Raw genomic sequence first — 56,783 nt, forward strand, 5'->3', positions numbered from 1 at the left:
TGATGATGATAGTTTTAGCATGAATCCACTGCCGATTACCTGTCAGGTGAATGATGAACCGAGTATGGCGGCCCTGGAGCAATGTGCTCATAGCCCGCAGGTGATTGCGCTATTAAACGAGTTACAACATCAACTAAGCGAACGCCAGCCGCCGCTGGGTGAGGTGCTGGCAGTCGATCTGTTCAATCTCAACGCCGACGATCGTCACTTTATCAATACGCTTCTCGGGGAAGGGGAAGTGTCAGTGCTCATTCAGCAGGCTGATGGTAGTGAAAGTGAAATTCAGGAGGCGATCTTCTGCGGATTATGGCGGGTTCGCAGACGTCGCGGTGAACAGTTGCTGGAGGACAAACTGGAGGCTGGCTGCGCGCCGCTGGCATTGTGGCAGGCGGCAACGCAAAACGTCTTGCCGACAGATTCGCTGTTACCGCCGCCCATTGATGGCCTGATGAATGGCCTACCGTTGGCGCATGAATTACTGGCACATGTACGTAATCCTGACGCGCAGCCGCACAGCATTAATCTGACGCAATTACCTATCAGCGAGGCTGATCGGCTTTTTCTCTCACGTCTCTGTGGGCCGGGAAATATTCAGATTCGCACCATTGGCTACGGCGAGAGCTATATCAACGCGACCGGCCTGCGGCATGTCTGGCATTTACGCTGTACGGACACCTTAAAAGGCCCGTTACTTGAGAGTTATGAAATCTGCCCAATACCGGAAGTGGTGCTGGCAGCGCCAGAAGATTTGGTCGACTCTGCGCAGCGGCTTAGTGAGGTATGTCAGTGGCTGGCGGAAGGTGCATCGACGTAAAAAGACGGTAAGTATCGCTTTCAGGCTTATGAATATCGCAATCGGCGAATACCTCTGGTCGTAGAGTTTCAGGATAAAGAGGGAGATCTACCATTAACGGATTATTTTTCTCTCTTCGCCTACAGGAGTGCGCATGTGGGATGTCATTGATTTATCGCGCTGGCAGTTTGCTCTGACCGCGCTGTATCACTTTTTATTTGTACCCCTTACCCTGGGGCTGATTTTTTTGCTGGCTATCATGGAAACCATTTACGTGGTCACCGGCAAAACAATCTACCGCGATATGACGCGCTTCTGGGGTAAGCTCTTCGGTATCAACTTTGCTCTTGGCGTGGCTACCGGCCTGACCATGGAGTTTCAGTTTGGTACTAACTGGTCATTCTATTCCAACTATGTGGGCGATATTTTTGGCGCACCGCTGGCGATGGAAGCATTAATGGCCTTCTTCCTCGAATCCACCTTTGTCGGGCTGTTCTTCTTCGGCTGGCAACGGCTGAATAAATACCAGCACCTGCTGGTGACGTGGCTGGTGGCGTTCGGTTCAAATCTCTCTGCGTTGTGGATATTGAATGCCAACGGTTGGATGCAATACCCGACCGGTGCGCATTTTGATATCGACACCCTTCGTATGGAAATGACCAGCTTCAGCGAGCTGGTCTTTAACCCGGTCAGCCAGGTGAAATTTGTGCACACCGTAATGGCGGGCTACGTGACCGGGGCCATGTTTATTATGGCGATCAGCGCCTGGTATTTACTGCGCGGACGGGAGCGCGATGTTGCATTACGCTCGTTTGCCATCGGTTCCGTCTTCGGTACTCTGGCGATTATCGGTACGCTGCAACTCGGAGACAGTTCTGCGTATGAAGTCGCGCAAGTACAACCGGTAAAACTGGCGGCAATGGAAGGGGAGTGGCAAACGGAACCTGCACCTGCACCGTTCCATGTAGTTGCCTGGCCGGAACAGGATCAAGAGCGTAACGCCTTTGCCATCAAAATTCCTGCGCTGCTAGGGATCCTCGCCACTCACTCATTAGATAAACCCGTGCCGGGTCTGAAAAATTTGATGGCTGAAACCTACCCACGCTTGCAACGCGGACGTATGGCCTGGCTGTTAATGCAGGAAATATCGCAAGGCAATCGTGAGCAGCATGTGTTGCGGGCATTCCGGGAGCTGGAAGGCGACCTTGGTTACGGCATGTTGCTCTCCCGCTATGCGCCGGATATGAACCATGTCACAGCTGCACAGTACCAGGCGGCGATGCGTGGCGCGATACCTCAGGTTGCGCCGGTATTCTGGAGTTTCCGCATCATGGTGGGCTGTGGTTCTCTGCTGCTACTGGTGATGCTGATTGCGCTTGTCCAGACGCTGCGTGGCAAAATCGACCAGCATCGCTGGGTACTGAAAATGGCGCTCTGGAGTTTGCCGCTGCCGTGGATTGCGATTGAAGCCGGGTGGTTTATGACCGAGTTTGGTCGTCAGCCGTGGGCGATACAGGACATCTTACCGACATACTCCGCGCACTCCGCTTTAACCACAGGACAACTGGCTTTCTCACTGATCATGATCGTAGGGCTTTACACCCTGTTCTTAATCGCCGAAGTCTACCTGATGCAGAAATATGCCCGTCTGGGGCCGAGCGCGATGCAGAGTGAACAACCGACGCAGCAACAGGGGTAAAGGAGAAAATCATGTTTGATTATGAAACATTGCGCTTCATCTGGTGGCTGCTGATTGGCGTGATCCTGGTGGTCTTTATGATCTCCGATGGATTTGACATGGGGATCGGCTGTCTGCTGCCGCTGGTGGCGCGTAATGATGATGAACGCCGGATAGTGATAAACAGCGTTGGCGCGCACTGGGAAGGCAATCAGGTCTGGTTAATCCTCGCAGGTGGGGCATTATTTGCCGCCTGGCCCAGAGTGTATGCAGCGGCGTTTTCCGGCTTTTATGTGGCGATGATTCTGGTGCTGTGCTCGCTGTTCTTCCGCCCGCTAGCCTTTGATTATCGCGGAAAAATCGCCGATGCACGTTGGCGTAAAATGTGGGATGCCGGACTGGTCATCGGCAGTCTGGTGCCGCCGGTAGTCTTCGGTATTGCCTTCGGCAACTTGCTGCTCGGCGTGCCGTTTGCCTTCACACCGCAATTACGCGTGGAATATCTCGGCAGTTTTTGGCAACTGCTGACGCCATTCCCTTTATTGTGCGGATTGCTCAGCCTTGGGATGGTGATTTTGCAAGGTGGCGTCTGGTTACAACTAAAAACTGTTGGTGTGATTCATCTGCGTTCACAGCTGGCGACCAAACGCGCCGCACTGCTGGTGATGCTGTGCTTTTTGCTGGCGGGTTACTGGCTGTGGGTCGGTATTGATGGCTTTGTACTGCTCGCCCAGGATGCTAACGGTCCTTCCAATCCGTTAATGAAACTGGTGGCAGTGCTACCTGGTGCCTGGATGAATAATTTCGTCGAATCGCCCGTTCTGTGGATCTTCCCGCTGCTGGGGTTCTTCTGCCCATTGCTGACGGTGATGGCGATTTATCGTGGTCGCCCGGGGTGGGGATTTTTGATGGTGTCATTGATGCAATTTGGCGTGATTTTCACGGCAGGCATCACGCTGTTCCCCTTCGTCATGCCGTCAAGCGTGAGTCCGATCTCCAGCCTGACGTTGTGGGACAGCACTTCCAGCCAGTTGACGCTGAGCATTATGTTGGTAATCGTGCTGATATTTTTGCCCATTGTGTTGCTCTACACTCTCTGGAGCTACTACAAAATGTGGGGGCGCATGACAACAGAAACTCTCCGCCGTAACGAAAACGAGTTGTACTAAGGAGCAGGAACAATGTGGTATTTACTTTGGTTCGTCGGCATTTTGTTGATGTGTTCGCTCTCCACCCTTGTGTTGGTATGGCTGGACCCGCGTCTGAAAAGTTAACGAACGTAAGCCTGATGAGGCGCATTAGCGTCGCATCAGGCAATCAATAATGTCGGATATGAAAAGCGGAAACATATCGATGAAAGCGATCTTGATCCCATTCTTATCTCTTCTGATTCCGTTCACCCCGCAATCTGCATTCGCTCAGAGTGAGCCGGAGCTGAAGCTGGAAAGTGTGGTGATTGTCAGTCGTCATGGTGTGCGTGCCCCAACCAAGGCCACGCAACTGATGCAGGATGTCACCCCAGACGCATGGCCAACATGGCCGGTAAAACTGGGGTGGCTGACACCGCGCGGTGGTGAGCTAATCGCTTATCTCGGACATTACCAACGCCAGCGTCTGGTGGCTGACGGATTGCTGGCGAAAAAGGGGTGCCCGCAGCCTGGTCAGGTCGCGATTATTGCTGATGTCGACGAGCGTACCCGTAAAACAGGCGAAGCCTTCGCCGCCGGGCTGGCACCTGACTGTGCAATAACCGTACATACCCAGGCAGATACGTCCAGTCCCGATCCGTTATTTAATCCTCTAAAAACTGGCATTTGCCAACTGGATAACGCGAACGTGACTGACGCGATCCTCAGCAGGGCAGGAGGGTCAATTGCTGACTTTACCGGGCATCGGCAAACGGCGTTTCGCGAACTGGAACAGGTGCTTAATTTCCCACAATCAAACTTGTGCCTTAACCGTGAGAAACAGGACGAAAGCTGTTCATTAACGCAGGTATTGCCATCGGAACTCAAGGTGAGCGCCGACAATGTCTCATTAACCGGTGCGGTAAGCCTGGCGTCAATGCTGACGGAGATATTTCTCCTGCAACAAGCACAGGGAATGCCGGAGCCGGGGTGGGGAAGGATCACCGATTCACACCAGTGGAACACCTTGCTAAGCCTGCATAACGCGCAGTTTTATTTGCTACAACGCACGCCAGAGGTTGCCCGCAGTCGTGCCACCCCGTTGTTGGATTTGATCATGACAGCGTTGATGCCCCATCCACCGCAAAAACAGGTGTATGGTGTGACATTACCCACTTCAGTGCTGTTTATCGCCGGACACGATACTAATCTGGCAAATCTCGGCGGCGCACTGGAGCTCAACTGGACGCTTCCAGGTCAGCCGGATAACACACCGCCAGGTGGTGAACTGGTGTTTGAACGCTGGCGTAGGCTAAGTGATAACAGCCATTGGATTCAGGTTTCGATGGTCTTCCAGACTTTACAGCAGATGCGTGATAAAACGCCGCTATCATTAAATACGCCGCCCGGAGAGGTGAAACTGACCCTGGCAGGATGTGAAGAGCGAAATGCGCAGGGCATGTGTTCGTTGGCCGGTTTTACGCAAATCGTGAATGAAGCACGCATACCGGCGTGCAGTTTGTAATGCATAAAAAAAGAGCATTCAGTTACCTGAATGCTCTGAAGCTGATGACAAACGAAGAACTGTCTGATGCGTAGGCCGGAAAAGGCGTTCACGCCGCATCCGGCCACCTTACCTTCAGTTTTACTCTTTCTCGGAGTAACTATAACCGTAATAGTTATAGCCATAACTGTAAGCGGTGCTGGCGCGTTTAATCACACCATTGAGGATTGCGCCTTTAATATTAACGCCAGCCTGTTCCAGACGCTGCATTGACAAGCTCACCTCTTTGGCGGTGTTCAAGCCAAAACGCGCAACCAGCAGGCTGGTGCCGACAGAGCGCCCCACGACCGCAGCATCGCTCACCGCCAGCATCGGCGGCGTATCGACAATCACCAGATCGTAATGGTCGTTCGCCCATTCCAGTAATTGACGCATCCGATCGCGCATCAGCAGTTCAGACGGGTTAGGTGGCACCTGACCGCGAGTAATCACATCAAAGCCTCCTTTGCCAAAATGCTGGATCACTTTGTTGAGCTCATCTTTCCCTGCCAGATATTCCGACAAGCCATGTTCATTACTCACGGTAAACAGGTTATGCGAATAACCACGACGTAAGTCGGCATCAATAAATAACACTTTTTGATCGGACTGGGCGATCACCGCCGCCAGAGTTGAACTGACGAACGTTTTACCACTGTCTGGCGTCGCACCGGTGATCATCAGAATGTTATTCTCTGTCTCCATCATAGCGAAGTGCAGACTGGTTCGTAGCGCACGTACGGCTTCCACAGCAGAATCCGCCGGGTTATCCACCGCCAGGAAGGGGATATTTTTAGTACGATGGCGCTGCTGATTAGAAAATAAATTTTTCTTACGCAGACGGGTACGCTTATCCAGCCACTCGGACATCGGGATAGTGGCATAAACGCTGATGCCGTGCTCTTCCAGTTGTTCCGGTGCTTCTACACCACGACGCAACATCGCACGCGCCAGCACGGCACCCACCGAAATAAACAGGCCAAGAATAAAACCAAGCACCACATTCAACGCTTTTTTGGGTTTCACTGGCTGTGGCTGAGTGACTGCCGGGTCGATAATCCGCACGTTACCAATCGCACTGGATTTCGAAATACTCAGCTCCTGCTGGCGGTTAAGTAATTGCAGATATACCGCACGACCCGCTTCTACGTCACGGCTTAAACGTAGCACTTCCTGTTGAGTGGAAGGCATTGCCGATACCCGCTTATTCAGGCGTTTGCGTTCTTGCTCCAGCGTCTGGCGTTTTTCCAGCAGCGCACGATAAGTTGGGTGATCTTTCTTATACAGCTGGGAGATCTCTGCCTCGCGGAAGGTCAGCTCATTGAGTTGATTATCAACGTTAACAATCTGCTCAAGAACGGCTTTGGCTTCCAGGTTAAGGTCAACCGAATCGCGCTGCTGGCGATAAACGTTGAGTTTTTCTTCCGCCTGGTCCAGCTCGCTGCGCACTTCTGGCAACTGGCGCTGTAAGAATTCAAGGCTTTGTGAATCCTGCGCCGCCTGGCGAGCGATATTCTGTTGCAAATAGTTGTTAGCGATGCTGTTCAGAATACGAGTAATCAACTGGGGATCATCACCGGTCATGGTAAGTTCCAGCATCCCGCTTTCTTTACTGCGTTCGCTAACGGTAAAGGTTTCCTGCAACGCGTTAATCGCTTCCAGTTCGGTACGCTGGCTCAGGACAAACTGCGTTCCTGGTTTGGCCTTAATGTCCGCGATAGTCAGCGCAACGCCGTCTTTTTCCAGACGCTGGCCGACCATACCATTGACGGTGAACCCTTCACCTTCCAGCGTATAGTGGCCGTTTTCCCCAACTGTGAGTGTCAGTTGCTGATCCTGACCATTCAGTTGTGGGATGTGCATCCAGCTGATCGCCAGCTCACCTGGTTTCTCTTTGGTTAATCTCGCCCAGCCGCGACCCACAATCGGAAAATACTTCTGCTCAACCATGTCGCGCAGATTCAGTTCAGCAATGGTTTTACCGAGAATCATGCGCGATTGCAGCAGTTGGATCTCCGGTGCTGACTCGGGCGATGAGTTAGGGATCATATCGCTCAGGCCGCTGAGAATGGCGTTGCCCTGTTTCTGCTCAACCTGGACCAGAGTATCTGCCTGATAAATTGGCGTGCTTAACAGCGAGTAAGCGACAGCGATCAGCGTGAACAACGCTGTCACGCTGATAATAAACTTACGGTGATCCCATAACTCGCCGACCAGACGAAGCAGATCGATCTCATTCTCCTGAGTGCTGCCTGGTGGCGTATTCATATTTTTAGTTGTCATCGTATTTTATAAACTCAAATTACCGGCTAAGGCGCTTCGCCCATTCCTGACTGGCGCGCTCCAACATGCCGTAAACATGTTCAAATGCGTCCTGGCTTTTACGATAGGGATCCGGGATCTCTTTCTGTTCCAGCCATTGCCCAAACAGCATTGTCTTCCCGCGGACCTCGGGAGCGATTGCCGTAACCTGAGCAATATGTTCCGACTCCATTGCCAGAATCAGATCGTAATTTCGTGCCATCTCAGCAGTAAGCTTACGTCCGGCATGTCCTTCAAGAGATACGCCATGATTAGCGGCAACATCTGCCGCTGTTGCATCTGCAGGGTGCTTTACCAGACCATGAACACCTGCCGATTTGACTTTTACGCCTGGCAGACGTTTACGCAGCAAGCGCTCGCCAATGGGCGAACGGCAAATGTTGCCGGTACAAACCACCAGGATTGAGTTAAATTTTAGTTGGGCCATGTTTGAATCCACCGTGAAGTCTCTGTCAGGTCATGCACCCCGGAAATCGTCGGTACCAGCAGAGAAATCACACGGTTCCAACGAGCCAGCGGCGCGGTAGTGACATAAACAATGTCGTAAGGTTCAAGCTGGAATTCCGTTCCGAGTATCATTGCCGATGCGTCCTTCGCATTCAGCTGATAAATATTGGCGATTTTGCCATTCTGCTTGTTTTGCGTTGCACGAATAACAAAAATCCCCGTCGCATCAGCGACATCCTGATTCATACCCTCAGCGTTACCCAGTGCTTCCGCCAGGGTCATACCGCTGCGGTCCATTTTCAACGTGCTCTGTTTACCCACTTCACCCATCACGAAGACTTTCAGATCATCGTTGCGCGGAATAAATAAAATATCGCCCGGGTGCAGCAGTTTGTTCTGGCGCAAGTCGCCACGCTGCATCAGCGCATAGAGGTTCACTTTGGTCTTTACGCCATTCTGGGTGAGCACCACGTTGCGCCAGTCTGCATCTGCGGTCAGACCGCCCGCGGCGTTAATCGCATCCATGATGGTCAGAGGAATATTGGTAATCGGCTGCTGACCCGATTTGCTGACTTCGCCGGTGACGTACGCTTTTTGCGATCGGAACGCCGCGACGCTGACATCGACTTGCGGGCTTTCAATGACTGAGTCCAGACGCGCTGTAATCTCGTTGCGTACTTGGGTAAGCGTTTTCCCGGCCACTTTCAGGCGACCAATATAAGGGTAGAAAATTGCACCATCAGCGTTAACCCAGTTGCCAGTATCACTGGCGCTACGGTATTGCCCTGCGGGTGTGGTTAGTTCCGGGTGATCCCAGACCGTCACCATCAACACATCACCAATGCCGATACGATATTCATAGTTCGCGATTTGCTGCTCCAGCTCCGGGTTAGCCTGCGACATAATCGGTTTGGCGCGCAGCTGATCAATCAATCCTGGCGTGACGGGATAGATATTGACCATTTTGTCCAGGTCATACTGATTGTCAGGTAGCTCAATGACATCCTTATTACTGGTCGATAAATTCTGACCAGGAACAAGGGTACATGCTGTCAAAGACAGAACAGCCAATGTCAGTACCGAAAACTTAAAAATGTTCTTTTTCATTGGTTTATATTTATCAGTCATTGTAATGTTATGAATTACGTCAGGTTATTGTCCAACCGGTACTTCTCGCTCTGCCGTCATTGGATAGAGCTGGTATTTGCGTGACAGCATTTGTCCACCGTCACGCGTCAATGGTGTCCACGAAACCACCGCGCGGTTGCGGTTAGGTCCAATGGTCATCAAGTCGAACGGAATCGAGATATAAAACCCTTTACTAAAGCCGCCTTCGCCGTAGTCATCTTTAGATACGTTACTGATTGCCGCCCATACCCCTACCGCCACGCCGCTGTCAAAGCGTTTGGCGACGTCGATCGTTGCGCCTTTATCTTTTGCCAGATATTGCCCAACGCTAAGTTTCATCAGTACGCCATTGAGCGTCGGCGGGTTCCAGTAAGCCGTCACGAAACCTGTTGGCGTGGAATAATCGGTGAAGCGCATCATGTTGTCCCAGTCACGCTGTTTCACGTAGTTAACGTCCACCCCCAGCGCCCAGCTGGCATCGAGCGGGCGATAAAGCAGCTCGGAACCAACACCGGCATACATCGTTTCCAGATAACCGCCGTACACCTGGCCATAGAAACCGTTGCCTAAGTCGGCAAAATAGTTCGCCTGCAAGTTGTTGAGATAAACGTCATTGCGAACGTAGTCACGGATATGCGTGCGCACGCGGGGGAGGGTAGAGTCCGCGGGTAACAGCGAAGACTTAAACTTGTCGTAGTTGTTGTAAATATTGGTGAAAATACCGCCATCAAGCAGCAGGTGATCGGTAAACCAGTAGCGGGCGCTGGACATCAGCCCCAACTGGAACATATAGAAATCTTCCGGGCCGCCCAGCGACTGTGAAAGTGTTGGGTTGAAAGAGTAGCTAAAGCGATCTTCACGAATACGGTAGCCCCGACCAAAGGCAGAAAGATCTTCAGCTTCAACACGTTGTTGTTGCAGTGGCTCTGCTTTACCAGGCGCGGTACCGGCGAGCTGTTTGCGCAGGCTGGCTACGTCGGTTTCGGTAGTCACCATCGCCATATGCTCGCGCTTTTGCGTCACGCTAATCTTCTCAACGCCTTGCGGCAGGTTATTCACCAGAATCCGGTTGGCACGATCGACCGCTTCACGAGAGTCACGGTATTTGTATTGCTGACCAGACATATACAGCGTCTTATCGCGCAGCTGAATTTCTGGCGCGTCAAAGCCCGCGTTATACTTCAACGCGGTAAGTTGGTTCGCTACTGTGGTGTACTGCAATCCTTCAGATTCCGGCGCAGGTTGATACGCCGGTTTTGGCGTATCGCGCAGGGCAGGGCGCAGATCGTTGAAATTGGTCCGTAACGTGAAGCCAAACATCAACGTGTTACCGCGTTCATAACTCAGGTTGAGATCTGCCCAGCTGGCAGCGCGATAAACTGCGCCGACGTTGAAATGGCTTGCCTGAGGCAGTTTGCCAGCGAAATCATTCTGGTAATTGTTGCCGTCGTATTCGAGTTTCAGACGCAGGGGATTCCACGGCGTTTGATACTCAATACCGCCAAAAATAGAGGCTGGACCACGAAAGATATCGCTAAAGCTGATATCTCCCGCATCGTGAGACTCTGCGCGATGGCAATATTTATCGCTTACCCGACAAAACGGGTTGGTAATATTGCCCGCATTACCGGCGTAGCCCCAGGCCATCCCGAGGGTGAAATCGAACGGGCCGGCTTGTTTGCTGGCGACCAGATATTCACCGTCAAACAGACCTGTACCAGCAATATCGCGTTTACCAAACGCCACTTGCGGTAGCCAGTAACCTTCTTCCCACAGGCGAAGTTTAAAATCGAAAGATTTGTCTTTGTATGACTGATCGCCGCTGAAATCTTCCCACTGGCTATATTTGCGTGTGCGCACATCCGTATAACGAATGGTGCCTTCCAGCCATGGGAACAGCGCCACGGACGTGGAGTAGAAACGGTATTGATCGTTATCCCGGTAGTTGACGCTGAATTCACCTTCCGGTGCGATGCGCGCATTTGGCATCTGCAACAATCCTGTGCCGCCAAAGTCTGATTGCGACGACCCCAGCGGATCCGGGTAGGTTAATACTTCAGCATGACAGGCACTGGAGACGGCAATGGCCAGGCAGCTTAAAAGATAAGAGTTCTTCTTCATCAGTCAGGAACACGTTGCGTTAAAACAGACACAATCTGGTCATTTAAATCAGCATATTTTTCGGGCAGTACATGCGCAGAAAAGCCCAACCAAAGCTGGCTGCCAGGCGGTGGTTCCACATGTCTTTTATTCCACAGGGCAACAGGGGCGACGACAGTCTCACCCTCAGGCGTAATCACCATAACGTTATTCTTGTCCGCGCCTGCAAGGCGGGGGTGATCTTGCAGATAATCGGTAACGCTACGGCCTGCCTGCCAGGGCAATTGCCCAGCCCCAGAAACCGCACCCAGCAGAGTAATAGTCACCGGACGCTGTACGGTATAGAGCGTATAGTCCCCGACCAGCGGGGGATTGCTGTTCTCATCCACTCGTACAAAATCAGGGTCCAGTTTGACCGGTAAGCGACCAGTGATATTGAGATTGAGTAACTGCTGGCGCACGGATTTAATCGTTGCCGCCACATCGTCGTCAGCTTCTGCTTCCCAGGAAGCAAGCTGTGCCATGACATGTTGGTAGTCTTTAAGCGCTTTAGCTTTCGCCGCGGAGTCGGTCAGCAAGACTCCAGGCCACCAGAGGCGATCGCGCAGTTGCGGTTGTGTCACCAACTGGACAACATTCTCCACGGGGCCAACGGAAAGGGGCTGTTGTTCGCCAGGCAGATAAATAGTCACCGTTCCTTGCGCAAAGGCATGGGGTGTCATTACGTAAAGTACGCTGGCAATGAAATACGACTGTAATTTATTCATGGTGCGGGTTTAAGAAACGTCATTTCTACGGGAATAACCCCTGCGCCTAACATTTGCCGACTTTGACGAACCTGGCCAGTAGCCGAATCGACCCAGAATGTGTTTTGCCACTGTTTTTCTGGCAGCGTGGAAGTCACCTCTTCCTGCCAGACATTACACAGCACATCGCGACCCGCAATATTCAGCGTCTCTAATCCAGCAAAGGAAAAAGTGGAACTCAGGGTCGCAGAGCGAAAATGATTGTCTTCACTCCAGAGAATATCACGCGTCCAGCGGCTGCCGTCTTTTATTGCCAGCGCGTTACGCAGAGGGTCCTGCCCGGAATTTGTCACTTCCAGCAGATTATTATTAAGTTTGACGGTTTTTAAAAGACGTCCATTGTGGGTAACCAGCATGGCGTTATCCTGGGATAACCATTTGCTTTGTTCTTGTTCTATATATCCCAGTACCACAAAGATTCGTTGCCCTTCATTAAGGCGTAAATACATCGTGGAATAAGGCAACGCCTGGATCTGCTGATCCGCTACGGTGATATCCTGATTATCGAAAAGGCTGGCGCGAAATGTATCGACCATACTTTGCTGGCTGTGTGTACATCCCGCAAGAAATAGTGCGAAAATCGATAAAATAAGAGGGCGCACCTTTAATCCTTGAAAGGTTAATTAAAAAAATGCAAATCTCTAAAGCCCGGTACGAATATCGCAACCGGGTATCATTTAACTTTAATTTTGACGCGTTAAAGCAGTATTAGCGCGTAGTGGACGTGGTGGTTGAGGTGTTATGAGAACCGCCATCGCCACTGTCATTTGCTGCAACTACTGCCAAAGTCGCCACACCAACAGCTGTTGCCACACCGACAACCGTCGCCGTGCCGACAGCGCCAGCAGCTACGCCACCGGTGGTAGCAGCAGTCGTAGTGGCACCAGTAGTGGTCGTTGTGGTGCCAGTAGTACCCGTCGTTGCCTCGGTCCCGTTTGCTGCTTCTGGTGCAGCAAACGCAGCTGGCGTCGTCAACATGAAGGCCATAAGGATTGCAGAAAGCTTGTGTTTCATAACTTTTCCTTTATTCATCGCATGGACAATACGTACGCTTGAGATCAGGATTGTCTACTTTGAGTATAACATCCTTGTGAAATCTCCCTTTCCGCATACCGTCGGTACTATATACCGCGAGTGGGAAAGGCGCGCAGAGAGAAATATAAGAATGTTAACGATTTCCCTCTGGAAATACGACTTGTGAGCATAAGATAAATCTTAGAAAAATACAAATTAAAGATAAGAAAATTGTTAAGAAAGCTATTAACTATTGTTGGTGATATAGTTTCAAACGGTACTATGATTGACTGTTAAGTAGCATTTATAACTATTAGGTGCAGAGATATTCGGCCAAATGGATTTGTTTTCTGGGGTGAAAGTAACTTTTGTTATAATGTGCGATGTTGACTATTGAGCTTTTTTAATAAAAACAGCCAGCTTTAAACAAGCTGCGTCATCTTAAGAGAGATAAACATTTGCCGCTGTTGGTCCTCGCAGGCCATTTACGCGGCAAAATTCCACGCGTAATCCTGGTATAAGCACTTCTGCGTCGCGGGGAGTGAATGCGGAAATATGGACCTGGACTTCTTTACGACCGTCGGAGGGGATAATGAATCCTTTGCCGCTTTTGCGATCAAAGGTTTTGACAATTCCTGTCATTTTACGGGACAAACAAATTCCTTACTGAAAATACTGCGCTGCACTATACGGGGTTAATAAAATAAAGCCAGCGATATTTAAGACCGCCGGACGGCTAAAATAAAAATTGCTTAATCTCAATTATCATGCGTTAATAGCTGCGTCGGTTTGAAAGACAGACAGCATACAAAGTAGTTTACTAAAGCAGTTCTCATTATCAGGCATTATCCCCTTCTTTTGAGTCTCTCTCCTGAACACTAAGTAGTTTCTGTATTAAAGCCCTGTTTGCCGAAAGGCCCAAAATGAAGGAAGTAAAATATGTCTAATAAAATGACTGGTTTAGTAAAATGGTTTAACGCAGATAAAGGTTTTGGCTTTATCACTCCTGATGATGGCAGCAAAGACGTTTTCGTCCATTTCACCGCCATCCAGAGCAATGAATTCCGCACGCTGAACGAAAATCAGAAAGTTGAATTTTCTATTGAGCAGGGGCAACGTGGTCCCGCGGCAGCGAACGTTGTTACGCTCTAAGGTTGCCGTTATTACTCAACATCTCCATTTCCGCTGTCCATGTTGTCATGGTTCACAGTACCGCACATCGGCATTCGATGTGACGGAGCGAAATCCTTTAGGGGCAAAGTGTATTTTTTGTAAATCGACGATGATCACCTTTGATAACGTCGCGCTGCAAATACGCACTGACCATGCGCCGCTGGATTTCACAAAATAAGATCAGGCTCCCTCGTGGAGCCTTTTTTATATCTGCCTTATTTTTCTTCAACGCTGTATGTATAGTAAGCGATAACCTGTTGATTATTGAATCTTTAGGGGAGATGGCTTATAACATTTCTTACCTGACCAGGGTACCGGGAACCAACACCTTACTGGCGTGTTGCTGTCTTTTAAGACCAGAAGAGGTTAACAGTGAATATTGAAGAGTTAAAAAAACAAGCCGAAACGGAAATCGCTGACTTTATCGCGCAAAAAATCGCCGAGCTGAACAAGAATACAGGGAAAGAAGTCTCTGAAATTCGCTTCACCGCACGAGAAAAAATGACCGGGCTTGAAAGCTATGATGTCAAAATCAAAATAATGTGATTTTGTGAACATCACCCCGTGCGAGGTGATGTTCCGCTTGTTGCTAATTTAGTGACCAATCATTGGCGCTTGCGGAATTAAGCGTCGGTACAATTCCTCCGGCACCGGGCTTTGCCATACTCCCGCATACATTGCGTAACCAATCACCGCAAACATAATCCCCAGAACCAGTAGCGTCATTAACCAGCCAGACAACGCAAAGGCTTTTTTATTTGCCGCAGGTTTTTGCAGTGAAAAGGTCAATGTTGAGGCTACCGGACATGACTCTACGCAAGTCATACAACCGGTACATTCCACGGTTCGTACCTGAATTAATTTATCGACCGGGATCCGCGATGGGCAATTTTTTGCGCATTTGCCACAGTCGATACAACTTTCGGCATTGCGACGAATCTTAAACGGCGACAATAGCGAAACCACGCCCATCAGCGCGCCATATGGGCAAAGATAACGACACCAGGCATGGCGAATAAACAGACTGACAATCAGCAAAACGGTCACGCTGATTAATGTCGCGCTCCCCATATGACGAAAGAAATCGAGCATTTTAACGTCCATCACCACGCTGTAGGGCGACAACATAAAATAGTGAATAGCCTGAGCGGGCATCAATAACGCGATATAGAGAAAAAAACTCAACAGCAAATACTTCACGCCGCGCAGAGGAATATCCAGACAGCGGGGAAGGACAAATTGCCGACCAAACAGTTTGTTACCGAGATCGCCGATTAATTCAGAAAGCGTACCAACCGGGCATAACCATGAACAAAAGGCCTTTTTTAGTAATAGACTGATGACGATAAAAGCGACCAATAACAGCATCGCGGCGGCGTGGACGGACGGTAACTGGCCTGTTGCAAGGCTATATTTCAGATTCATCAGACCGGCAATCGGTAGCCAGCCTTCGATGCCTCCTGGCCTGGCGACAAATGTCGTACTACCTGCCGTTTCGTAATAGCGCACCCAATACCAGAACGTGATGGCAATATAAATATTAATTGCCAACAGTAATAATTGCGTCGCTTTACGCCAGGTCGTGGCATTGCGCCAGTCATTCCACGGTAATTTGCCGCCCGTCGTGCCTGGCCGCCGCTGCCAGCGGGTTCTTCTTTTCTCTGCCATGATTTTGCCAGTCCGTTAAGTTGCATACCAAATGCCACTATTCTAGTTGTTCTTAACTGGCTGATATTGATTCAAATCGCGTTCAGGTCTTTCTTATTCAACCATGCTTCCAGAGCGGCAACACTGCGTGTAATTTCTTCGTGTGGAAGGGGGGCAGATAATGGCTGCTGCTCCAGTTGTGCGCATAGCTGGCTGGCGCTACGCATTCCCAGACTCGAGCAACTGCTTTTTAGCTGATGTGCGGCACGCTTTATTTTCTCGCTTTCCTGACTGGCGCGGGCAATGTCGATGTCATCGAGAAGCGGCAGGGCATGTTGTTTAAATAATGTCAGCCATTCGTGGATCTTCTCCGTCCCCATCAACTGCGCATCTTCATTGAGTTGCGATACATCCAGCGGTTGATCGTTATTGACTTGCAGTTGAAGATAGTGCGCCAGTAACTGACCGAGCACTTCACGCGGCACCGGTTTAGGGATAATCCCGCGAAATAATGAACTGGTACGCTGGCGCAACGTTTCGTCGATGACATGGGCGCTAAAGCCAATCAAAACCAGCGACGGATATTGCTGTACCAGTTGTCGGGCAAGGGTAATACCGTCGATATCCGGCAGATCAAAATCCACCAGTGCGGCAGCAAACGGTTCGCTATTTTGCAACGTCTCTATCGCGTGCGCGGCATTGCCAACAGCAACGACCTGCGCACCACTGTTGTTCAGCATCTCAATGGTAATTCGCTGGGTTAGCGGGTTATCTTCAATTAACAGCAAACGTAAACCGTCCAGATGCACCGCCTGATTTACTGTTTTTGGCACGGGTGCCGTGGCAATACGTAACGGCAAGCGTAAACAAAAACAGCTTCCAACCTCCGGCGTGCTGGTGGCGCTGAGTTCGCCGCCCATCGCCTGGGCCAGACGGCTACTGATAGTCAGCCCCAGCCCGGTGCCGCCGCGTTTGCCGCTAACCTGAACAAATGGCTGGAAGATTTCAGCCAGTTTCGAGGGATCAATACCGCAGCCGCTGTCTTCCACTTCGACCAGCCATTGTTCGCCATCAGTGCGACTACGCAGGATAATGTGCCCTTCGTCGGTGAAACGCAGGGCGTTGCTCAACAGGTTGGTTATAACCTGACGAATACGCCGCGGATCGCCCATTAACGCAGTCGGTACATCGTCGGCAATTGCCGTTGTCAGGCGAATTGGGCGACCTTTCACCCGTCCGCTCATTAATTGCAGGGTACTTTCCAGCAGCGGGCGCGGTTCAAAGGGCTCATCGCTGACCGAAACATTCTTGCCGCCTGCTTCGATAGCCGAATAATCGAGAATATCGTTGAGGATGGTCAGCAACGATTCACCAGAGTCAGTAATTGCCCGCAAATCATCACGCTGGGCGTTAAGTGCGGGGTTATCTGCCAGCAGTTGCGCGGTGCCGAGAATACCGTACAGCGGTGTGCGGATCTCATGGCTCATTGCCGCCAGAAACGCCGATTTTGCCTGGCTGGCTTTTTCTGCTTCCGCCCGTGCCTGTCGGTGTTCTATCACCAGTTCCTGCAATTCAGCTGTACGCGCTTTGACCTGCGCCGCCAGCTGTTCGCGGTGGCGATTAAGCGCATGAACACTGCTGCGAAACGCATCCATCAGCCGCCCGATGGTGTCCAGCTCCCGCACGCCAGCGGTTTCCGGGAAAGGGGAGTTGATATCACCGTCCAGCAGTCGTTGCAGCGCCTGCGTTTGTTCGGCAAGGGGACGCGTGACTGAGCGATAAACCACGCGCCAGAGGATCAGAATCAGTGCGCAAAGAGAAACTATCCCCAGCAATAACAGGCTGTATTGCCCGCGTGCACTGGCTTTTTCCAGATGCGCCAGGCCATGCTGATTACGCAGCTCAATGGTGTCGACCAGTTGACTGACTTCGCTACTAAACTGCGCGAACTGGGCGATGTTATTTTGGGCGAGAGTTTGCAGGTGATTGCTGATTTCACTGTCCTGCTGATACAGCGCCAGCAAATCGCTATATTGGCTAACGGTAGTTAACGTTGTCGCGACCTGTGCACGAACACCGGGATCTTCAATGCGTATTTGCCGACGTTGCAGAATTTTAACCGCATTATTGAGTTGCTTTTCCAGCGTTGGCGCATTTTTCTGGATCTGTTCCAGCCCCAGATTCATCACCATTTGCTGCACCCGCAGGGCGCTAAGGCGCAGTTCATTCATCTGGTTAACGTACTCAAGATCGATATCAATCAGCCGATCAAGTGCGTTTTCTGCGGCCTGACGCTGATGTTGTTCGATCAAATCGTAAATCCCGGCCTGGGTCGCTCCGGCAGAGGTCGCCGCATTATTCGCCTGACCTTGCGCCAGGCGTGCGATCTCATCGGCAGCAGCGACTATCTGCTGGCTGAGTTGCTGTTGTTGCTGGCGCAGTTGCAAACGCTGCCCCACCAGTTCCCCTTGTTGACGTAACGAACGGGAGATCTCCTGCTCCTGTTGTTCAATAGCGGTGGTATCAAAACTTTGTTCCCGTAACGCTTGCAGCAACGCGTTAATCTTCAGGCTTTGTGCGGTGAGCATTCGCCCCTGCGCCTGCCACATCTTTTCGTTATCGGCACTGGTCAGGTTCTGGGCGGCGAAAAGTTCCCAGGCGCTGGCTTCGCTCAACTGGCGCGCCATATTCATGGTAGGAATCAATGCCTGAGTATTGTCTTTTTCCACCTGGCTGATAAAGCGCAGGTTGTACCATCCCACCAGGGTACTGGTCAGGGTTAACAGCGCCATCAGGGCAAAGCCCATCCAGAGTCTTCGGGTCAGGGTTAAATTCACGGTCAGTGTACTTAAGGTGAAAAAGGTTGAGTCGCAAAGCGGAATGCATCTAGCATAAAGCCTTATTATTGATGAGGCTATCATGCGCGTACTGCTATTGTTACTTCTTTCCCTTTTCATGTTGCCTGGTTTTTCGGCTGATAACTTGTTGCGCTGGCATGATGCGCAGCATTTCTCGGTACAACCCTCTACGCCGCTTAAAGCCAAACGTTCATGGAAACTGTGCGCGCTTTATCCCAGCCTGAAAGATTCATACTGGTTATCGTTGAACTATGGTATGCAGGAGGCTGCTCGCCGCTACGGTGTGGATTTAAAAGTGCTGGAGGCAGGCGGCTACAGCCAGTTGGCTACCCAGCAAGCACAAATCGACCAGTGCAAACAGTGGGGTGCAGAGGCCATTTTGCTCGGTAGTAGCACGACGTCATTTCCCGACCTGCAAAAGCAGGTAGCAAGTCTGCCGGTGATCGAACTGGTAAATGCTATTGATGCTCCCCAGGTTAAAAGCCGCGTTGGTGTGCCGTGGTTTCAGATGGGCTATCAACCAGGGCGATATCTGGTGCAATGGAGCCACGGAAAACCACTTAACGTGCTGTTGATGCCCGGCCCCGATAACGCCGGGGGCAGTAAGGAGATGGTAGAGGGTTTCCGCGCCGCCATTGCCGGAAGCCCGGTGCGTATTGTCGATATTGCGCTCGGCGACAACGATATTGAAATCCAGCGTAACCTGTTGCAGGAGATGTTGGAGCGCCATCCAGAAATCGACGTTGTGGCCGGAACGGCGATTGCGGCAGAGGCGGCAATGGGTGAAGGGCGCAACCTGAAAACGCCGCTGACCGTGGTGTCATTTTATCTTTCACATCAGGTGTATCGCGGACTAAAGCGGGGAAGAGTGATCATGGCTGCCAGCGATCAAATGGTCTGGCAGGGGGAACTGGCGGTTGAGCAAGCGATCAGGCAATTACAGGGACAATCGGTGTCTGATAATGTCAGCCCACCGATTTTAGTCCTGACGCCGAAAAATGCCGATCGCGAACATATCCGCCGCTCGCTGTCACCAGGGGGATTTCGTCCGGTCTATTTTTATCAGCACACATCAGCGGCTAAGAAATAACCTTCGCCATGTTGTGTCACCAGTAAATCCGCGCTGAGTTTATGACGTAAACGACGAATTAACACATCGACGGTGCGCAGGTCGGGGTTTTCCACCCGGCGCGCAGAAAGCATACGCAGCAGACGTTCACGGCTGAGAATTTCGCCCGGATTGGTCACAAATGCCACCAACATTTCATACTCTGCGCGGGTTAGTTTAATCGGTTCGCCATCAAGCTCCAGCGTATGGCGCGACACATTCAGGCAATAACCGGCAAAGCGATAGCAGTTGTCCTGAGTGAGCGGTTGAGCTTGTCGCGCGAGGTCGATTCGCCAGAGCAGATTTTTCACCCGTACCACCAGTTCGCGCAGTTCCAGCGGTTTGGTGACGTAATCGTCTGCGCCCATTTCCAGCCCAACAATACGGTCAATCCGATCGCTGCGTCCGGTAACCAGAATAATACCCACCGTCGAACGTTCCCGCAGGGCGCGGGTTAACATCAGGCCATTTTCATCGGGCAAATTGATATCCAGCAGAATTAAATCCACTGGCTGGTTTTGCATAATTTCACGCAGCCCGGCACCGCTCGCCGTAACGGAAACCGTATACCCCTCCTGAGTGAAGTAGGTTTGTAATCGCGCCTGGGTAACCGGCTCATCTTCAACAATAACAATGTGATGTGGCATCAGAGAGTTTTACTCATTCTGTTCATATCTGTTCATATTCTGCCGTAAGCCGTTCATCCTGACCAGTGCCGCTGTTCATATTTGCTCATTAAGATCGCTTCACTAAACCATAATTTTACAGGGGCTATTATGCGGAAACTCTGGAACGCGTTACGCCGACCCAGTGCTCGTTGGTCGGTACTGGCGCTGGTCGCTATTGGGATTGTGATTGGCATTGCGCTGATTGTGTTACCTCACGTGGGGATCAAAGTCACCAGCACAACCGAATTTTGTGTCAGTTGCCACAGTATGCAACCGGTGTATGAAGAATATAAACAGTCGGTGCATTTCCAGAACGCCTCCGGCGTGCGAGCTGAATGCCATGACTGCCATATCCCGCCGGATATTCCAGGCATGGTGAAGCGTAAACTGGAAGCGAGCAACGACATCTACCAGACCTTTATTGCCCACTCCATTGATACACCTGAGAAATTCGAAGCCAAACGCGCGGAACTTGCCGAGCGTGAATGGGCGCGAATGAAAGAAAACAACTCGGCAACCTGCCGCTCCTGCCATAACTACGACGCGATGGATCATGCGAAGCAGCATCCTGAAGCGGCGCGTCAGATGAAGGTGGCAGCGAAAGATAATCAATCCTGCATCGACTGTCATAAAGGTATTGCCCACCAGTTACCTGATATGAGTAGTGGCTTCCGTAAGCAGTTCGATGAGCTGCGTGCCAGTGCTAATGATAGTGGTGACACGCTGTACTCCATTGATATTAAGCCAATTTATGCGGCGAAAGGCGATAAAGAAGCGTCTGGTTCTCTGCTGCCTGCTTCGGAAGTGAAAGTCCTTAAACGTGACGGCGACTGGCTGCAAATTGAAATCACTGGCTGGACGGAAAGCGCAGGACGTCAGCGTGTACTCACCCAGTTCCCTGGCAAACGCATCTTTGTTGCTTCGATTCGTGGCGATGTTCAGCAGCAGGTGAAAACGTTGGAGAAAACCACCGTTGCCGACACCAATACCGAGTGGAGCAAATTGCAGGCCACCGCGTGGATGAAGAAAGGCGACATGGTGAACGATATCAAACCGATCTGGGCTTATGCGGATTCGCTGTACAACGGCACTTGTAATCAATGCCACGGCGCACCGGAAATCGCCCACTTTGACGCTAATGGTTGGATTGGCACGCTCAACGGCATGATTGGCTTTACCAGCCTCGATAAACGTGAAGAACGCACCTTGCTGAAATATCTGCAAATGAATGCGTCTGATACCGCAGGTAAGGCTCACGGCGATAAGAAGGAAGAAAAATAATGAACAATAACGATCTCTTTCAGGCATCACGTCGACGTTTTCTGGCACAACTCGGCGGCTTAACTGTCGCCGGGATGCTGGGGCCGTCACTGTTAACGCCGCGCCGTGCGACTGCGGCGCAAGCGGCGACTGAGGCTGTCACCTCGAAAGAGGGCATTATTACCGGGTCGCACTGGGGGGCTATCCGCGCGACGGTGAAGGATGGTCGCTTTGTGGCGGCAAAACCGTTCGAACTGGATAAATATCCGTCGAAAATGATCGCCGGATTGCCGGACCACGTACACAACGCGGCGCGTATTCGTTATCCGATGGTACGCGTGGACTGGCTACGTAAGCGCCATCTGAGCGACACCTCCCAGCGAGGTGATAACCGTTTTGTGCGCGTGAGCTGGGATGAAGCCCTCGACATGTTCTATGAAGAACTGGAACGCGTACAGAAAACTCACGGGCCGAGTGCCTTGTTGACCGCCAGTGGTTGGCAGTCGACGGGGATGTTCCATAACGCGTCGGGGATGTTGGCGAAAGCGATTGCCTTACATGGTAATAGCGTTGGTACGGGTGGGGATTACTCCACCGGTGCTGCGCAGGTGATCCTGCCGCGTGTAGTTGGCTCAATGGAAGTGTATGAACAGCAAACCTCCTGGCCGCTGGTATTGCAGAACAGCAAAACCATTGTGCTGTGGGGCTCCGATTTGCTGAAAAACCAGCAAGCGAACTGGTGGTGCCCGGATCACGATGTTTATGAATATTACGCGCAGTTGAAAGCGAAAGTCGCCGCCGGTGAAATTCAGGTCATCAGCATCGATCCGGTTGTTACATCCACTCATGAGTATCTGGGACGCGAGCATGTGAAGCACATTGCGGTTAACCCGCAAACTGACGTGCCGCTGCAACTGGCGCTGGCGCATACGTTGTACAGCGAAAACCTGTACGACAAAAACTTCCTCGCTAACTACTGTGTGGGTTTTGAGCAGTTCCTGCCCTATCTGCTGGGCGAGAAAGACGGTCAGCCGAAAGATGCCGCATGGGCTGAAAAACTGACCGGCATTGATGCCGAAACCATTCGTGCTCTGGCACGGCAGATGGCGGCGAACAGAACGCAGATTATTGCTGGCTGGTGCGTACAGCGTATGCAGCACGGTGAACAGTGGGCGTGGATGATTGTGGTTCTGGCGGCGATGCTGGGGCAAATTGGCCTGCCGGGTGGTGGCTTCGGTTTTGGCTGGCACTATAACGGCGCAGGCACGCCGGGGCGTAAAGGCGTTATTCTGAGTGGTTTCTCCGGCTCTACGTCGATTCCACCTGTTCACGACAACAGCGACTACAAAGGCTATAGCAGCACTATTCCGATTGCCCGTTTTGTCGATGCGATCCTTGAACCGGGAAAAGTGATCAACTGGAATGGTAAATCGGTAAAACTGCCACCGCTGAAAATGTGTATTTTTGCCGGAACTAACCCGTTCCATCGCCATCAGCAGATCAACCGCATTATTGAAGGCTGGCGCAAGCTGGAAACGGTTATTGCCATAGATAACCAGTGGACCTCAACCTGCCGCTTTGCCGATATCGTACTACCTGCGACCACGCAGTTTGAGCGTAACGATCTCGACCAGTACGGTAACCACTCTAACCGTGGGATCATCGCCATGAAACAGGTAGTGCCGCCGCAGTTTGAGGCGCGCAACGACTTTGATATTTTCCGCGAGCTGTGCCGTCGCTTTAATCGTGAAGAAGCCTTTACCGAAGGGCTGGACGAAATGGGCTGGCTGAAACGCATCTGGCAAGAAGGTGTACAACAGGGCAAAGGACGAGGTGTTCATCTGCCAGCGTTTGATGACTTCTGGAATAAGAAAGAGTACGTCGAGTTTGACCATCCGCAGATGTTTGTTCGCCACCAGGCATTCCGCGAAGATCCGGATCTCGAACCGCTGGGCACGCCGAGTGGCCTGATTGAGATCTACTCGAAAACCATCGCTGATATGAACTACGACGATTGTCAGGGGCATCCGATGTGGTTTGAGAAAATCGAACGCTCCCACGGTGGGCCCGGCTCGCAGAAGTATCCGTTGCATCTGCAATCTGTGCATCCGGATTTCCGACTTCACTCGCAGTTATGTGAGTCGGAAACTTTGCGTCAGCAATATACGGTTGCGGGTAAAGAGCCAGTATTTATTAGCCCGCAGGATGCCAGTGCGCGCGGTATTCGTAACGGTGATGTGGTGCGCGTCTTTAACGCTCGTGGTCAGGTGTTGGCTGGAGCAGTGGTTTCTGACTGCTATGCACCCGGCGTGGCACGAATTCACGAAGGGGCATGGTACGATCCAGATAAAGGCGGCGAGCCCGGTGCACTGTGTAAATACGGTAACCCCAACGTGTTGACCATCGACATCGGTACTTCGCAGCTGGCGCAGGCGACCAGTGCACATACCACGCTGGTGGAAATTGAGAAGTACAACGGAACAGTGGAACAAGTGACGGCGTTTAACGGCCCCGTTGAGATGGTGGCGCAGTGCGAATATGTTCCCGCGTTGCAGGTGAAATCATGACCACGCTGACAGCACAACAGATTGCCTGTGTCTACGCCTGGCTGGCGCAGTTGTTCTCCCGTGAGCTGGACGATGAACAACTGACGCAAATCGCCAGTGCGCAGATGGCTGAATGGTTTTCGTTGCTAAAAAGCGAACCGCCGCTCACTGCGGTGGTAAACGAGCTGGAAACTAAAATTGCCGCTCTGAAAGTGCGTGACGACGCCCGTCTGGAACTGGCCGCTGATTTTTGCGGCCTGTTTCTGATGACCGACAAACAAGCGGCGCTGCCGTATGCATCGGCCTACAAACAGGACGAGCAAGAGATTAAACGCTTGTTAGTTGAGGCGGGGATGGATACCAGTGGCAACTTTAATGAACCGGCAGATCATCTGGCGCTCTATCTCGAGTTGTTGAGTCATCTGCATTTTTCGCTGGGAGAGGGGAACGTTCCTGCGCGAAGAATCGACAATCTGCGGCAAAAAACACTGATGGCGCTGCGGCAATGGTTACCGGAGTTTGCGGCGCGTTGCCATCAGTATGATAGCTTTGGTTTTTACGCGGCACTAAGCCAGTTATTGCTGGCGTTAGTGGAGTGCGACAACCAAAACAGATAATGCCGTTTGTAGGCCAGATAAGACGCGTTGAGCGTCGCATTAGACATTAAGGCAGATCCGCCGGATGCGGCATGAACCTTATCCGGCCTACGGGGACAGTGCGCTTTGTAGGCCTGATAAGACGCGTTAAGCGTCGCATCAGGCAACAAACTCACGGATGAGCCACAAATCGGGAAAGCCGCTGGCGCAGCAGGCGGTTTTCCTGCTTCAGGTGCGCAATATCATCCATTAATGTTAGCGCCACCGCGATCCCCGGCCAGTCCAGTGCCAGTTCATGACGCAGACGTACCGCACGTTGCACCACAATGGCGGCATGGTCGTCAAATACCCAGGTTGTTTCCAGGCGCTCCCGCGGTTCAACCACCCCCAAACCGACAATTTCATTCAATTCCTCTTCAGAGATGCCGGTATGTAGGCAAAATTCGGTAATAGTAAAAGTCACCGTAACATTAGCCATCATGCTTTCCCCCAATCTTTACGTGGATCAAAAGACGACTGGGCGTCTGCCAGTTGCTGCCACAGCGCGGCCGTATGTTCATCCGGTTTCGGCGGCATCACGATTTTCAGTACCGCATACAGATCGCCGGTATGTTTTTTGCTCACCAGGCCTTTGCCTTTAACGCGTAATCGTTGCCCGGCCTGACTGCCCGGCGGGATAGTTAGCAAAATGCTTTCTTTCAGTGTTGGAACGGTGACTTTAGCACCCAGCGCCGCTTCCCACGGGCCAACCGGCACCACAATTTCCAGATCCTGGCCGACAATATCAAACAATGGATGCGGCGCAATATGAATCACCAGCCACAAATCGCCATTTGGGCCGCCATTTTCGCCCGGCGTTCCCTGGCCTTTCAGGCGGATGCGTTGACCATTGCCGACGCCCGCCGGGATCTTCACATTCAGCGTTTTCGGGATTTCCTGTTCGATCATGCCAAAGGCGTTATAAACCGGCAGGTTATAGCTGATGGTACGCTTATGCTCAGTAAGCGTTTCTTCGAGGAATACCGCCACTTCGATTTCAATATCGTGGCCGCGTGTGGCGGGGCGTTGACGGCTCTGGCGGGCATGCTGACCGAAAATTGACGAGAAGATATCGTCAAAATCTTCGGCGTTAAAACTCTGACCGTCTCCATGCTGGAACTGACGGCTAAATTGCGGATCGTTGCGATGTTGCCACATCTGATCATACTCAGCGCGACGTTGTTCATCACTCAACACTTCCCAGGCTTCAGCGACCTCTTTGAAGCGGGCTTCGGCATCCGGTTCTTTGCTGACATCAGGATGGTATTTGCGGGCCAGTCGACGATAGGCGGTCTTGATTGTCTTGAGATCGTCCGTCGGTTTCACGCCCATGATGGCGTAATAATCCTTTAGTTCCATAGCGTTATCTCGCGTAAATCAACACAAATTGAAGGAACCCCTGTAAGGTAACTCCTATAAGTGTAGGGTAATCCTCAAAATTTCATATGCCAACACAGAATATGTTATTGAAATCATCGTGGAGAGGAGGTGGCGTCAAGATGGATTGCTGAGCATAGTTTAAACAGGTAAAAGGGTGAGCGATTTTTGATAGTTAAATCAGGCACTTTAAGCTTAACTAGGACGTCATTATTTATTAAATTTTATAGGCGCTATATATGGGTAGTAATATACATGGAGTAAGTTGCAGTGCTAATAATTATTTGAAAACAGCCTGGGCCGATATAAAAACCAGGCGCGAAGAAAATCAAAAATGTTCAATCACGCTTTTTGAACAAAAACTAGAGTGTTTTATGCGGTTGTACAATGAAATCATGCGGAAAGAAGAAAATATTTCATGCCTGGTGTGTGAATCACTAGAAACAGAATTAGAGGAAATGCAAAATGATAATGATTTATCTTCATTTATGAAAACATTACGTACTCATGATACAAACACTTATTCAGGGGATTCAGGAGGCATTACCTATACTATACAATATTTTCAAGAAAGAGAGCTTGTTAATATATCCTTGCCGGGTATGTTTTCACAGGCTATTGCAGGCTTTAAAAGTAGCTGTTGGTATAAATTTATAGCATATGTTGATATCTTAAATGAGTGTAATGATGTTTTTTCTGAGTATTGCTTTGATGATGATGAAATTACGAGTGTCCAGCCAAAACGGATAAATACGCCGGGAATATATGATTCAGTTACTGGTATTGATTTGTCTGGTATATCTTTTATTCAGAGTGAAATTAATCAAGCACATAAATTAAAATACGCGCCTGTAGATGGCGATGGATATTGTCTGTTAAGAGCCATACTGGTTATAAAACACGTTGATTATTCATGGGCGCTTGGCAGTCAAAAGACGCAAAAAGAAGTATACGACGAATTTATTAAAATTGTTGATAAACAAGTGATTGAGTCTTTTGTTGATGCAGCATTCTTTAATCTCAGGGAAGATATTAAGACATTATTTGGCGTTGATCTGCATTCTGACAACCAAATTCAGGATATGGGTAATTCTTTAGCGTCGAATTTTATTAAGTTTAAAAAAGAATTCATTGGTAGTTGCTTGAATGACGAAAGATGCATATTGCATTTACCCGAGTTTATATTTAATGATAACAAGGGTTCGCTTGTTTTAAATACCGACTCTCCGGAAAAGGTTAAAGCGGTGAAGAATTTCCTTGCTGTGCTTTCAGATAGCATTTGTTCATTGTTTATTGTTGCCTGTAATGTGGGATCAATCTCCTTGGGAAGTGAATCCTTTTCAACGGATGAAGATCTTGAGTATGGTTATTTAATGAATACTGGCAATCATTATGACGTTTACCTCCCTACTGAACTTTTTGCTCAGTCATACCAGTTAAACCATAAGGAAATGAAAGCGCAACTGGACTATTTAAATCGTTATGCCATCTAATGATAAAGACATGTGCTAAAATAGTTTTTATTAGTCTCACATTCTCTTTTTACTAGTAAATATTGCCCCTGTATCGATAACGTCGGTGATATTCTGTCTAGCCCATGGTGAAATCATCAACGGCGTACACGAGGCAGGGGCCAATCATGCATAGGTTGCGTCAAATCTTGCCTTTTTTTAATGACAAATATAGAAAAACAGGCACTCAACAAGCCATTTTGCGAACCTGTTCCCGGAAAAATGTCATATTTCTGTCACACTCTTTGGTGATTGATAACAAAAGAGGTGCCAGGAATGAACAAAACGCTAATCGCCGCAGCTGTGGCAGGGATAGTTTTACTCGCTTCAAATGCTCAGGCACAAACCGTACCGGAAGGCTATCAGTTGCAGCAAGTGCTCATGATGAGCCGCCATAACTTACGTGCGCCGCTGGCGAACAATGGCAGTGTGCTGGAACAATCCACACCGAATAAATGGCCAGGATGGGACGTCCCTGGTGGGCAGCTCACCACCAAAGGCGGTGTGCTGGAAGTGTATATGGGCCACTATATGCGTGAGTGGCTGGCAGAGCAGGGGATGGTGAAATCGGGTGAATGCCCGCCGCCGGACACCGTTTATGCCTATGCCAACAGCCTGCAACGTACCGTCGCAACCGCGCAGTTCTTTATTACTGGCGCATTCCCTGGGTGTGACATTCCAGTCCACCACCAGGAAAAAATGGGCACCATGGACCCAACCTTTAACCCAGTGATCACCGATGATTCCGCCGCATTCAGTGAACAGGCGGTGGCGGCAATGGAGAAAGAGCTCGGCAAACTCCAGCTTACCGACAGCTACAAGCTACTGGAAAAAATCGTTAACTATAAAGATTCTCCTGCCTGTAAAGAGAAGCAACAGTGTTCGCTTGTAGATGGCAAAAACACCTTTAGCGCGAAGTATCAACAAGAACCGGGCGTTTCCGGGCCGCTGAAAGTCGGCAACTCGCTGGTAGATGCGTTTACTTTGCAATACTACGAAGGTTTCCCGATGGATCAGGTGGCGTGGGGAGAAATCAAATCTGACCAACAGTGGAAAGTGTTGTCGAAGCTGAAAAACGGTTACCAGGATAGCCTGTTTACCTCACCGGAAGTGGCGCGCAATGTTGCGAAACCACTGGTCAGTTATATCGACAAAGCGCTGGTGACAGATCGCGCCAGTGCACCAAAAATCACTGTGCTGGTGGGGCACGACTCAAACATTGCCTCTCTGTTAACGGCACTGGATTTCAAACCGTATCAGTTGCATGACCAGAACGAACGCACGCCGATTGGCGGCAAAATCGTTTTCCAGCGTTGGCATGACAGCAAAGCTAATCGCGATTTGATGAAAATTGAATATGTGTATCAGAGTTCGGAACAGTTGCGTAATGCCGACGCGTTAACGTTGCAGGCTCCGGCTCAGCGCGTGACGCTGGAATTAAGCGGTTGCCCGATAGATGCCAACGGTTTTTGCCCAATGGATAAGTTTGATAGCGTGTTGAATGAAGCGGTGAAATAACAGAAAACTCCCCCGCGTGAAGCGGGGGAGTCGCTGATTAAACGTTTTTACGTTCGATGGTCTGTTCGCCCCAAAAAAGCGAATCTTTATCGGTTTTAGCAAAGGCTTTAACTAACACTTCATCGCTACCTTCTTCCCAAATCTTTTCCGCCATTTTTTCGTCGTACCCGGCGACTTCGAAAATGGCCTCGGCTATTTCCGGCGACGTATTGCGCAGAGATGCCCATTCACCGACGTGATGAGCTTTCGCTTCTTGAGTTGGCATGCGTATCCTCCTGTTGAAGATTAGCCGTTAAGTTTAACTGCCAGACCTGCGACATATTCCCCTTGATAACGAGCAATAGACAGTTCTTCCTGGCTGGGCTGGCGTGAACCGTCACCGCCTGCGATGGTGGTTGCGCCGTACGGCGTACCGCCGCGAACCTGTGAAACGTCAAATAATTCCTGCGCTGCGTAGCCAATGGGGACAATCACCATGCCGTGATGCGCAAGGGTCGTCCAGGTGGATGTGATGGTTTGTTCCTGACCACCGCCAGTACCTGTGGAGCTAAAGACGCTCGCCAGTTTGCCGTACAGCGCGCCGGAAGCCCACAGGCCGCCCGTCTGGTCGAGGAAGGTACGCATTTGACCGGACATGTTACCAAAGCGGGTAGGTGTACCAAAAATAATGGCGTCGTAATCGGCAAGTTCTTGCGGGGTTGCAACCGGTGCAGTTTGCGTTTTACCGCCTGCTTTTTCAAATAATTGCGGCGGCATGGTTTCCGGTACACGCTTAACGACAACTTCTGCGCCATCCACTTTGCTTGCACCCTCAGCAACTGCGCGTGCCATCGTTTCAATATGTCCGTACATGGAATAATAAAGCACCAGAACTTTAGCCATTTCTAACCACTCCTCGTGTTATCTCTATTCCGTAGCGATTCGCTACCACTTATTTAAAGATAAGACGTCCTTTTCAGAGTGCAAATTTCACAACCACTTATTTGATTTATAACAACTTTCACAAGCACGCAATTTTGTCGCAAAATGACACATTTTTATCTCATCGCGTTTTTTTAATCATAAGAGCGGCTTATGGATAATTATTGGAGATGATATCTATTCTCGCTAAGAAGCTGTTGCAGGATATTACCAAACGCGGGTCTGCCCGCGTCAGTTCACTAAGCTTAGTCCCACGTAGCGAAAATATGGCAGCCGCCATACGCCGCGTTAATTCTATGCAATATGATGTCTATACCCAGACGGAGGTCAGTAATGGCAAACCATCGAGGCGGTTCCGGCAATTTTGCAGAAGACCGCGAAAGAGCATCAGAAGCAGGTAAAAAAGGTGGACAGCACAGCGGGGGTAATTTCAAAAATGACCCGCAGCGCGCATCTGAAGCAGGTAAAAAAGGTGGCAAGAGCAGTCACGGTAAAAGCGACAACTAGCCGGGCTAATCAATGACGCATACATTTTTGTCTGTCGCTCGTCAAAAAGCCATCACCGCCGGTTACCCCGGCGGTTGATACTGATGACAAATGTAAGCTTGCCTGATGCTTATCAGGCCTACCAGAAGATTGCAATATATTGAATTTGCACTGTTTTGTAGGCCGGATAAGGCGTTCACGCCGCATCCGGCATGAACAATGCGCACGTTGTCAACAATCTGCACCGCCGGTAATCCCGGCGGTTTTCTGTTTATGGTTCCTGATGAACAACTTCTGGCGGAGGAACGTCAACCAACCTTCTGCTCAACAACGCATTGAGTAAAATCGCGCCAAAGGTTGCTGTACCGATCCCTCCCAACGTAAAACCGCCCAGTGTGAGAGCAAAATCACCCGCACCCAGCACTAAGGTTACTGCGACCATAATCAAATTACCGTTCTGGCTTAAATCCACACGGTTTTGTACCCAGATCCGTGCGCCTGCGACGGCAATCAGCCCGAACACAACAATTGAAGCACCACCAATCACCGGTGCAGGAATGGTATGGATCAGCGCGCCAAATTTCGGCGAAAAGCCCAACAGCAAGGCGATGACGGCAGCAGCAACAAACACCAGCGTCGAGTAGACTTTGGTCACGGCCATCACACCGATATTTTCAGCATAGGTGGTTACGCCGCTACCGCCGACAGAGCCGGAAAGCATCGTTGCCAGCCCATCGCCTACGAATGCCCGCCCCATATACGGGTCCATATTGCGCCCGGTCATCCCGGCTACCGCCTTGAGATGACCTAAGTTTTCCGCCACCAGAATAACCGCCACGGGCGCAATCAGCATCATTGCCTGACCATTAAAACCAGGAGTGGAGATATGTGGCAGACCGAACCAGGCAGCATGGCTAACGAGCGTAAAATCGACGGCTTTTCCCAGCCCTAAAACGTTGGTCATCACACCATAAATCAGACAAGCGACAATTAAGCCTACGAGAATCAATAACCGCTGGATCATGCCACGGGTAAACACCGCCACCAGCCCAATACACAGCACCGTCATTACCGCCATCCAACTATCAAAGGCCGAAGCCGATACACTTTTCACTGCGATAGGCGCTAAGTTCAGGCCAATCGCCATCACCACCGCACCCGTCACAACCGGCGGCATTAGTCGTTCAATCCAGCGCGTACCGATTTTCATCACCACCAGGCCAATGACGGTATAAACCAGCCCACAGGCGATAATCCCGCCCAGCGCGATGCTGATATTCGGATTAATTCCCTGACCATTAAAGCCCGTCGCGGCGATCACCACGCCGACAAAAGCCGCGCTGGAACCGAGATAACTGGGGACGCGCCCGCCGGTAATAAAGAAAAACAGTAACGTGCCGATCCCCGACATTAAAATGGAAAGGTTGGGATCCAGCCCCATCAGAATCGGCATTAACACCGTCGCGCCAAACATCGCCACCGCGTGTTGAACGCCCATTATTGCCGTCTGAGCAAACGGCAATCGTTCATCCGGCGCGACCACGCCGCTCTCTGTAGAGGTCGATTTTAACTGCCAGTGAGGAAAACCGAACATTGCCATCAGCTGTCTCCTTAAGGAGGTTAACAAGCAGGGCGCATTAGCGCGTGATAACTGCGATCGAACCACACCAGTCCGTAGGGAGTAGCGTGACGATGAATCGCCTCGATGGCGCAAAACAGGATGTCGTGGGTGCCGATGCTCACCACCTGGCTGATACGGCAGTCAAACGAAACCAGTGCTTCTTCCAGTTGCGGGCATCCGGTCACACCAGTCTGCCAGCGGGCGGCGGCAAAGCGGTGTTCCATGGGCGTTTTGCCGCCAAAAAGGTTTGAAAGCGGCTCCTGCCCGGCGCTAAGTGTATTTACACACAGCGTTCGATTTTCATTGAATACCGGCCAGACGGAAGCCCCACGATTCAGGCACACCAGTAATGTGGGCGGCGTATCGGTCACGCTGCAGACGGCGCTGGCGGTGAACCCGGCGCGCCCGGCTGGACCGTCCGTGGTGATGATATTGACCGCCGCACCCATACAGGACATCGCATCGCGAAAGGTTTGTTGATCGACAATGTTCATAGTTTGCTCCTTACAACAGCCCGCAGGCTTCTTCAAAGGACAGACGCGGAAGACGCGCATAAAGCTTGCTGCTATCGCCATAGCCGATATTAATCAGCAGATTGCTCTTCAGCGTGCTGCCCGTAAAAAAGGCGTCGTCCACGTGTTGACGGTCAAAGCCGGACATCGGGCCGGTATCCAGCCCCAGCGCCCGGCAGGCGACGATCAGATAGGCCGCCTGCATGGAACTGTTGCGAAACGCTGTTTCTTCGGCAAGTTGTGGGCTGGAGGTAAACCAACTGCGGGCATCGCCGTGAGGAAACAGCTGTGGTAACCGTTCATAAAATTCACTGTCCCAGGCGACGATCGCGGTGACGGGCGCGGTCAGGGTTTTTTGCAGATTGCCGCTGGAAAGCGCCGGGCGCAGACGTTCTTTTCCTTCTGCAGTGCGGATAAATACGATGCGCGCCGGAGAACAGTTGGCTGACGTTGGCCCCCATTTCATCAGGGCATAAATCTCCCGTAACGTCTCATCGCTGACGGGTGTCTCCCGCCAGCCGTTGTGAGTTCGGGCGTCGGTAAACAGGGTGCTAAGCGCACCAGGGCTAACGGCTTCGTTCATAGCAATTCCTTACAGGGCGGCTTCACGGTGATGTAACAGGCTGGCAAGCCCGTTGAGTAACAGAGCATTAAACGTTTCGGGATCGGTCACGTTGCAGGCGTGTCCGCCATAGCGCATCACCATTTTCTGGCTATCGGGCAGGGCGGCATGAAGTTCACTGGAACATACTGATGGCACGAGCAGATCATCACTGGCGCAGATGATTTGCACCGGGCAGCGGATGCGATCCGTATGGCGACTAAAGTCAGCACGTTTGAGGGCGTTAAGTCGACGCAGTAAATTGTTTTTGCCCTGAAAATGCGCCAGTGCCAGCGCGTCCTCCGCTTCAAGGCGAGGGGCGCGGGCCGCCATCCAGTCGGCGGGGTAGAGGAACAACGGTTGCGCTTCCACCCATGCCTGCGCGCCGCCGCTATGCAGTAATCGTTCGCGAACCTGAAAACAGCGGCGGGTATGGGCGTTTATTCGTAGCCAGCCGTTAACGCTGACCATTGCAGTGACCGATGCGGGATAATCTAGCGCCAGCTGCATTCCCACCAGCGCCCCGAGCGCATGGCCGATCACGGCATAACGCTCAATCCCCACACTCATCAGCGCCTGATGCAGTTCCTTTGCCATCTGCGCCAAACTGTAGTCTTCCGCCAGCGTATCTGGATTATTTCCGGTACCGCGCTGGTCGTAACAGACTACCTGATACTCCTGCTCCAGCACCGCCAGTTGCGGCAACCAGTAATTGCCGCTGCCGCCAAGACCCGAAATCAATACCACTACGGGCGCATCAGCATAAGGGGGAGGTGAGAGTGAAAGTTTCATCGCCACCTCACTTAGCGATATGCGCAATCGTGGCGATTTCCACCAGCGCGTCAGGCTTTACCAGTCCGCACTGAATGCAGAATCGCGCCGGTTTGTCACCCGGGAAAAACTCGGCGTAGATTTCGTTAATCGCGGCGTAATTTTTCCAGTCGGTAATAAAGATGCTGTTGAAGGTCACGTCCGCCATCGTGCCACCCGCCGTCTCGATAACCTTGCGGATGGTCTCCAGAACGTGGCGGGTTTGCGCCTTTGGGTCATCGGCAAACAGCACGTTATTATGTTGATCAAAAGCCAGCGTGCCGGAGACATACACCACGCCATCAGCCATCGTGCCGGGAACGAAGGGGGCCAGCGGTGCGCTGCTGCCAGCAGGAATAATTACGGATTTCGGCATCATTAAACTCCTTAAGCGATACGGGCAAAGGACGTGGGAGAAAGCGCGTCGCAGAACGTTTCGACGTCGCTCACCCAGCCAAAAAAGGTTTCGATATTGAACAACGCGGCTTTCTGCGCAAACTCCGGCCCCGCCTGGTGGGTTGCGTCTTCCAGCACCACGCCGAAATACTCCAGAAAAAAGCCGTCGCGCAGCGTCGATTCGACGCAGACGTTGGTAGCGATACCGGTGAAAATCAGGTGGCGAATTCCGCGGCTGCGCAAAATGCTGTCCAGCGGTGTATTGAAGAAACCGCTATAGCGCGGCTTCGGCAGCACAATATCGCCAGGCTGCGGCACCAGCTCATCCACCAGTTGATAGTCCCATGAGCCTTTCGCCAGTAATTTTCCCTGCAACTGCGGCTGCTTACGCATGGTCTTCAGGGCGTTCGATTTATGAAAATTAGGTGAGCCGGGGCCGCCAGCCTCGACATACTGTTCATCCCAGCCATTTTGAAACCAGATGATCAACATCCCTGCCGCTCGCGCTGCGGTCACGGCGGTTTGAATGTTGGCAATGACCGGGCGAGTGGTTGAGACATCAAAACCGGCGAGATCTAAGTAGCCGCCTGGTGTGGCATAAGCGTTTTGCATATCCACCACGATCAGCGCACTTTGCTGCGGATCGAAGGTAATGGCTTCCGGTCGAGCGGTTAAGGTTTTCATCACGCGACCTCCTGAGTAAGCGCGGGGAGATGGGCGCGGCACTGCATTAGCGGCTGAATACGCTCGCCGAAGGTTTCGATTCCCGACAGAAAATCATCGAAGGTCAACAGCACGCCTTCGGCACCAGGCACGCTTGCGACTTCATCTAACATGCGCGCGACACTGGCGTAAGAACCGACTAACGTCCCCATATTGATGTTTACCGCCGAAGTGGGATCGGCCATCTGACGGACGTTGGTGTCAGTACCGGAGCGGGTATCTTTCTGACTTTGTTCGGTTAGCCAGCTTAACGCCTCTTCATCCGCGCCCGCTTTGTAGTGTTCCCATTTTGCACGAGCGGCATCGTCGGTTTCGTCGGCAATCACCATAAACAACACATAAGAGCCAACGTCGCGCCCGGTTTGCGCTGCGGCCTGTTTCATCCGCGCAGCGGTCGGGGCGAAAGCCGTGGGTGTATTTACGCCTTTGCCGAAACAGAAGTTGAAATCGGCATACTGGGCGGAGAACGCCATGCCAGCGTCGCTTTGCCCTGCACAGATCACTTTCATGGGTACGCTCGGTTGTGGACTGACGCGGCAATCGTTCATGGTGAAAAAATCGCCTTTAAAATCGCTTTTCCCCGTTCCCCACAGGTCGCGCAGCACCTGGACATATTCGGTGAGATAGTCATAACGACGGGAAAAATAGTCATCGCCAGGCCAGATACCCATCTGCTCATACTCGGGTTTTTGCCAGCCAGTCACCAGGTTTACGCCAAAACGCCCGCCAGAGATGGAGTCAATGGTTGCGGCCATACGGGCGACGATTGCCGGAGGTAACGTTAAGGTGGCGGCAGTGGCGTAAATCTGAATGCGTGAGGTCACGGCTGCCAGCCCCGCCATCAAAGTGAACGACTCCAGGTTGTGATCCCAGAACTCAGTTTTGCCGCCAAAACCACGCAGTTTGATCATCGACAGGGCGAAATCGAAATGGTAGTGCTCCGCTTTTTGCACGATGGCTTTATTCAGTTCAAAGGTCGGCATGTACTGCGGCGCGTGGGTCGAAATGAGCCAACCGTTGTTGCCGATAGGTACGAATACGCCAATTTTCATCATCAACCTCTCTTCGTCTCGTAAAGTGAAAGTCAGACGGGGCGCTGCATCCTGCATATCCTTTTCAGCCGCGTAATGGTTTGTTTGCAAAGCGGATGCCAGTTTTTAAAAAGTAAATGTTATTAATGTGTTAATGTTAAGTTGTCTAAAATGTCTGGAAAAAAGTGGACTAAACGGTCAAAACAGTTGCACATAAAACATGCATCCGTGCGCGATGAGAGTGCAGAAGGTCGAGGCCGGGCAGGGGTTTTGCTATCCTGTTGCCAATCTACAAGAGGGGAGAGCGCATGACGCAAGGCGCAGTGAAAACAACGGGTAAGCGTTCGCGCGCAGTAAGCGCGAAGAAAAAAGCGATTCTTAGCGCAGCACTGGACACTTTTTCACAATTCGGTTTTCACGGCACAAGGCTGGAGCAGATCGCGGAGTTGGCGGGTGTTTCAAAAACCAATCTGCTGTATTACTTTCCGTCAAAAGAGGCGCTGTATATAGCCGTACTGCGGCAGATTCTCGATATCTGGCTGGCACCGTTAAAAGCGTTTCGAGAAGATTTCGCCCCGCTGGCGGCGATCAAAGAGTACATCCGTCTGAAGCTGGAAGTCTCCCGCGATTATCCGCAGGCTTCGCGCCTGTTCTGTATGGAGATGCTGGCAGGCGCACCGCTGTTAATGGATGAACTGACGGGCGATTTGAAGGCATTAATTGATGAGAAATCGGCGCTGATTGCCGGTTGGGTTAAAAGCGGCAAACTCGCGCCGATTGACCCGCAGCATTTGATTTTTATGATTTGGGCTTCCACTCAACATTACGCCGATTTCGCCCCTCAGGTGGAGGCGGTGACAGGCGCAACGTTGCGCGATGAGGTGTTTTTCAATCAAACGGTTGAAAACGTGCAGCGGATTATTATTGAGGGGATTCGACCACGTTAAAGATGCCGGAGGAGGTTGTAACATCCTCCGGCTACCTATTTAACCGATCGTCATTAAACTGGCGTTACCGCCAGCGGCAGCGGTATTCACGCTCAGCGAACGCTCGATATACAACCGTTCCAGCAGGATATTGCTTTCGCCACGGGCAAAACCCTGCACTGAAACAATTGCACCATCCCGTGCGGCAACCGCTTCACACAATGCGCGAAGCTGATCTGAATCACCGTGGAAGATCACCGCATCAAAGGGTTGAGCGGTTATATTTTCCGCTTTCGCCAGTTGAATACGTTCGCTGACTGCCGATGGCAATGCCTTCACTAACTGACGATGCAGCGTGTCATCCGGCCACAGTACCTGGCTGCCCACCGCCAGCACGGCGGCGAGCTGAGTCAGCGCATCCTGTTCATCATCCGCAATACACAACACGCGCTCACGCGGCAGCAGCGTCCAGGTGCTGCGTTCACCCGTCGGCCCTGGCAACAATCGTTGTGTTCCTGCCTGCGCCAACTCGCCATATTGCGTACATAACGCCTGCAATTCTGGACGGTTTGCCGCCCATTCCCGCAGTGCATTTAGCGGCTGAGTCAATGCGGCTTTCAACTGCGCATCGACCGGATACTCTGCATCCTGACGCGCCAGTGTCACCGCCAGCGCACTTTCCGGGCGATTCGCCAGCAGACGGTAGAGATAGAGCGGGCCGCCTGCTTTCGGCCCGGTGCCGGACAACCCTTCGCCGCCGAATGGTTGCACCCCAACCACTGCGCCCACCATATTACGGTTAACATACAGATTACCGACATGGGCCGAGCCAGTGACCTGGGCAATGGTTTCATCAATGCGCGTATGGACGCCGAGCGTCAGACCATAACCGGAAGCGTTAATCTGTTCGATCAGTTCCGGCAACTGGTTACGGTTGTAACGCACCACATGCAGCACCGGACCAAAGACCTCTTTTTGCAATTCGGCAAAATCATCCAGTTCGATCAGCGTCGGGGCGACAAAGGTGCCGCTTTGCCATTCACGGGCATCTTCGCTGTTTTCCCGCACCGCCTGGAACACCGGACGGCCTTTGCTACGCATGGTCTGAATATGACGCTCGATATTGGCTTTCGCTTCGCTATCAATCACCGGACCGATATCGGTGGTCAGGCGACCCGGATTACCCATCCGGCATTCGGCCATTGCGCCGCGCAGCATTTTCAACGTGTGGTCGGCAATCTCATCTTGCAGGCACAGCACGCGCAGCGCCGAACAACGCTGACCTGCACTGTCGAAGGCCGAGGCCAGTACATCCACGACGACCTGTTCGGTTAGGGCGGAGGAATCGACAATCATCGCGTTCATGCCGCCGGTTTCCGCAATGAGTGGAATTGGGCGGCCCTGAGCGTCCAGGCGGCTGGCGATATTGCGTTGCAGTAACGTAGCGACTTCGGTCGAACCGGTAAACATCACCCCGCGCACGCGATCATCACCCGTCAGTTGCGCGCCTACGGTTTCACCCTGACCGGGCAACAACTGCACCACGCCTGGCGGTACACCCGCTTCCAGCAAAATGGCAATCCCTTGTGCGGCAATCAGCGGCGTTTGTTCTGCCGGTTTTGCCAGTACGCTGTTACCTGCCGCCAGTGCGGCAGCGATTTGCCCGGTGAAAATCGCCAGCGGGAAGTTCCACGGGCTGATACATACCACTGGCCCTAATGGACGGTGGGTTTCGTTAGCGAAATCATCCCGCACCTGTCCCGCGTAGTAGTGGAGAAAATCGACGGCTTCACGCACTTCGGCAATGGCGTTACTGAAGGTTTTTCCGGCCTCACGCACCAGAATACCAATCAGTTGCTGCATCTGGCTTTCCATCAGTACGGCAGCGCGATGCAAAATCGCCGCGCGTTCGGCCGGAGGCGTGGCAAACCAGATTGGCGCGTTATTAACTGCACTTTCCAGCGCCTGTTCTACTTCACGTGGCGTGGCTTCACGCACATAGCCCACAATATCTTTCGGTTCCGCCGGGTTGATAACGGGTGACATTTCACCAGCCGCGACCGGTTGTTCCAGCATTGGCAAGGCCTGCCATTTTTGCAGTGCACTGTTGAGCAGGGCTGAGGAGAGCGAGGCTAGTCGGTGTTCATTGGCGAGATCCAGCCCTGCCGAGTTGTCGCGCCCGTGACCGTAAAGATCGCGCGGCAGGGGAATTTTCGGATGGGGTAATCCAGTTTGCCCTTCCTGTTGCGCCAGTTTTTCTACTGCAGTGACTGGATCGGCAACCAGTTCATCCAGTGGCAAAGAGGTATCAGCAATACGGTTAACAAACGAGGTGTTAGCACCGTTTTCCAGCAGGCGACGCACCAGATATGCCAGCAGTGTTTCATGGGTACCGACCGGAGCATAAATACGACACGGTCGGTTAAGTTTACCGTCGGCAACTTTCCCGGTGACCTGCTCATACAGTGGCTCGCCCATACCATGCAGGCACTGGAACTCGTACTGACCCGGATAGTAGTTTTGACCCGCCAGTTGATAAATTGCCGCCAGCGTGTGGGCGTTGTGCGTTGCAAACTGCGGGTAAATGAGATTTGGCACCGCCAGCAGCTTTTTCGCACAAGCGAGATAAGAAACATCGGTATACACCTTGCGGGTATAAACCGGATAACCTTCAAGGCCGTCCATTTGCGCACGTTTGATTTCACTATCCCAGTACGCGCCTTTCACCAGGCGAATCATCAGACGACGACGGCTGCGGGTGGCGAGATCAATCAGGTAATCGATCACCAGCGGGCAGCGTTTTTGATAAGCCTGAATAACAAAACCGATGCCGTTCCAGCCTGCCAGTTCAGGCTCGAAACAAAGCTTTTCCAACAGATCGAGGGAGATCTCCAGACGATCGGCCTCTTCGGCATCAATGTTAATACCAATATCGTACTGACGCGCCAGCAAGGTGAGTGATTTCAGACGCGGGTAAAGCTCTTCCATTACCCGGTCATACTGGGCGCGGCTATAACGCGGATGAAGGGCCGACAGCTTGATTGAAATGCCAGGACCTTCATAGATACCACGACCGTTAGACGCTTTACCAATGGCGTGAATCGCCTGCTGATAGGAAACCATATACGCTTGTGCATCTGCGGCAGTCAGTGCAGCTTCGCCCAGCATATCGTAAGAGTAACGGAAACCTTTCTCTTCCAGCTTGCGGGCATTGGCTAATGCTTCCGCGATGGTTTCACCCGTGACGAACTGCTCGCCCATCAGGCGCATCGCCATATCCACACCTTTGCGGATCAGCGGTTCACCGCTCTTACCGATAATGCGGTTCAGCGAGCGGGAGAGGCTGGCTTCGTTATGGGTGGAAACCAGTTTGCCGGTAAACAGCAGCCCCCAGGTGGCAGCATTAACAAACAGCGACGGGCTACGACCAATATGTGACTGCCAGTTACCGTTGCTGATTTTGTCGCGTATTAACGCATCACGGGTGGCTTTGTCGGGAATACGCAATAGCGCTTCCGCCAGACACATCAGCGCCACGCCTTCCTGCGATGACAGCGAAAACTCCTGCAATAATCCCTGAACCATGCCTGCGCGACCACTGGCATTTTTTTGATTACGCAGTTTATCGGCCAGTTGATACGCCAGTTTATGCGCCTGTTCAGCAACCGGCTGCGGCAGGCGAGCTTGTTCCAGCAGCATAGAAACCGCTTCGGTTTCCGGGCGGCGATAGGCGGCGGTGATAGCCGCACGGGAAACCGACTGTGGCAAAATTTGCTCGGCAAAGTCGAGGAATGGCTGGTGTGGTTCCTCTGCCGGATTCGGTACTTCATCGCTCTCATTGGCCGCGCCAGAAAGCAGCGCAGGTAGCTCCGGCAGAGTATCGCTGTTTTCCAGTTGTTCAAGATAAGAAAAAATCGCCTGCTTAATTAACCAGTGCGGTGTGCGATCGATACGTGTCGCGGCAGACTTAATGCGTTCACGCGTCGCGTCGTCCAGCTTAACCCCCATGGTGGTGGTTCCCATGCCATTACTCCTGTTGTTCTGAAAGGTGCAACTTAACGTTATCGTGAAATATCCATGATGTTGCAACTTTGTGCAACCATGTTAAATGTGACCTGCGTAGCAAGCTTAAAAATGAATGAAATGTTAATAAAAGAAATCGATATGACAGGGATTAAAAAAATAACTCAGACTTTTTCTCTGCGGCAGTTAACATTTTTGAAAGGTGCAACCGCAAAAAATGTGAGGGAGTGCAACCTGATGAAAAATAGTATCGCTGAGCACTAAAATTTAATGTAAATGGTGTGTTAAATCGATTGTGAATAACCAGCGCTTCCGGCAGGATACGGTCGCCCTGGGAAAACATAAACTCTGTTACCCCGTTCCGGTGGCAGATATAACGGCAAGTTTCGACATTGCCGATAATAATTTTTTGGAGACTTTAGATGGCTATTAGCACACCGATGTTGGTGACATTCTGTGTCTATATTTTTGGCATGATATTGATTGGGTTCATCGCCTGGCGATCAACCAAAAACTTCGACGACTATATTCTTGGCGGTCGCAGCCTTGGGCCATTCGTGACGGCATTATCGGCAGGTGCGTCGGATATGAGCGGCTGGCTGTTAATGGGATTACCGGGTGCAGTCTTTCTTTCCGGGATCTCCGAAAGCTGGATCGCCATTGGCCTGACATTAGGCGCGTGGATTAACTGGAAGCTGGTGGCCGGGCGCTTGCGTGTGCATACCGAATACAATAATAACGCCTTAACATTGCCGGATTATTTTACCGGGCGTTTTGAAGATAAAAGCCGTATTTTGCGCATTATCTCCGCGCTGGTAATTTTGCTGTTCTTCACCATTTATTGTGCTTCGGGCATTGTGGCTGGCGCGCGTCTGTTTGAAAGCACCTTCGGCATGAGCTACGAAACGGCTCTGTGGGCGGGAGCTGCGGCGACGATCCTTTACACCTTTATTGGCGGCTTCCTTGCGGTGAGCTGGACTGACACTGTACAGGCCAGCCTGATGATTTTTGCCCTGATCCTGACGCCGGTTATCGTGATCATTAGCGTCGGTGGGTTTGGCGACTCGCTGGAAGTGATCAAACAAAAGAGCATTGAAAACGTGGATATGCTCAAAGGGTTGAATTTTGTCGCCATTATCTCGCTGATGGGCTGGGGGCTGGGTTACTTCGGTCAGCCGCATATTCTGGCGCGTTTTATGGCGGCGGATTCTCACCACAGCATTGTCCATGCGCGTCGTATCAGCATGACCTGGATGATCCTCTGTCTGGCAGGCGCGGTGGCGGTCGGTTTCTTCGGCATTGCATACTTTAACAATAATCCAGCGGTTGCCGGTGCGGTAAACCAGAACTCTGAGCGCGTGTTTATCGAACTGGCACAAATATTGTTTAACCCGTGGATTGCCGGGATTCTGTTGTCGGCGATTCTGGCGGCGGTGATGTCGACGTTAAGTTGCCAGCTGCTGGTGTGCTCCAGTGCGATTACCGAAGATCTGTACAAAGCATTTCTGCGTAAACATGCCAGCCAGAAAGAACTGGTGTGGGTAGGGCGTGTGATGGTGTTGGTGGTGGCGCTGGTGGCAATTGCGCTGGCGGCGAATCCGGAAAACCGTGTGCTGGGCTTAGTAAGCTACGCGTGGGCAGGCTTCGGTGCGGCGTTTGGTCCGGTGGTGCTGTTCTCAGTGATGTGGTCACGCATGACGCGTAACGGTGCACTGGCGGGGATGATCATTGGCGCGCTGACGGTTATTGTCTGGAAACAGTTCGGCTGGCTGGGTCTGTACGAAATTATTCCGGGCTTTATCTTCGGTAGCATTGGGATTGTGGTGTTTAGTTTACTGGGTAAAGCACCGTCAGCGGCGATGCAAAAACGCTTTGCTGACGCCGACGCGCACTACCATTCAGCGCCGCCGTCACGGTTGCAGGAAGGGTAAGGGAAGGCGTTTTACCGAAAATCCCACGTCATAATCAGAAGCAGGCAGAGGGCAATCAGTGATTGCCCTCTGCATTTTCTCTCAAAAAAAATTTACATTTCCTCATCATTATCACTACATTCCGCTTGTGTTTTTCTTCACCGTAATGATAATCGCTATCACTGCGATTTACTTTTCTTTGCATAGATTGACTCAGAAAAACGTTTAAGGGTGGGTGGCATGTTTGTTCCGTTTCTCATTATGTTGCGCGAAGGACTTGAAGCCGCGCTGATTGTCAGCCTGATTGCCAGCTATCTTAAGCGTACCCAGCGAGGTCGATGGATTGGTGTCATGTGGATTGGCGTGTTGCTAGCCGCTGCGTTGTGCCTGGGGCTGGGTATCTTCATTAATGAAACCACCGGCGAATTTCCGCAAAAAGAGCAGGAATTGTTCGAAGGTATCGTGGCGGTGATTGCCGTGGTGATCCTCACCTGGATGGTTTTCTGGATGCGTAAAGTGTCGCGCAACGTCAAAGTGCAACTGGAACAGGCAGTCGATAGCGCATTGCAGCGTGGGAATCATCATGGCTGGGCGCTGGTGATGATGGTCTTTTTTGCCGTTGCAAGGGAAGGGCTGGAGTCGGTCTTTTTCCTGCTGGCGGCGTTTCAACAAGATGTCGGTATCTGGCCTCCGCTGGGTGCAATGCTCGGTCTTGCTACAGCCGTGGTGCTCGGCTTCCTGCTCTACTGGGGCGGTATTCGCCTCAATCTTGGCGCGTTTTTTAAATGGACCAGCCTGTTTATTCTCTTCGTCGCCGCAGGGCTGGCGGCAGGTGCTATTCGCGCGTTTCATGAAGCCGGGCTGTGGAACCACTTTCAGGAAATCGCCTTCGATATGAGCGCGGTGCTCTCAACTCACTCGCTGTTCGGTACGCTGATGGAAGGTATCTTTGGTTATCAGGAAGCGCCGAGCGTCAGCGAAGTCGCCGTCTGGTTTATTTATCTCATCCCGGCGCTGGTGGCATTTGCTCTGCCGCCGCGCGCAGGGGCGACAGCGTCTCGCTCCGCGTAACGAAAATGACGCAAACTCTTGCTTAGTTACAACATACTTTAAAGGGATAGTCTCGTCATGACCATTAACTTCCGCCATAGTGCACTGCAATTAAGCGTGGCTGCGCTGTTCTCCTCTGCTTTTATGGCTAACGCTGCTGATATTCCGCAGGTCAAAGTCACTGTGACAGATAAACAGTGCGAACCGATGACCATTACGGTTAACGCCGGGAAAACACAGTTCATTATTCAGAACCACAGCCAGAAGGCGCTGGAGTGGGAGATCCTCAAAGGCGTGATGGTGGTGGAAGAGCGGGAAAATATCGCCCCTGGTTTTAGCCAGAAAATGACGGCGAATTTACAGCCTGGCGAATACGATATGACCTGCGGTCTGCTGACTAACCCGAAAGGGAAGTTGATCGTCAAAGGTGAAGCAACGGCGGATGCGGCGCAGAGCGATGCGCTGTTAAGTCTTGGTGGTGCAATTACTGCATATAAAGCGTATGTCATGGCGGAAACCACACAGCTGGTGACCGACACCAAAGCCTTTACCGACGCCATCAAAGCAGGCGATATCGAAAAAGCGAAAGCACTGTATGCGCCGACGCGCCAGCACTATGAGCGCATTGAACCGATTGCTGAGCTGTTCTCTGATCTGGATGGTAGCATTGACGCCCGTGAAGATGATTACGAGCAAAAAGCCGCCGATCCGAAATTCACCGGATTCCATCGTCTGGAAAAAGCCTTGTTTGGCGACAACACTACCAAAGGAATGGATCAGTACGCTGACCAGCTTTATACCGATGTGGTCGATTTGCAAAAACGCATCAGTGAACTGGCTTTCCCACCTTCAAAAGTGGTCGGCGGCGCAGCCGGACTGATTGAGGAAGTAGCAGCCAGCAAAATCAGCGGTGAAGAAGATCGCTACAGCCACACCGATCTGTGGGACTTCCAGGCTAACGTTGAAGGCTCGCAGAAAATTGTCGATCTGCTGCGTCCACAACTACAAAAAGCCAACCCGGAACTGCTGGCAAAAGTCGATGCCAACTTCAAAAAGGTCGATACCATTCTGGCGAAATACCGTACTAAAGACGGTTTTGAAACCTACGACAAATTGACCGATGCTGACCGTAATGCGCTGAAAGGGCCGATTACTGCGCTGGCGGAAGATCTGGCGCAACTTCGCGGTGTGCTGGGGCTGGATTAAGCGTTATGCAGTATGAAGATGAAAACGGCGTGAATGAACCGTCACGCCGACGTTTACTGAAAGGGATTGGTGCGCTGGCGCTGGCGGGAAGTTGTCCGGTAGCGCATGCGCAAAAACCACTAAGTGCACCGGGCACGCTTTCACCGGATGCACGCAATGAGAAACAGCCGTTTTATGGTGAGCATCAGGCAGGGATCCTGACGCCACAACAGGCCGCAATGATGCTGGTGGCGTTTGATGTGCTTGCCAGCGATAAAGCCGATCTTGAACGGTTGTTTCGCTTGTTGACTCAGCGTTTTGCTTTTCTGACTCAGGGCGGAGCGGCACCAGAAACGTCAAATCCACGCCTGCCGCCACGCGATTCCGGCATTCTTGGCGGCTACATTGCGCCCGATAATCTCACCATCACGTTATCGGTGGGCCACTCATTGTTTGATGAGCGTTTTGGCCTTGCGCAGCAGATGCCGAAAAAGTTGCAGAAGATGACACGTTTCCCTAACGACTCGCTTGATGCGGCGTTATGTCATGGTGATGTGTTGCTACAGATTTGCGCCAATACCCAGGACACGGTGATCCATGCACTGCGCGATATCATCAAACACACGCCGGATTTGCTCAGTGTGCGCTGGAAGCGGGAAGGGTTTATTTCCGACCACGCAGCGCGTAGTAAAGGCAAAGAGACGCCGATAAATTTGCTGGGTTTCAAAGACGGCACTGCTAATCCTGACAGCCAAAATGCGAAATTGATGCAAAAAGTAGTGTGGGTGACGGCAGATCAGCAGGAGCCTGCGTGGGCTATCGGCGGCAGCTACCAGGCGGTGCGTTTGATTCAGTTTCGAGTGGAATTTTGGGACAGAACGCCGCTGAAAGAACAGCAGACAATTTTTGGTCGCGACAAACAAACCGGTGCGCCGCTGGGAATGCAGCATGAGCATGATGTTCCGGATTACGCTAGCGATCCGGAAGGGAAGGTGATTGCGCTGGACAGCCATATCCGGCTGGCGAATCCCCGCACGACGGAGAGCGAGTCTAGTCTGATGCTGCGTCGTGGCTACAGTTATTCGTTGGGTGTTACCAACTCCGGGCAACTGGATATGGGGTTGCTGTTTGTCTGCTACCAACACGATCTGGAAAAGGGCTTCCTGACAGTACAAAAAAGGTTGAATGGCGAGGCGCTGGAGGAATATGTCAAACCTATCGGTGGCGGCTATTTCTTTGCGCTGCCGGGTGTGAAGGACGCGAGCGATTATCTTGGAAGCGCATTATTGCGAGTTTAATTTTTAGAGGCGGATAAGGCATTTACGCCGCACCAGGCGTTCGTGCGCTGATGCCTGATGCGACGCTTACACGTCTTATCATGCCTACAATTGGTGCGGGTTCGGTAGGCAGGATAAGGCGTTCACGCCGCATCCGGCGTTCGTGCGTTGATGCCTGATGCGACGCTTGCGCGTCTTATCATGCCTACAATCGGTGCGGGTTCGGTAGGCTGAATAAGGCGGTCACGCCGCATCCGGCGTTCGTGCGTTGATGCCTGACGCGAATCCTGCTGAAAGCACACAGCTTTTTTCATCACTGTCATCACTCTGTCATCTTTCCAGTAGAAACTAATGTCACTGAAATGGGTGTTTGTCGTTAAATATAAGTGAATATATTGTTGCAATGAATGCGAGTTCTGTTGTAATTATTAAGTAGCAGCGGAAGTTCCCGGCAGTGATAGTCAGTCACTATGGAGATCGCGGATGGTAACGTCCTGTTCTGGACAATGTTTTGTTAAGCAACGCTCCACCACTCGCGGAGATTTCTCCTCCGGTAGTCATCTCGTCACTTTGCATTTTCAAATTCTTCCTTACTTTTCATGTGTTACCGACGCCGCAAACGGTGTGCGTAGCCGTTTTTCGGCATTTTATCCAACAGCAAACTATGGCTTACAAGGAAGCCAACCCTCTGATGTTCGTGCGCATAATCGCGCTGCCAACGGCGCGTGTGATGAATACAAACAACTCAAGGTGCTCTCCATGGGAAGACAAAAAGCAGTGATCAAAGCTCGTCGCGAGGCAAAACGTGTGCTGAGACGGGATTCGCGCAGCCATAAGCAGCGTGAAGAAGAATCGGTCACCTCGCTTGTGCAGATGAGCGGCGTAGAAGCCATTGGTATGGCCCGCGACAGTCGCGATACCTCGCCCATCCTCGCGCGAAATGAAGCGCAATTGCACTATCTGAAGGCTATTGAGAGTAAGCAGCTGATATTCGCTACGGGCGAAGCCGGGTGCGGAAAAACCTGGATCAGTGCCGCAAAAGCGGCAGAGGCCCTGATACATAAGGATGTCGACAGGATTATCGTCACCCGTCCAGTTCTGCAAGCCGATGAAGATCTTGGTTTCTTACCTGGTGATATCGCAGAAAAGTTTGCTCCCTATTTTCGCCCGGTCTACGACGTGCTGGTCCGTCGCTTAGGGGCTTCCTTTATGCAGTACTGCCTGCGACCGGAAATAGGGAAGGTGGAAATTGCGCCGTTCGCCTATATGCGTGGACGTACCTTTGAAAATGCAGTCGTCATTCTTGACGAGGCGCAGAATGTGACTGCCGCGCAAATGAAAATGTTTTTAACCCGCCTCGGGGAGAACGTGACGGTTATTGTCAACGGTGATATCACGCAATGCGATTTACCTCGCGGCGTGCGCTCCGGATTAAGTGACGCGCTGGAACGTTTCGAAGAAGATGAAATGGTCGGGATCGTCCGATTCGGTAAAGAGGATTGCGTACGTTCAGCACTTTGCCAACGTACGCTACATGCATACAGTTAAGTGTGTTATAAGCGCAGAGCCCGGGTAAACCGGGCTTTGTTTTATTTCATTAACAGCAAAGACTTTCACTTCAGGTTAACGTTCAGGGGGGCGACTTTGAGCGTGTTGATAAGCTGAAATGAATTCTGGTTTAGATACTCTTACCAGGCATTTTTCGTCATAGCACCAAACCAGTGTAATGCCGCCAGCGCGGAGAGTTTTTCTTCCAGAAGCCCAAAAAGCGAGCATCTGCCTATCTTTTTTCAGCCATTCAACCTGTACAGGAGGTCTGGTGCCAATTTTGCGTATGAGGTTTAATCAACAATGGGCCAAAATTTGACTGACTGATTAACACCAAATATATTCTCCTGATTTTATTTTTTAGGGATAATATTAAAAATATAAGGTTAATCTTAATTAAATTTTTGGCTAATATTGTGTGTTGTTATTTTTTGTGGACGGCAAGCCGCAATGGCAAAATAGGTATGGTTGTAATAATCAAAACATGATACTAACTATATATAGATCGTTGAATTGTTGGCATGTAACTCGCTACAGCGAGTAGCGTTAGTAATGAAATATAATCAACATGGATAGGTGAAGATTAATTATGAGCTTTATGGTTTTTGTAACTTGTTTGACAATTGCATTTGTCGCCGGTTTTGCTGTTGCCAGAAAATTGACACTCCGAAAAGTTGCCTCATCGGTAATCATCACTAAATCGCAACCAGTCCCTTCCTCTGCAACTTCCCCTGCTGTTAAGGCGTCGACAAGGAGCTATACACCGCAGAAAACCTATCGTGACTCTCGTTGGCAAGAACGAGATGAGTTATTTCATGGAATGGTTGCCGAAGGTATTTTATTGGAAGGAAAAGAGTGGTTAATTACGCGTTGTGAAAAAATCTATTTTGATAATCTGGAGAAATGGTTTGGACATTATTGTCATATCCATTGCCAGGTCTCTCTGGGGCGCTTGATCAACTTTCCAGAACAACCCGAGTTTAGCGAAGAAGAAAGAAAGCGTTTCTTTGCAATTTATAATGGAATGGCAATGGATTATGTTCTGGTTTCAAAGAAGAACAATAAAATAGTCTGTGTTATTGAGCTGGATGATCCGAGTCATGAAAGGGCAGATCGCATTATTCGTAACCGTTGGTTGAATACGATTATGACTATTGCACGGGTGCCTTTTGTACGAGCTTCTGTCACTAAATTGGATGAAATCCCTCCGGTCTGGGATACCCGTGACAAAATTCGCCCATTAGCCGCGGCGACAAAGGGTGAACCGTTGCATTAACTAAGTACCCCGGTCAGGGCTTTTCATCCCCCGGTGTGTGCAATATACGAAAAAAAAGCCCGTACCTTCGTACGAGCTCTTCTTTAAAGATGGCGGTGAGGGGGGGATTGACTCGCTTCGCTCGCCCTGCGGGCAGCCCGCTCACTGCGTTCACGGTCTGTCCAACTGGCTGTCGCCAGTTGTCGAACCCCTGTCGGGGCTTCTCATCCCCCCGGTGTGTGCAATATACGAAAAAAAAGCCCGTACTTTCGTACGAGCTCTTCTTTAAAGATGGCGGTGAGGGGGGGATTCGAACCCCCGATACGTTGCCGTATACACACTTTCCAGGCGTGCTCCTTCAGCCACTCGGACACCTCACCAAATTGTCGTTCCTGTCTTGCTGGAACGGGCGCTAATTTAGGGAAATCATGACCTGAGGTCAACAAACTTTTTTAAAAAATCGCGCGTTTATTCAAACTTCAATCAATATGCAGTTTTAATAAGCGAAATCTGCTTTTTTTGCCACCGACCACGGATTTGTTATGCTGGTGGCCTTTGTAGATCATAACGATAAGTGCGAATAAATTTCGCGCAACGCTTTTCGGGAGTCAGTATGGACATCATCTTTTATCACCCAACGTTCGATACCCAATGGTGGGTTGAGGCACTGCGCAAAGCTATTCCTCAGGCAAGAGTCAGAGCATGGAAAAGCGGAGACAATGAATCAGCCGATTATGCTTTAGTCTGGCATCCTCCTGTTGAAATGCTGGCTGGGCGCGATCTTAAAGCGGTGTTTGCACTCGGGGCGGGTGTTGATTCTATTTTGAGCAAGTTACAGGCTCACCCTGATATGCTGAAACCTTCTGTTCCACTTTTTCGCCTGGAAGATACCGGTATGGGCGAGCAAATGCAGGAATATGCCGTTAGTCAGGTGCTGCATTGGTTTCGACGTTTTGACGATTATCGCACCCAGCAAAATAATTCACATTGGCAACCGCTGCCTGAATATCATCGGGAAGATTTTACCATCGGCATTTTGGGCGCAGGCGTACTGGGCGGTAAAGTTGCCCAGAGTCTGCAAACCTGGCGCTTTCCGCTGCGTTGCTGGAGTCGAACCCGTAAATCGTGGCCGGGCGTGCAAAGTTTTGCCGGACGGGAAGAACTTTCTGCATTTCTGAGCCAATGCCGAGTATTGATTAATTTGTTACCGAATACACCTGAAACCGTCGGCATTATTAATCAACAATTACTCGAAAAATTACCGGATGGCGCGTATCTCCTCAACCTGGCGCGTGGTGTTCATGTCGTGGAAGATGACCTGCTCGCGGCGCTGGATAGCGGCAAAGTTAAAGGTGCAATGCTGGATGTTTTTAATCGCGAACCCTTACCGCCGGAAAGTCCGCTCTGGCAGCATCCACGCGTGGCGATAACACCACATGTCGCCGCGATTACCCGTCCCGCTGAAGCTGTGGATTACATTTCGCGCACCATTGCCCAGCTCGAAAAAGGGGAGAGGGTCTGCGGGCAAGTCGACCTCGCACGCGGCTACTAATAAAGCATCAGGTTTCCTGCTATCCTTGGCGGGAATTGAATACAGGAGAGAGTTATGTATCCCGTCGACCTTCATATGCATACCGTTGCCAGCACGCATGCATATAGCACATTGAGTGATTACATTGCCCAGGCCAAACAAAAGGGCATTAAACTTTTTGCGATCACCGATCATGGCCCGGACATGGAAGATGCGCCGCATCACTGGCACTTCATTAACATGCGTATCTGGCCGCGAGTGGTTGATGGGGTAGGGATCCTGCGCGGCATCGAAGCTAACATTAAAAATGTTGATGGTGAAATTGACTGCAGCGGCAAAATGTTTGATTCGCTGGATCTGATTATTGCCGGTTTTCATGAGCCGGTTTTTGCGCCGCATGACAAAGCGACCAATACACAAGCGATGATCGCCACTATCGCCAGCGGCAATGTGCATATAATAAGTCATCCCGGAAATCCACGATATCCAATTGATTTTAAAGCTGTTTCTGAAGCTGCAGCGAAACATCAGGTAGCGCTGGAAATCAATAATTCCTCATTTTTACACTCACGTAAGGGCAGTGAAGACAACTGTCGTGCGGTAGCCGCAGCGGTACGTGACGCTGGAGGTTGGGTGGCATTAGGCTCGGATTCTCACACCGCGTTTACCATGGGTGAATTTGAAGAGTGTCTTAAAATCCTCGACGCGGTAGATTTTCCGCCAGAGCGCATTTTGAATGTTTCTCCGCGCCGCTTACTGAACTTCCTTGAATCTCGCGGTATGGCACCGATTGCGGAATTTGCAGACCTTTAATTACTAGTAATGGAAATATATTAATGAACGAGTTTTCTATCCTCTGTCGTGTGCTGGGTTCGCTCTATTACCGCCAACCGCAAGATCCTTTACTGGTGCCGCTGTTTACCCTGATTCGTGAGGGGAAACTGGCTGCGAACTGGCCACTGGAGCAGGATGAGTTACTGACACGTTTACAGAAAAGCTGTGATATGGCGCAAGTCTCTGCCGAATACAATGCGTTGTTTATCGGCGATGAATGTGCTGTGCCGCCATATCGTAGCGCATGGGTTGAGGGCGCGACGGAAGCGGAAGTGCGCGCTTTTCTTTCCGAACGAGGGATGCCATTAGCGGATACGCCAGCCGATCACATCGGTACATTGCTGCTCGCGGCTTCCTGGCTGGAAGATCAGTCAACGGAAGATGAGAGCGAAGCACTGGAAACACTGTTCAGTGAGTATCTGTTACCCTGGTGTGGTGCGTTCCTTGGCAAAGTGGAGGCCCATGCAACTACGCCTTTCTGGCGCACCATGGCACCGCTAACCCGCGATGCTATTAGTGCAATGTGGGACGAGCTGGAAGAAGATTCTGAAGAGTAAATGTGATCTCCATCACTCATAACTGCAACAGATAATTTGTTGTTGCATAAAATGTGTGCTCGATCTCATTCATGGCCGCGTTTTCTGCTATCATGCGCGGCATGAACATACTTCTCTCTATTGCAATCACAACAGGCATTCTCTCCGGTATCTGGGGATGGGTGGCTGTTTCCCTGGGCTTACTAAGCTGGGCGGGCTTCCTGGGCTGTACGGCCTACTTTGCCTGCCCGCAAGGTGGGCTGAAAGGGCTGGCGATCTCCGCTGCAACCCTGCTTAGTGGCGTGGTGTGGGCGATGGTCATTATTTACGGTAGTGCACTGGCACCACATCTGGAAATTCTCGGTTATGTCATAACCGGTATTGTCGCGTTTCTGATGTGTATTCAGGCGAAACAGCTGCTGCTTTCATTTGTTCCGGGGACGTTTATAGGCGCATGCGCGACGTTTGCCGGGCAGGGTGACTGGAAACTGGTGTTACCTTCGCTGGCGCTCGGGTTGATATTTGGTTACGCAATGAAAAACAGCGGCCTGTGGCTGGCGGCGCGTAGTACGAAGACCGCTCACCGTGAGCAGCAAATCAAAAATAAAGCGTGAGGGGCACTCACGCTTTCGCTTGAACAGTAAAATGCCGGATGATAATTCCGGCATTTTTATCTATCAGGATTCCGGTGGAACCGACATATGGCGGTATTTCACCAGAATGTCATTCTGCCGTTCTGCTTTGTTCTGCAAATCCCAAAGACCGCGGTCGATACCATCATTAATCAGGAAAATGACGCCTGTTTCGATAGCCGACATCAGGCACAGCATAACGGGTTCGTTCGAGGTGTAACCTACTTCCCCTTCCAGCAAGCGCTGGTAGTCAATAAAGCGGAAGACCCCCGCCTGAACTTCATAGGAAAGTATCGTCTTACTGGTGTTCACCGAGGAGAGGATCTCACCGGTACTCACATTGACGACACGCAGGTTCACGGCAATCTGATCGAGCTGGTATTGCGTGTCTGCACCGATCCCAAAATATCTTGCCCCAACACCGCCCGATTTAACGTTGCTTTCATAACCGATAATCGAACCTTCAACCATGATATTTGCCGCCGTTAAAGATTGCAGCGGGATTCGGTTATTAATGGCAACCGTGCCGTTTTCTTGTGCTGCACGAATAATCTTGCGCTCGTTAAGCAGGTTTTGTAAGCCCTGGCGCTCCAGCGGTATAAACCAGCGAGAATCTTTCAATGCCGTGACCAGCATTGCCGTGGCGCTTTGCGGAACAGCAGTGGAGAAGTTACTTGCCGGGTAGGGTTTAAATTGCCCGGTTTCGTCCTGAATGTTGTATACCGAAACAAAGATCTTACCCGTCGGCGCTGGCAGATGGGTCAAATCTTTGTAGCTCTGAGCACGAGGCATTAATGTCGGTCTGGCGGCTTCTTTAGGCGGGGCGGTTAAGCATCCGCTCAGTAACATGACGGCAACCAAAAGAAATAAGCGCTGCATGATTATTTTCCTTATGAAGCTGGGGCTTAAAAATCGGTTGAGTTATTTTGTAAACCCGAAACCTGGATGGTCGAGGTTTGTCCGGTTTTGCGATCCGTCACATTCAACTGCAATTGACCATCGCGGTTAGCGATATCGACAATATAATCGTTGGTCACCATGCGGCCCGGTTTACCGGTATTAATATTCGACAGTAGCCCACCTAAAATTTGTGACTGGATGGCCTGGGTAAAGTTATCTAACGCTGAGGGCGTTTCAATACCAAAGTCATCGTTATAGCTCGGATCTTTATACGAGTTCTGTGCCTGGGCGCTATTTAATAAAAAAGCACCGTTATTTGGGTTACCACCAAAGTTTGGATTACGGAACTGGAAAGTCATGGTTCCAGCCCAACTTAAAGGCGAAATAAGCATGAGTAGAACTACTGCATGTTTGACACGCATTGCAGCCTCCGAACAATTTTTTATTTAGAATTCATCATGCGCCAAATCGCCCGTACTCAATAACGCCTGATTTATCTGGCGACGATTTAGTGCTTCTTCAGTTTGAATCAGTGCAAAGACGACTGTTTTTTCGAAGTCTCTTTTCAACGGGAATAAAAAAGTCTGGAAAATAACGTCCTGATTGACCGTTATTGTGATCCAACTTCCCCATCGTGCACTGGGCCTTTCATTAATCGTTAAGTTACCCGTATAGTCACTTTCCCATTTATCACTAAAGGCTCGGTAAAAATCATGGCCAATAGATGAAACAGTATGGTCAGTTAACAAGCCCGGGACTTCTACCTCAACGGCGTGAAGATTCCCTGCGGCGAACAGGAATTCTGCCGCCACAATCCAGCGTAAATAACGTTTCATGGCTTTATCGCCTGAGGTTATCGTTTGCCCAGGAAACCGCTTGAGTCCGGTTTTTTACGGCTATCTTCTTGAAAAGATTATAAAGATGCGTTTTAACCGTATTTTCGCTGATGAACAACGAACGAGCGATCTCGTTATTAGACGCGCCGATACGCAGCTTATTCAGGATCTCTTTTTCCCGATGAGTAAGGAGGGCTGATTCCGTGCTGTTATAACGATAGTTACCTGAATGCGTAATCAGGTAACTGGCAAGCTTTTGCGTAAAGTAGCATTCGCCGCGCAGGACGCCTTGCAACCCATTGACAACACGTTCTTGATCCTCCATGGCATAAAAAACGCCGTTGATATGAGGCCAGTTTTCAATGTCGCGGTACGGGTAATCTTCAGGTGTATTTAGCAACAATATTTTGATATTGTTGTTTTTCCTGCTCAAAGTATCCTGCCAATAATGGATAAGCTTTTTATCCGCTTCCATCATATCCAGAAGAATAATAGAGCCTGAAGATATATCGTCCAGAGAACGTTGAATATTATGTAATTTTCCTGTAATTGCCAGCGATTGTTTAAGGTGCTGCAAGAGAGCTGTCGCCTGCAAAGAAGGTTTAGTGATCAACAATAATGTATGACCATGGATACTATGGACTTCATTAAACATGATGAAACCCCGCTTTTTTTATTGATCGCACACCTGACAGCTGCCTCTAAAATAGAAGCACCAGAAGTACTGACAGATGTTGCACTGCTGTGTGTAGTAATAAATCAGCCCTAAATGGGTAAAATATAAAACTAATGGATTACATCTGATTTCAATCTAGCCATTACAAATCTTAAATCAAGTGTTAAACATGTAACTAAATGTAACTCGTTATATTAAAATGTTAATCTTAAGGTTTTATTAAGTTTAGAAATGATAGAAAAGTTGTACATTTGGTTTTTCTTGCACAATTTTAAAAAATCATACAAATGGTGCTAACTTGCTAATAATGCATATAAAAAATATTTCGGTGTAGTCCTTTCGTCATGTAAAACGTTCTTGTTTTTTCTCCACACCTCCGTGGACAATTTTTTACTGCAAAAAGACGAGGTTTGTCACGGCTTGTGCGCAAGACATATCGCAGCAATCAGCGACGGGCAAGAAGAATGACTGTCTGGTGATTTTTGATTGCGGAAAACCGAAATTTAAAAGAAAACAAAATATTTTTTTGCGTAGATAACAGCGTATTTACGTGGGTTTTAATACTTTGGTATGAACAAAAAAAGAAAAATACAACGCGCGGGTGAGTTATTAAAAATATTTCCGCAGACATACTTTCCATCGTAACGCAGCGTTAACAAAATACAGGTTGCGTTAACAACCAAGTTGAAATGATTTAATTTCTTAAATGTACGACCAGGTCCAGGGTGACAACATGAAAAACAAATTGTTATTTATGATGTTAACAATACTGGGTGCGCCTGGGATTGCAGCCGCAGCAGGTTATGATTTAGCTAATTCAGAATATAACTTCGCGGTAAATGAATTGAGTAAGTCTTCATTTAATCAGGCAGCCATAATTGGTCAAGCTGGGACTAATAATAGTGCTCAGTTACGGCAGGGAGGCTCAAAACTTTTGGCGGTTGTTGCGCAAGAAGGTAGTAGCAACCGGGCAAAGATTGACCAGACAGGAGATTATAACCTTGCATATATTGATCAGGCGGGCAATGCCAACGATGCCAGTATTTCGCAAGGTGCTTATGGTAATACTGCGATGATTATCCAGAAAGGTTCTGGTAATAAAGCAAATATTACACAGTATGGTACTCAAAAAACGGCAATTGTAGTGCAGAGACAGTCGCAAATGGCTATTCGCGTGACACAACGTTAATTTCCATTCGACTTTTAAATCAATCCGATGGGGGTTTTACATGAAACTTTTAAAAGTAGCAGCAATTGCAGCAATCGTATTCTCTGGTAGCGCTCTGGCAGGTTCTATTCCTCAG

The 56,783-nt window shown here is 50.7% G+C and carries 57 protein-coding genes and 1 tRNA gene (2 of these 58 cut by a window edge); 30 read left to right on the forward strand and 28 right to left on the reverse strand.

What is annotated here, in order from left to right; genetic code table 11:
* From ATB02_RS02135 to appA, 5 genes are all read left to right on the forward strand, one after another.
* Positions 1-814: the 3' portion of a hydrogenase expression/formation protein gene (locus ATB02_RS02135; protein WP_105271015.1), read on the forward strand. Its footprint begins 44 nt before the window's first position; only the last 814 of its 858 coding nucleotides appear in the window; its start codon lies off the left edge, out of view; its stop codon occupies positions 812-814.
* A gap of 133 nt (positions 815-947) precedes the next feature.
* Entirely contained in the window at positions 948-2,492 is a 1,545-nt protein-coding gene (gene appC / locus ATB02_RS02140; protein ID WP_105271016.1) for a cytochrome bd-II oxidase subunit 1, read from the forward strand.
* Between the two features lie 11 nt (positions 2,493-2,503).
* Positions 2,504-3,640 carry a cytochrome d ubiquinol oxidase subunit II gene (appB, locus tag ATB02_RS02145; protein ID WP_001676437.1) on the forward strand — a complete coding sequence of 379 codons (1,137 nt, stop codon included), beginning with the start codon at positions 2,504-2,506 and terminating at the stop codon, positions 3,638-3,640.
* Between the two features lie 12 nt (positions 3,641-3,652).
* Entirely contained in the window at positions 3,653-3,745 is a 93-nt protein-coding gene (gene cbdX / locus ATB02_RS02150) for a cytochrome bd-II oxidase subunit CbdX (RefSeq protein ID WP_000270305.1), read from the forward strand.
* 79 nt (positions 3,746-3,824) lie between these two features.
* Positions 3,825-5,123, forward strand: a complete 1,299-nt coding sequence (appA, locus tag ATB02_RS02155) for a bifunctional acid phosphatase/4-phytase (protein WP_105271047.1) — start codon at positions 3,825-3,827, stop codon at positions 5,121-5,123.
* Positions 5,124-5,243: 120 nt separating this feature from the next.
* Here the strand turns inward: appA and etk are convergent, their stop codons facing one another.
* The 8 genes from etk to cspH form a co-directional block, all read right to left on the reverse strand.
* Positions 5,244-7,424, reverse strand: coding sequence for a tyrosine-protein kinase (gene etk / locus ATB02_RS02160; RefSeq protein ID WP_000208674.1), 2,181 nt, complete (start codon positions 7,422-7,424; stop codon positions 5,244-5,246).
* Positions 7,425-7,443: 19 nt separating this feature from the next.
* Positions 7,444-7,890 carry a protein-tyrosine-phosphatase Etp gene (etp, locus tag ATB02_RS02165; protein WP_000057871.1) on the reverse strand — a complete coding sequence of 149 codons (447 nt, stop codon included), beginning with the start codon at positions 7,888-7,890 and terminating at the stop codon, positions 7,444-7,446.
* On the reverse strand, positions 7,878-9,017 hold the full coding sequence (locus ATB02_RS02170) for a polysaccharide export protein (protein ID WP_001295357.1): 1,140 nt from the start codon (positions 9,015-9,017) through the stop codon (positions 7,878-7,880). Before ATB02_RS02170 ends, etp begins: the two co-directional genes overlap by 13 nt.
* A gap of 45 nt (positions 9,018-9,062) precedes the next feature.
* On the reverse strand, positions 9,063-11,159 hold the full coding sequence (locus tag ATB02_RS02175; RefSeq protein WP_105271017.1) for a YjbH domain-containing protein: 2,097 nt from the start codon (positions 11,157-11,159) through the stop codon (positions 9,063-9,065).
* Positions 11,159-11,905: a capsule biosynthesis GfcC family protein gene (locus ATB02_RS02180; protein WP_105271018.1), complete on the reverse strand. Its 747-nt coding sequence runs from the start codon at positions 11,903-11,905 to the stop codon at positions 11,159-11,161. Before ATB02_RS02180 ends, ATB02_RS02175 begins: the two co-directional genes overlap by 1 nt.
* Positions 11,902-12,546, reverse strand: coding sequence for a lipoprotein GfcB (gene gfcB, locus ATB02_RS02185; protein WP_001316256.1), 645 nt, complete (start codon positions 12,544-12,546; stop codon positions 11,902-11,904). Before gfcB ends, ATB02_RS02180 begins: the two co-directional genes overlap by 4 nt.
* 106 nt (positions 12,547-12,652) lie before the next feature.
* Positions 12,653-12,958, reverse strand: coding sequence for a threonine-rich inner membrane protein GfcA (locus ATB02_RS02190; protein ID WP_001299283.1), 306 nt, complete (start codon positions 12,956-12,958; stop codon positions 12,653-12,655).
* A gap of 441 nt (positions 12,959-13,399) precedes the next feature.
* Positions 13,400-13,612, reverse strand: a complete 213-nt coding sequence (gene cspH, locus ATB02_RS02195) for a cold shock-like protein CspH (protein ID WP_000087763.1) — start codon at positions 13,610-13,612, stop codon at positions 13,400-13,402.
* Between the two features lie 285 nt (positions 13,613-13,897).
* On the opposite strand from cspH, the gene cspG reads away from it, so the two are divergent.
* From cspG to ATB02_RS02215, 4 genes are read left to right on the forward strand one after another with little or no spacing between them, the layout of a single operon-like run.
* Complete coding sequence (cspG, locus tag ATB02_RS02200; protein ID WP_000066490.1) at positions 13,898-14,110, forward strand: cold shock protein CspG; 213 nt, start codon at positions 13,898-13,900, stop codon at positions 14,108-14,110.
* Positions 14,111-14,120: 10 nt separating this feature from the next.
* Positions 14,121-14,309 (forward strand): cold shock small protein YmcF, encoded by a 189-nt coding sequence (gene ymcF, locus ATB02_RS02205; RefSeq protein WP_071524879.1) that lies wholly within the window; start codon positions 14,121-14,123, stop codon positions 14,307-14,309.
* The gene (gene ymcE, locus ATB02_RS02210; RefSeq protein WP_032193925.1) at positions 14,284-14,514 is read left to right on the forward strand and encodes a protein YmcE; all 231 of its coding nucleotides are present in this window, start codon (positions 14,284-14,286) and stop codon (positions 14,512-14,514) included. The genes ymcF and ymcE overlap by 26 nt, the downstream gene beginning before the upstream one ends.
* Entirely contained in the window at positions 14,504-14,677 is a 174-nt protein-coding gene (locus ATB02_RS02215; protein ID WP_001019197.1) for a GnsA/GnsB family addiction module toxin, read from the forward strand. The genes ymcE and ATB02_RS02215 overlap by 11 nt, the downstream gene beginning before the upstream one ends.
* Before the next feature lie 48 nt (positions 14,678-14,725).
* Here ATB02_RS02215 and ATB02_RS02220 read toward each other — a convergent pair whose 3' ends face one another.
* The gene (locus ATB02_RS02220) at positions 14,726-15,799 is read right to left on the reverse strand and encodes a 4Fe-4S binding protein (protein ID WP_105271019.1); all 1,074 of its coding nucleotides are present in this window, start codon (positions 15,797-15,799) and stop codon (positions 14,726-14,728) included.
* A 71-nt stretch (positions 15,800-15,870) separates the two neighbouring features.
* A complete protein-coding gene (gene torS / locus ATB02_RS02225; RefSeq protein ID WP_105271020.1) occupies positions 15,871-18,615 on the reverse strand; it encodes a TMAO reductase system sensor histidine kinase/response regulator TorS in 2,745 nt (914 codons plus the stop codon).
* 82 nt (positions 18,616-18,697) lie between these two features.
* On the opposite strand from torS, the gene torT reads away from it, so the two are divergent.
* A complete protein-coding gene (torT, locus tag ATB02_RS02230) occupies positions 18,698-19,726 on the forward strand; it encodes a TMAO reductase system periplasmic protein TorT (RefSeq protein ID WP_001265010.1) in 1,029 nt (342 codons plus the stop codon).
* On the opposite strand, the gene torR is transcribed toward torT, so the two are convergent.
* Complete coding sequence (gene torR, locus ATB02_RS02235) at positions 19,699-20,391, reverse strand: two-component system response regulator TorR (RefSeq protein ID WP_001120131.1); 693 nt, start codon at positions 20,389-20,391, stop codon at positions 19,699-19,701. The two genes, torT and torR, sit on opposite strands and share 28 nt — an antisense overlap.
* A gap of 129 nt (positions 20,392-20,520) precedes the next feature.
* Between torR and torC the strand changes: the two genes are divergently transcribed.
* The 3 genes from torC to torD are packed head-to-tail and all read left to right on the forward strand — an operon-like array spanning position 20,521 to position 24,835.
* Positions 20,521-21,693 (forward strand): pentaheme c-type cytochrome TorC, encoded by a 1,173-nt coding sequence (gene torC / locus ATB02_RS02240; protein WP_001230242.1) that lies wholly within the window; start codon positions 20,521-20,523, stop codon positions 21,691-21,693.
* On the forward strand, positions 21,693-24,239 hold the full coding sequence (torA, locus tag ATB02_RS02245) for a trimethylamine-N-oxide reductase TorA (protein WP_105271021.1): 2,547 nt from the start codon (positions 21,693-21,695) through the stop codon (positions 24,237-24,239). The genes torC and torA overlap by 1 nt, the downstream gene beginning before the upstream one ends.
* On the forward strand, positions 24,236-24,835 hold the full coding sequence (gene torD, locus ATB02_RS02250) for a molecular chaperone TorD (protein ID WP_105271022.1): 600 nt from the start codon (positions 24,236-24,238) through the stop codon (positions 24,833-24,835). The genes torA and torD overlap by 4 nt, the downstream gene beginning before the upstream one ends.
* Positions 24,836-24,986: 151 nt before the next feature.
* On the opposite strand, the gene cbpM is transcribed toward torD, so the two are convergent.
* A complete protein-coding gene (gene cbpM / locus ATB02_RS02255) occupies positions 24,987-25,292 on the reverse strand; it encodes a chaperone modulator CbpM (RefSeq protein ID WP_000024566.1) in 306 nt (101 codons plus the stop codon).
* Positions 25,292-26,212: a curved DNA-binding protein gene (cbpA, locus tag ATB02_RS02260; RefSeq protein ID WP_105271023.1), complete on the reverse strand. Its 921-nt coding sequence runs from the start codon at positions 26,210-26,212 to the stop codon at positions 25,292-25,294. Before cbpA ends, cbpM begins: the two co-directional genes overlap by 1 nt.
* Before the next feature lie 257 nt (positions 26,213-26,469).
* Between cbpA and ATB02_RS02265 the strand changes: the two genes are divergently transcribed.
* A complete protein-coding gene (locus ATB02_RS02265; RefSeq protein WP_000535375.1) occupies positions 26,470-27,723 on the forward strand; it encodes a hypothetical protein in 1,254 nt (417 codons plus the stop codon).
* Between the two features lie 294 nt (positions 27,724-28,017).
* On the forward strand, positions 28,018-29,259 hold the full coding sequence (gene agp, locus ATB02_RS02270; protein WP_105271024.1) for a bifunctional glucose-1-phosphatase/inositol phosphatase: 1,242 nt from the start codon (positions 28,018-28,020) through the stop codon (positions 29,257-29,259).
* 37 nt (positions 29,260-29,296) lie between these two features.
* On the opposite strand, the gene ATB02_RS02275 is transcribed toward agp, so the two are convergent.
* Positions 29,297-29,524 carry a YccJ family protein gene (locus tag ATB02_RS02275; RefSeq protein ID WP_001143120.1) on the reverse strand — a complete coding sequence of 76 codons (228 nt, stop codon included), beginning with the start codon at positions 29,522-29,524 and terminating at the stop codon, positions 29,297-29,299.
* A gap of 20 nt (positions 29,525-29,544) precedes the next feature.
* Positions 29,545-30,141 carry an NAD(P)H:quinone oxidoreductase gene (gene wrbA, locus ATB02_RS02280; RefSeq protein WP_001151437.1) on the reverse strand — a complete coding sequence of 199 codons (597 nt, stop codon included), beginning with the start codon at positions 30,139-30,141 and terminating at the stop codon, positions 29,545-29,547.
* A gap of 372 nt (positions 30,142-30,513) precedes the next feature.
* Here wrbA and ATB02_RS02290 point away from each other — a divergent pair, with 372 nt between their 5' ends.
* Positions 30,514-30,687, forward strand: a complete 174-nt coding sequence (locus ATB02_RS02290) for a general stress protein (RefSeq protein WP_001273658.1) — start codon at positions 30,514-30,516, stop codon at positions 30,685-30,687.
* A 250-nt stretch (positions 30,688-30,937) separates the two neighbouring features.
* Here ATB02_RS02290 and rutG read toward each other — a convergent pair whose 3' ends face one another.
* From rutG to rutA, 7 genes are read right to left on the reverse strand one after another with little or no spacing between them, the layout of a single operon-like run.
* Positions 30,938-32,266 (reverse strand): pyrimidine utilization transport protein G, encoded by a 1,329-nt coding sequence (rutG, locus tag ATB02_RS02295; RefSeq protein ID WP_032183901.1) that lies wholly within the window; start codon positions 32,264-32,266, stop codon positions 30,938-30,940.
* Between the two features lie 20 nt (positions 32,267-32,286).
* A complete protein-coding gene (rutF, locus tag ATB02_RS02300; RefSeq protein WP_001028092.1) occupies positions 32,287-32,781 on the reverse strand; it encodes an NADH-dependent FMN reductase RutF in 495 nt (164 codons plus the stop codon).
* A 10-nt stretch (positions 32,782-32,791) separates the two neighbouring features.
* Positions 32,792-33,382 (reverse strand): malonic semialdehyde reductase, encoded by a 591-nt coding sequence (locus ATB02_RS02305; RefSeq protein WP_001001172.1) that lies wholly within the window; start codon positions 33,380-33,382, stop codon positions 32,792-32,794.
* A 9-nt stretch (positions 33,383-33,391) separates the two neighbouring features.
* Entirely contained in the window at positions 33,392-34,192 is an 801-nt protein-coding gene (gene rutD, locus ATB02_RS02310) for a pyrimidine utilization protein D (protein WP_105271048.1), read from the reverse strand.
* Between the two features lie 7 nt (positions 34,193-34,199).
* On the reverse strand, positions 34,200-34,586 hold the full coding sequence (gene rutC, locus ATB02_RS02315) for a 3-aminoacrylate deaminase (protein ID WP_001126793.1): 387 nt from the start codon (positions 34,584-34,586) through the stop codon (positions 34,200-34,202).
* Between the two features lie 11 nt (positions 34,587-34,597).
* Positions 34,598-35,290, reverse strand: coding sequence for a peroxyureidoacrylate/ureidoacrylate amidohydrolase RutB (gene rutB / locus ATB02_RS02320; protein WP_032302833.1), 693 nt, complete (start codon positions 35,288-35,290; stop codon positions 34,598-34,600).
* Positions 35,290-36,381 (reverse strand): pyrimidine utilization protein A, encoded by a 1,092-nt coding sequence (gene rutA, locus ATB02_RS02325; RefSeq protein ID WP_001353302.1) that lies wholly within the window; start codon positions 36,379-36,381, stop codon positions 35,290-35,292. Before rutA ends, rutB begins: the two co-directional genes overlap by 1 nt.
* A 287-nt stretch (positions 36,382-36,668) precedes the next feature.
* Here rutA and rutR point away from each other — a divergent pair, with 287 nt between their 5' ends.
* Positions 36,669-37,307, forward strand: a complete 639-nt coding sequence (rutR, locus tag ATB02_RS02330) for an HTH-type transcriptional regulator RutR (RefSeq protein ID WP_000191701.1) — start codon at positions 36,669-36,671, stop codon at positions 37,305-37,307.
* Positions 37,308-37,346: 39 nt separating this feature from the next.
* On the opposite strand, the gene putA is transcribed toward rutR, so the two are convergent.
* The gene (putA, locus tag ATB02_RS02335; RefSeq protein WP_105271025.1) at positions 37,347-41,309 is read right to left on the reverse strand and encodes a trifunctional transcriptional regulator/proline dehydrogenase/L-glutamate gamma-semialdehyde dehydrogenase; all 3,963 of its coding nucleotides are present in this window, start codon (positions 41,307-41,309) and stop codon (positions 37,347-37,349) included.
* 54 nt (positions 41,310-41,363) lie between these two features.
* Here putA and ATB02_RS02340 point away from each other — a divergent pair, with 54 nt between their 5' ends.
* From ATB02_RS02340 to ATB02_RS02375, 7 genes are all read left to right on the forward strand, one after another.
* Positions 41,364-41,573 carry a hypothetical protein gene (locus tag ATB02_RS02340; RefSeq protein WP_000979515.1) on the forward strand — a complete coding sequence of 70 codons (210 nt, stop codon included), beginning with the start codon at positions 41,364-41,366 and terminating at the stop codon, positions 41,571-41,573.
* 158 nt (positions 41,574-41,731) lie between these two features.
* The gene (gene putP / locus ATB02_RS02345; RefSeq protein WP_105268731.1) at positions 41,732-43,240 is read left to right on the forward strand and encodes a sodium/proline symporter PutP; all 1,509 of its coding nucleotides are present in this window, start codon (positions 41,732-41,734) and stop codon (positions 43,238-43,240) included.
* 219 nt (positions 43,241-43,459) lie between these two features.
* A complete protein-coding gene (gene efeU / locus ATB02_RS02350; RefSeq protein WP_000497942.1) occupies positions 43,460-44,290 on the forward strand; it encodes an iron uptake transporter permease EfeU in 831 nt (276 codons plus the stop codon).
* A gap of 57 nt (positions 44,291-44,347) precedes the next feature.
* Positions 44,348-45,475, forward strand: coding sequence for an iron uptake system protein EfeO (efeO, locus tag ATB02_RS02355; protein ID WP_105271026.1), 1,128 nt, complete (start codon positions 44,348-44,350; stop codon positions 45,473-45,475).
* Positions 45,476-45,480: 5 nt separating this feature from the next.
* A complete protein-coding gene (efeB, locus tag ATB02_RS02360) occupies positions 45,481-46,752 on the forward strand; it encodes an iron uptake transporter deferrochelatase/peroxidase subunit (RefSeq protein WP_105271027.1) in 1,272 nt (423 codons plus the stop codon).
* Between the two features lie 738 nt (positions 46,753-47,490).
* On the forward strand, positions 47,491-48,279 hold the full coding sequence (phoH, locus tag ATB02_RS02370) for a phosphate starvation-inducible protein PhoH (protein ID WP_000533536.1): 789 nt from the start codon (positions 47,491-47,493) through the stop codon (positions 48,277-48,279).
* Positions 48,280-48,868: 589 nt separating this feature from the next.
* Entirely contained in the window at positions 48,869-49,555 is a 687-nt protein-coding gene (locus ATB02_RS02375; RefSeq protein ID WP_105271029.1) for a DUF2726 domain-containing protein, read from the forward strand.
* A 271-nt stretch (positions 49,556-49,826) separates the two neighbouring features.
* Here ATB02_RS02375 and ATB02_RS02385 read toward each other — a convergent pair.
* A tRNA-Ser gene (locus ATB02_RS02385) sits at positions 49,827-49,914 on the reverse strand.
* A 233-nt stretch (positions 49,915-50,147) separates the two neighbouring features.
* On the opposite strand from ATB02_RS02385, the gene ghrA reads away from it, so the two are divergent.
* The 4 genes from ghrA to ATB02_RS02405 all read left to right on the forward strand — a co-directional run bounded on the left by ghrA (position 50,148) and on the right by ATB02_RS02405 (position 53,049).
* Positions 50,148-51,086, forward strand: a complete 939-nt coding sequence (gene ghrA, locus ATB02_RS02390) for a glyoxylate/hydroxypyruvate reductase GhrA (RefSeq protein ID WP_105271030.1) — start codon at positions 50,148-50,150, stop codon at positions 51,084-51,086.
* A 54-nt stretch (positions 51,087-51,140) separates the two neighbouring features.
* Positions 51,141-51,878: a zinc-binding phosphatase gene (gene ycdX, locus ATB02_RS02395; protein ID WP_071343120.1), complete on the forward strand. Its 738-nt coding sequence runs from the start codon at positions 51,141-51,143 to the stop codon at positions 51,876-51,878.
* Positions 51,879-51,901: 23 nt separating this feature from the next.
* Entirely contained in the window at positions 51,902-52,456 is a 555-nt protein-coding gene (ycdY, locus tag ATB02_RS02400) for a molecular chaperone YcdY (protein WP_001001911.1), read from the forward strand.
* 101 nt (positions 52,457-52,557) lie between these two features.
* Complete coding sequence (locus tag ATB02_RS02405) at positions 52,558-53,049, forward strand: DUF1097 domain-containing protein (protein WP_001308552.1); 492 nt, start codon at positions 52,558-52,560, stop codon at positions 53,047-53,049.
* A gap of 63 nt (positions 53,050-53,112) precedes the next feature.
* Here ATB02_RS02405 and csgG read toward each other — a convergent pair whose 3' ends face one another.
* The 4 genes from csgG to csgD are packed head-to-tail and all read right to left on the reverse strand — an operon-like array spanning position 53,113 to position 55,458.
* A complete protein-coding gene (gene csgG, locus ATB02_RS02410) occupies positions 53,113-53,946 on the reverse strand; it encodes a curli production assembly/transport protein CsgG (protein WP_001189321.1) in 834 nt (277 codons plus the stop codon).
* A gap of 26 nt (positions 53,947-53,972) precedes the next feature.
* Positions 53,973-54,389: a curli production assembly/transport protein CsgF gene (gene csgF / locus ATB02_RS02415; RefSeq protein ID WP_001264088.1), complete on the reverse strand. Its 417-nt coding sequence runs from the start codon at positions 54,387-54,389 to the stop codon at positions 53,973-53,975.
* 24 nt (positions 54,390-54,413) lie between these two features.
* On the reverse strand, positions 54,414-54,803 hold the full coding sequence (gene csgE, locus ATB02_RS02420) for a curli production assembly/transport protein CsgE (protein WP_000833288.1): 390 nt from the start codon (positions 54,801-54,803) through the stop codon (positions 54,414-54,416).
* 4 nt (positions 54,804-54,807) lie between these two features.
* Positions 54,808-55,458, reverse strand: a complete 651-nt coding sequence (gene csgD, locus ATB02_RS02425; protein ID WP_000481500.1) for a biofilm master transcriptional regulator CsgD — start codon at positions 55,456-55,458, stop codon at positions 54,808-54,810.
* A gap of 754 nt (positions 55,459-56,212) precedes the next feature.
* Between csgD and csgB the strand changes: the two genes are divergently transcribed.
* Together csgB and csgA are read left to right on the forward strand one after the other, a co-directional pair.
* Complete coding sequence (csgB, locus tag ATB02_RS02440; protein ID WP_001360656.1) at positions 56,213-56,668, forward strand: curli minor subunit CsgB; 456 nt, start codon at positions 56,213-56,215, stop codon at positions 56,666-56,668.
* Positions 56,669-56,708: 40 nt separating this feature from the next.
* Positions 56,709-56,783 carry the start of a curli major subunit CsgA gene (csgA, locus tag ATB02_RS02445; RefSeq protein ID WP_000771422.1) on the forward strand. It continues 381 nt past the right edge of the window, so the window shows 75 of its 456 coding nt (coding positions 1-75); its start codon is at positions 56,709-56,711; its stop codon lies off the right edge, out of view.

The sequence above is a fragment of the Escherichia sp. MOD1-EC5189 genome, from assembly GCF_002966045.1.
GTDB classification, from domain to species: domain Bacteria; phylum Pseudomonadota; class Gammaproteobacteria; order Enterobacterales; family Enterobacteriaceae; genus Escherichia; species Escherichia coli_F.

Excerpts from the sequence above, each read along its gene's own strand:
- ATB02_RS02265 (WP_000535375.1), top strand. The coding sequence starts at position 26,470 with ATGGGTAGTAATATACATGGAGTAAGTTGCAGTGCTAATAATTATTTG.
- csgB (WP_001360656.1), top strand. The coding sequence starts at position 56,213 with ATGAAAAACAAATTGTTATTTATGATGTTAACAATACTGGGTGCGCCT.
- etp (WP_000057871.1), bottom strand. The coding sequence starts at position 7,890 with ATGGCCCAACTAAAATTTAACTCAATCCTGGTGGTTTGTACCGGCAAC.
- putP (WP_105268731.1), top strand. The coding sequence starts at position 41,732 with ATGGCTATTAGCACACCGATGTTGGTGACATTCTGTGTCTATATTTTT.
- wrbA (WP_001151437.1), bottom strand. The coding sequence starts at position 30,141 with ATGGCTAAAGTTCTGGTGCTTTATTATTCCATGTACGGACATATTGAA.
- ATB02_RS02290 (WP_001273658.1), top strand. The coding sequence starts at position 30,514 with ATGGCAAACCATCGAGGCGGTTCCGGCAATTTTGCAGAAGACCGCGAA.
- ATB02_RS02190 (WP_001299283.1), bottom strand. The coding sequence starts at position 12,958 with ATGAAACACAAGCTTTCTGCAATCCTTATGGCCTTCATGTTGACGACG.
- cspG (WP_000066490.1), top strand. The coding sequence starts at position 13,898 with ATGTCTAATAAAATGACTGGTTTAGTAAAATGGTTTAACGCAGATAAA.
- rutR (WP_000191701.1), top strand. The coding sequence starts at position 36,669 with ATGACGCAAGGCGCAGTGAAAACAACGGGTAAGCGTTCGCGCGCAGTA.
- efeO (WP_105271026.1), top strand. The coding sequence starts at position 44,348 with ATGACCATTAACTTCCGCCATAGTGCACTGCAATTAAGCGTGGCTGCG.
- ATB02_RS02375 (WP_105271029.1), top strand. The coding sequence starts at position 48,869 with ATGAGCTTTATGGTTTTTGTAACTTGTTTGACAATTGCATTTGTCGCC.
- ATB02_RS02170 (WP_001295357.1), bottom strand. The coding sequence starts at position 9,017 with ATGAAAAAGAACATTTTTAAGTTTTCGGTACTGACATTGGCTGTTCTG.
- putA (WP_105271025.1), bottom strand. The coding sequence starts at position 41,309 with ATGGGAACCACCACCATGGGGGTTAAGCTGGACGACGCGACGCGTGAA.
- ATB02_RS02405 (WP_001308552.1), top strand. The coding sequence starts at position 52,558 with ATGAACATACTTCTCTCTATTGCAATCACAACAGGCATTCTCTCCGGT.
- phoH (WP_000533536.1), top strand. The coding sequence starts at position 47,491 with ATGGGAAGACAAAAAGCAGTGATCAAAGCTCGTCGCGAGGCAAAACGT.
- appB (WP_001676437.1), top strand. The coding sequence starts at position 2,504 with ATGTTTGATTATGAAACATTGCGCTTCATCTGGTGGCTGCTGATTGGC.
- csgG (WP_001189321.1), bottom strand. The coding sequence starts at position 53,946 with ATGCAGCGCTTATTTCTTTTGGTTGCCGTCATGTTACTGAGCGGATGC.
- appC (WP_105271016.1), top strand. The coding sequence starts at position 948 with ATGTGGGATGTCATTGATTTATCGCGCTGGCAGTTTGCTCTGACCGCG.
- csgF (WP_001264088.1), bottom strand. The coding sequence starts at position 54,389 with ATGCGTGTCAAACATGCAGTAGTTCTACTCATGCTTATTTCGCCTTTA.
- ycdY (WP_001001911.1), top strand. The coding sequence starts at position 51,902 with ATGAACGAGTTTTCTATCCTCTGTCGTGTGCTGGGTTCGCTCTATTAC.
- torR (WP_001120131.1), bottom strand. The coding sequence starts at position 20,391 with ATGCCACATCACATTGTTATTGTTGAAGATGAGCCGGTTACCCAGGCG.
- etk (WP_000208674.1), bottom strand. The coding sequence starts at position 7,424 with ATGACAACTAAAAATATGAATACGCCACCAGGCAGCACTCAGGAGAAT.
- rutA (WP_001353302.1), bottom strand. The coding sequence starts at position 36,381 with ATGAAAATTGGCGTATTCGTACCTATCGGCAACAACGGTTGGCTCATT.
- ATB02_RS02340 (WP_000979515.1), top strand. The coding sequence starts at position 41,364 with ATGATGTTGCAACTTTGTGCAACCATGTTAAATGTGACCTGCGTAGCA.
- ymcE (WP_032193925.1), top strand. The coding sequence starts at position 14,284 with ATGCGCCGCTGGATTTCACAAAATAAGATCAGGCTCCCTCGTGGAGCC.
- torC (WP_001230242.1), top strand. The coding sequence starts at position 20,521 with ATGCGGAAACTCTGGAACGCGTTACGCCGACCCAGTGCTCGTTGGTCG.
- ATB02_RS02180 (WP_105271018.1), bottom strand. The coding sequence starts at position 11,905 with ATGAATAAATTACAGTCGTATTTCATTGCCAGCGTACTTTACGTAATG.
- agp (WP_105271024.1), top strand. The coding sequence starts at position 28,018 with ATGAACAAAACGCTAATCGCCGCAGCTGTGGCAGGGATAGTTTTACTC.
- efeB (WP_105271027.1), top strand. The coding sequence starts at position 45,481 with ATGCAGTATGAAGATGAAAACGGCGTGAATGAACCGTCACGCCGACGT.
- efeU (WP_000497942.1), top strand. The coding sequence starts at position 43,460 with ATGTTTGTTCCGTTTCTCATTATGTTGCGCGAAGGACTTGAAGCCGCG.
- torD (WP_105271022.1), top strand. The coding sequence starts at position 24,236 with ATGACCACGCTGACAGCACAACAGATTGCCTGTGTCTACGCCTGGCTG.
- rutB (WP_032302833.1), bottom strand. The coding sequence starts at position 35,290 with ATGAAAACCTTAACCGCTCGACCGGAAGCCATTACCTTCGATCCGCAG.
- ATB02_RS02175 (WP_105271017.1), bottom strand. The coding sequence starts at position 11,159 with ATGAAGAAGAACTCTTATCTTTTAAGCTGCCTGGCCATTGCCGTCTCC.
- csgD (WP_000481500.1), bottom strand. The coding sequence starts at position 55,458 with ATGTTTAATGAAGTCCATAGTATCCATGGTCATACATTATTGTTGATC.
- rutD (WP_105271048.1), bottom strand. The coding sequence starts at position 34,192 with ATGAAACTTTCACTCTCACCTCCCCCTTATGCTGATGCGCCCGTAGTG.
- rutC (WP_001126793.1), bottom strand. The coding sequence starts at position 34,586 with ATGCCGAAATCCGTAATTATTCCTGCTGGCAGCAGCGCACCGCTGGCC.
- appA (WP_105271047.1), top strand. The coding sequence starts at position 3,825 with ATGAAAGCGATCTTGATCCCATTCTTATCTCTTCTGATTCCGTTCACC.
- cbdX (WP_000270305.1), top strand. The coding sequence starts at position 3,653 with ATGTGGTATTTACTTTGGTTCGTCGGCATTTTGTTGATGTGTTCGCTC.
- ghrA (WP_105271030.1), top strand. The coding sequence starts at position 50,148 with ATGGACATCATCTTTTATCACCCAACGTTCGATACCCAATGGTGGGTT.
- torA (WP_105271021.1), top strand. The coding sequence starts at position 21,693 with ATGAACAATAACGATCTCTTTCAGGCATCACGTCGACGTTTTCTGGCA.
- rutG (WP_032183901.1), bottom strand. The coding sequence starts at position 32,266 with ATGGCAATGTTCGGTTTTCCTCACTGGCAGTTAAAATCGACCTCTACA.
- torT (WP_001265010.1), top strand. The coding sequence starts at position 18,698 with ATGCGCGTACTGCTATTGTTACTTCTTTCCCTTTTCATGTTGCCTGGT.
- ATB02_RS02220 (WP_105271019.1), bottom strand. The coding sequence starts at position 15,799 with ATGGCAGAGAAAAGAAGAACCCGCTGGCAGCGGCGGCCAGGCACGACG.
- ATB02_RS02275 (WP_001143120.1), bottom strand. The coding sequence starts at position 29,524 with ATGCCAACTCAAGAAGCGAAAGCTCATCACGTCGGTGAATGGGCATCT.
- rutF (WP_001028092.1), bottom strand. The coding sequence starts at position 32,781 with ATGAACATTGTCGATCAACAAACCTTTCGCGATGCGATGTCCTGTATG.
- csgE (WP_000833288.1), bottom strand. The coding sequence starts at position 54,803 with ATGAAACGTTATTTACGCTGGATTGTGGCGGCAGAATTCCTGTTCGCC.
- cbpA (WP_105271023.1), bottom strand. The coding sequence starts at position 26,212 with ATGGAACTAAAGGATTATTACGCCATCATGGGCGTGAAACCGACGGAC.
- cbpM (WP_000024566.1), bottom strand. The coding sequence starts at position 25,292 with ATGGCTAATGTTACGGTGACTTTTACTATTACCGAATTTTGCCTACAT.
- ycdX (WP_071343120.1), top strand. The coding sequence starts at position 51,141 with ATGTATCCCGTCGACCTTCATATGCATACCGTTGCCAGCACGCATGCA.
- ATB02_RS02305 (WP_001001172.1), bottom strand. The coding sequence starts at position 33,382 with ATGAACGAAGCCGTTAGCCCTGGTGCGCTTAGCACCCTGTTTACCGAC.